This is a genomic window from Klebsiella sp. 141240 (genome assembly GCF_050600805.1).
Classification (GTDB): domain Bacteria; phylum Pseudomonadota; class Gammaproteobacteria; order Enterobacterales; family Enterobacteriaceae; genus Klebsiella; species Klebsiella aerogenes.
Genome location: NZ_JAQIRK010000019.1, coordinates 1 through 57,671, shown reverse-complemented (window position 1 = coordinate 57,671; position 57,671 = coordinate 1). Strand labels below are relative to the sequence as shown.

General features: G+C 55.7%; 51 protein-coding genes (1 of these 51 running past the window's edge). 28 read left to right on the top strand and 23 right to left on the bottom strand.

Annotated features, from left to right (window positions below):
• Positions 1–162 carry the 5' portion of a GrxA family glutaredoxin gene (locus PGQ95_RS22695; protein ID WP_015367533.1) on the bottom strand. 102 nt of this gene lie to the left of the window's left edge, so 162 of the gene's 264 nt are visible here — the first part of the coding sequence; the start codon lies at positions 160–162; its stop codon lies off the left edge, out of view.
• Between the two features lie 186 nt (positions 163–348).
• Here PGQ95_RS22695 and PGQ95_RS22690 point away from each other — a divergent pair, with 186 nt between their 5' ends.
• The 12 genes from PGQ95_RS22690 (at position 349) to PGQ95_RS22635 (ending at position 11,374) form a co-directional block, all read left to right on the top strand.
• Complete coding sequence (locus PGQ95_RS22690) at positions 349–639, top strand: YbjC family protein (protein WP_047065002.1); 291 nt, start codon at positions 349–351, stop codon at positions 637–639.
• The gene (gene nfsA, locus PGQ95_RS22685) at positions 623–1,345 is read left to right on the top strand and encodes a nitroreductase NfsA (protein WP_087859984.1); all 723 of its coding nucleotides are present in this window, start codon (positions 623–625) and stop codon (positions 1,343–1,345) included. The genes PGQ95_RS22690 and nfsA overlap by 17 nt, the downstream gene beginning before the upstream one ends.
• A 66-nt stretch (positions 1,346–1,411) precedes the next feature.
• On the top strand, positions 1,412–2,314 hold the full coding sequence (rimK, locus tag PGQ95_RS22680) for a 30S ribosomal protein S6--L-glutamate ligase (protein WP_015367529.1): 903 nt from the start codon (positions 1,412–1,414) through the stop codon (positions 2,312–2,314).
• Positions 2,315–2,402: 88 nt separating this feature from the next.
• Positions 2,403–2,888 carry a YbjN domain-containing protein gene (locus PGQ95_RS22675; RefSeq protein ID WP_015367528.1) on the top strand — a complete coding sequence of 162 codons (486 nt, stop codon included), beginning with the start codon at positions 2,403–2,405 and terminating at the stop codon, positions 2,886–2,888.
• Between the two features lie 330 nt (positions 2,889–3,218).
• Positions 3,219–4,331 carry a spermidine/putrescine ABC transporter substrate-binding protein PotF gene (gene potF / locus PGQ95_RS22670; protein WP_032711260.1) on the top strand — a complete coding sequence of 371 codons (1,113 nt, stop codon included), beginning with the start codon at positions 3,219–3,221 and terminating at the stop codon, positions 4,329–4,331.
• 123 nt (positions 4,332–4,454) lie between these two features.
• Positions 4,455–5,588 carry a putrescine ABC transporter ATP-binding subunit PotG gene (potG, locus tag PGQ95_RS22665; RefSeq protein ID WP_015367526.1) on the top strand — a complete coding sequence of 378 codons (1,134 nt, stop codon included), beginning with the start codon at positions 4,455–4,457 and terminating at the stop codon, positions 5,586–5,588.
• Between the two features lie 10 nt (positions 5,589–5,598).
• Positions 5,599–6,552, top strand: a complete 954-nt coding sequence (gene potH, locus PGQ95_RS22660; protein ID WP_015367525.1) for a putrescine ABC transporter permease PotH — start codon at positions 5,599–5,601, stop codon at positions 6,550–6,552.
• On the top strand, positions 6,549–7,394 hold the full coding sequence (gene potI, locus PGQ95_RS22655; RefSeq protein WP_015367524.1) for a putrescine ABC transporter permease PotI: 846 nt from the start codon (positions 6,549–6,551) through the stop codon (positions 7,392–7,394). Before potH ends, potI begins: the two co-directional genes overlap by 4 nt.
• A 58-nt stretch (positions 7,395–7,452) precedes the next feature.
• Positions 7,453–7,941, top strand: coding sequence for a YbjO family protein (locus PGQ95_RS22650; RefSeq protein WP_045396319.1), 489 nt, complete (start codon positions 7,453–7,455; stop codon positions 7,939–7,941).
• 42 nt (positions 7,942–7,983) lie between these two features.
• Positions 7,984–9,111: a 23S rRNA (uracil(747)-C(5))-methyltransferase RlmC gene (rlmC, locus tag PGQ95_RS22645; protein WP_430919417.1), complete on the top strand. Its 1,128-nt coding sequence runs from the start codon at positions 7,984–7,986 to the stop codon at positions 9,109–9,111.
• Positions 9,112–9,188: 77 nt separating this feature from the next.
• Positions 9,189–9,905 (top strand): response regulator transcription factor, encoded by a 717-nt coding sequence (locus PGQ95_RS22640; protein WP_015704857.1) that lies wholly within the window; start codon positions 9,189–9,191, stop codon positions 9,903–9,905.
• Positions 9,902–11,374: a sensor histidine kinase gene (locus tag PGQ95_RS22635; RefSeq protein WP_113374863.1), complete on the top strand. Its 1,473-nt coding sequence runs from the start codon at positions 9,902–9,904 to the stop codon at positions 11,372–11,374. Before PGQ95_RS22640 ends, PGQ95_RS22635 begins: the two co-directional genes overlap by 4 nt.
• A 62-nt stretch (positions 11,375–11,436) precedes the next feature.
• On the opposite strand, the gene artJ is transcribed toward PGQ95_RS22635, so the two are convergent.
• The 8 genes from artJ to yahO form a co-directional block, all read right to left on the bottom strand.
• A complete protein-coding gene (artJ, locus tag PGQ95_RS22630) occupies positions 11,437–12,168 on the bottom strand; it encodes an arginine ABC transporter substrate-binding protein ArtJ (RefSeq protein ID WP_430919415.1) in 732 nt (243 codons plus the stop codon).
• A gap of 179 nt (positions 12,169–12,347) precedes the next feature.
• Complete coding sequence (gene artM, locus PGQ95_RS22625) at positions 12,348–13,016, bottom strand: arginine ABC transporter permease ArtM (protein ID WP_015704859.1); 669 nt, start codon at positions 13,014–13,016, stop codon at positions 12,348–12,350.
• Positions 13,016–13,732 carry an arginine ABC transporter permease ArtQ gene (artQ, locus tag PGQ95_RS22620; protein WP_015367517.1) on the bottom strand — a complete coding sequence of 239 codons (717 nt, stop codon included), beginning with the start codon at positions 13,730–13,732 and terminating at the stop codon, positions 13,016–13,018. The genes artM and artQ overlap by 1 nt, the downstream gene beginning before the upstream one ends.
• Before the next feature lie 6 nt (positions 13,733–13,738).
• On the bottom strand, positions 13,739–14,470 hold the full coding sequence (artI, locus tag PGQ95_RS22615) for an arginine ABC transporter substrate-binding protein ArtI (RefSeq protein ID WP_015367516.1): 732 nt from the start codon (positions 14,468–14,470) through the stop codon (positions 13,739–13,741).
• Between the two features lie 19 nt (positions 14,471–14,489).
• Positions 14,490–15,218, bottom strand: a complete 729-nt coding sequence (gene artP, locus PGQ95_RS22610; protein WP_015367515.1) for an arginine ABC transporter ATP-binding protein ArtP — start codon at positions 15,216–15,218, stop codon at positions 14,490–14,492.
• Between the two features lie 226 nt (positions 15,219–15,444).
• Entirely contained in the window at positions 15,445–15,960 is a 516-nt protein-coding gene (locus PGQ95_RS22605) for a lipoprotein (RefSeq protein WP_430919413.1), read from the bottom strand.
• A 146-nt stretch (positions 15,961–16,106) separates the two neighbouring features.
• Positions 16,107–17,294, bottom strand: a complete 1,188-nt coding sequence (locus PGQ95_RS22600) for an OmpP1/FadL family transporter (RefSeq protein ID WP_430919411.1) — start codon at positions 17,292–17,294, stop codon at positions 16,107–16,109.
• A gap of 302 nt (positions 17,295–17,596) precedes the next feature.
• Positions 17,597–17,869, bottom strand: a complete 273-nt coding sequence (gene yahO / locus PGQ95_RS22595; protein ID WP_045396302.1) for a DUF1471 family periplasmic protein YahO — start codon at positions 17,867–17,869, stop codon at positions 17,597–17,599.
• 364 nt (positions 17,870–18,233) lie between these two features.
• Between yahO and PGQ95_RS22590 the strand changes: the two genes are divergently transcribed.
• Positions 18,234–19,373 carry a GGDEF domain-containing protein gene (locus tag PGQ95_RS22590; protein WP_087859980.1) on the top strand — a complete coding sequence of 380 codons (1,140 nt, stop codon included), beginning with the start codon at positions 18,234–18,236 and terminating at the stop codon, positions 19,371–19,373.
• Positions 19,361–20,203, top strand: a complete 843-nt coding sequence (locus PGQ95_RS22585; RefSeq protein ID WP_087859979.1) for an N-acetylmuramoyl-L-alanine amidase — start codon at positions 19,361–19,363, stop codon at positions 20,201–20,203. Before PGQ95_RS22590 ends, PGQ95_RS22585 begins: the two co-directional genes overlap by 13 nt.
• A 45-nt stretch (positions 20,204–20,248) precedes the next feature.
• Here the strand turns inward: PGQ95_RS22585 and PGQ95_RS22580 are convergent, their stop codons facing one another.
• From PGQ95_RS22580 to poxB, 4 genes are all read right to left on the bottom strand, one after another.
• Entirely contained in the window at positions 20,249–21,262 is a 1,014-nt protein-coding gene (locus PGQ95_RS22580) for an NAD-dependent epimerase/dehydratase family protein (RefSeq protein WP_087859978.1), read from the bottom strand.
• Positions 21,263–21,349: 87 nt separating this feature from the next.
• Positions 21,350–22,792: an SDR family oxidoreductase gene (locus PGQ95_RS22575; RefSeq protein ID WP_087859977.1), complete on the bottom strand. Its 1,443-nt coding sequence runs from the start codon at positions 22,790–22,792 to the stop codon at positions 21,350–21,352.
• Positions 22,793–22,802: 10 nt separating this feature from the next.
• Positions 22,803–23,804: a low-specificity L-threonine aldolase gene (gene ltaE / locus PGQ95_RS22570; protein WP_087859976.1), complete on the bottom strand. Its 1,002-nt coding sequence runs from the start codon at positions 23,802–23,804 to the stop codon at positions 22,803–22,805.
• 38 nt (positions 23,805–23,842) lie between these two features.
• Entirely contained in the window at positions 23,843–25,561 is a 1,719-nt protein-coding gene (gene poxB, locus PGQ95_RS22565; RefSeq protein WP_271032254.1) for a ubiquinone-dependent pyruvate dehydrogenase, read from the bottom strand.
• Positions 25,562–25,713: 152 nt separating this feature from the next.
• On the opposite strand from poxB, the gene PGQ95_RS22560 reads away from it, so the two are divergent.
• Positions 25,714–26,148, top strand: a complete 435-nt coding sequence (locus PGQ95_RS22560) for a DoxX family protein (RefSeq protein WP_113374868.1) — start codon at positions 25,714–25,716, stop codon at positions 26,146–26,148.
• A gap of 468 nt (positions 26,149–26,616) precedes the next feature.
• Here PGQ95_RS22560 and hcr read toward each other — a convergent pair whose 3' ends face one another.
• The 4 genes from hcr to aqpZ all read right to left on the bottom strand — a co-directional run bounded on the left by hcr (position 26,617) and on the right by aqpZ (position 31,106).
• Positions 26,617–27,585: an NADH oxidoreductase gene (gene hcr, locus PGQ95_RS22555; RefSeq protein ID WP_430919408.1), complete on the bottom strand. Its 969-nt coding sequence runs from the start codon at positions 27,583–27,585 to the stop codon at positions 26,617–26,619.
• Between the two features lie 11 nt (positions 27,586–27,596).
• Positions 27,597–29,249, bottom strand: coding sequence for a hydroxylamine reductase (hcp, locus tag PGQ95_RS22550; RefSeq protein WP_087859971.1), 1,653 nt, complete (start codon positions 29,247–29,249; stop codon positions 27,597–27,599).
• 144 nt (positions 29,250–29,393) lie between these two features.
• On the bottom strand, positions 29,394–30,293 hold the full coding sequence (locus PGQ95_RS22545; RefSeq protein ID WP_047065549.1) for a lysine exporter LysO family protein: 900 nt from the start codon (positions 30,291–30,293) through the stop codon (positions 29,394–29,396).
• Positions 30,294–30,410: 117 nt separating this feature from the next.
• Positions 30,411–31,106: an aquaporin Z gene (gene aqpZ, locus PGQ95_RS22540; RefSeq protein ID WP_015367500.1), complete on the bottom strand. Its 696-nt coding sequence runs from the start codon at positions 31,104–31,106 to the stop codon at positions 30,411–30,413.
• A gap of 395 nt (positions 31,107–31,501) precedes the next feature.
• Here aqpZ and PGQ95_RS22535 point away from each other — a divergent pair, with 395 nt between their 5' ends.
• The 3 genes from PGQ95_RS22535 (at position 31,502) to macB (ending at position 36,369) form a co-directional block, all read left to right on the top strand.
• Complete coding sequence (locus PGQ95_RS22535; RefSeq protein WP_087859969.1) at positions 31,502–33,160, top strand: ATP-dependent endonuclease; 1,659 nt, start codon at positions 31,502–31,504, stop codon at positions 33,158–33,160.
• Between the two features lie 150 nt (positions 33,161–33,310).
• Complete coding sequence (gene macA, locus PGQ95_RS22530; protein ID WP_045396263.1) at positions 33,311–34,426, top strand: macrolide transporter subunit MacA; 1,116 nt, start codon at positions 33,311–33,313, stop codon at positions 34,424–34,426.
• On the top strand, positions 34,423–36,369 hold the full coding sequence (gene macB, locus PGQ95_RS22525; RefSeq protein ID WP_213317966.1) for a macrolide ABC transporter ATP-binding protein/permease MacB: 1,947 nt from the start codon (positions 34,423–34,425) through the stop codon (positions 36,367–36,369). The genes macA and macB overlap by 4 nt, the downstream gene beginning before the upstream one ends.
• 68 nt (positions 36,370–36,437) lie before the next feature.
• On the opposite strand, the gene cspD is transcribed toward macB, so the two are convergent.
• A complete protein-coding gene (cspD, locus tag PGQ95_RS22520) occupies positions 36,438–36,659 on the bottom strand; it encodes a cold shock-like protein CspD (RefSeq protein WP_015367495.1) in 222 nt (73 codons plus the stop codon).
• A gap of 325 nt (positions 36,660–36,984) precedes the next feature.
• Between cspD and clpS the strand changes: the two genes are divergently transcribed.
• The 3 genes from clpS (at position 36,985) to PGQ95_RS22505 (ending at position 40,191) form a co-directional block, all read left to right on the top strand.
• Positions 36,985–37,302 (top strand): ATP-dependent Clp protease adapter ClpS, encoded by a 318-nt coding sequence (gene clpS, locus PGQ95_RS22515; protein ID WP_015367494.1) that lies wholly within the window; start codon positions 36,985–36,987, stop codon positions 37,300–37,302.
• A 30-nt stretch (positions 37,303–37,332) separates the two neighbouring features.
• On the top strand, positions 37,333–39,612 hold the full coding sequence (gene clpA, locus PGQ95_RS22510) for an ATP-dependent Clp protease ATP-binding subunit ClpA (RefSeq protein ID WP_015367493.1): 2,280 nt from the start codon (positions 37,333–37,335) through the stop codon (positions 39,610–39,612).
• A gap of 99 nt (positions 39,613–39,711) precedes the next feature.
• On the top strand, positions 39,712–40,191 hold the full coding sequence (locus tag PGQ95_RS22505; protein ID WP_087859966.1) for a hypothetical protein: 480 nt from the start codon (positions 39,712–39,714) through the stop codon (positions 40,189–40,191).
• A 78-nt stretch (positions 40,192–40,269) separates the two neighbouring features.
• Here PGQ95_RS22505 and infA read toward each other — a convergent pair whose 3' ends face one another.
• The 5 genes from infA to trxB all read right to left on the bottom strand — a co-directional run bounded on the left by infA (position 40,270) and on the right by trxB (position 46,166).
• On the bottom strand, positions 40,270–40,488 hold the full coding sequence (gene infA / locus PGQ95_RS22500) for a translation initiation factor IF-1 (protein WP_001040187.1): 219 nt from the start codon (positions 40,486–40,488) through the stop codon (positions 40,270–40,272).
• 359 nt (positions 40,489–40,847) lie between these two features.
• Complete coding sequence (aat, locus tag PGQ95_RS22495; protein ID WP_045396250.1) at positions 40,848–41,552, bottom strand: leucyl/phenylalanyl-tRNA--protein transferase; 705 nt, start codon at positions 41,550–41,552, stop codon at positions 40,848–40,850.
• Between the two features lie 42 nt (positions 41,553–41,594).
• Entirely contained in the window at positions 41,595–43,316 is a 1,722-nt protein-coding gene (cydC, locus tag PGQ95_RS22490) for a heme ABC transporter ATP-binding protein/permease CydC (protein ID WP_113374872.1), read from the bottom strand.
• Positions 43,317–45,083, bottom strand: coding sequence for a heme ABC transporter permease/ATP-binding protein CydD (gene cydD / locus PGQ95_RS22485; protein ID WP_087859963.1), 1,767 nt, complete (start codon positions 45,081–45,083; stop codon positions 43,317–43,319).
• Positions 45,084–45,197: 114 nt separating this feature from the next.
• The gene (gene trxB / locus PGQ95_RS22480) at positions 45,198–46,166 is read right to left on the bottom strand and encodes a thioredoxin-disulfide reductase (protein WP_045374041.1); all 969 of its coding nucleotides are present in this window, start codon (positions 46,164–46,166) and stop codon (positions 45,198–45,200) included.
• A gap of 532 nt (positions 46,167–46,698) precedes the next feature.
• Between trxB and lrp the strand changes: the two genes are divergently transcribed.
• The 7 genes from lrp to PGQ95_RS22445 form a co-directional block, all read left to right on the top strand.
• Positions 46,699–47,193, top strand: a complete 495-nt coding sequence (lrp, locus tag PGQ95_RS22475; protein ID WP_000228469.1) for a leucine-responsive transcriptional regulator Lrp — start codon at positions 46,699–46,701, stop codon at positions 47,191–47,193.
• Positions 47,194–47,328: 135 nt separating this feature from the next.
• Positions 47,329–51,414 carry a DNA translocase FtsK gene (gene ftsK, locus PGQ95_RS22470; RefSeq protein WP_430919405.1) on the top strand — a complete coding sequence of 1,362 codons (4,086 nt, stop codon included), beginning with the start codon at positions 47,329–47,331 and terminating at the stop codon, positions 51,412–51,414.
• Between the two features lie 122 nt (positions 51,415–51,536).
• Positions 51,537–52,148 carry an outer membrane lipoprotein chaperone LolA gene (lolA, locus tag PGQ95_RS22465; RefSeq protein WP_015367486.1) on the top strand — a complete coding sequence of 204 codons (612 nt, stop codon included), beginning with the start codon at positions 51,537–51,539 and terminating at the stop codon, positions 52,146–52,148.
• 8 nt (positions 52,149–52,156) lie between these two features.
• Complete coding sequence (gene rarA, locus PGQ95_RS22460; RefSeq protein WP_113374875.1) at positions 52,157–53,500, top strand: replication-associated recombination protein RarA; 1,344 nt, start codon at positions 52,157–52,159, stop codon at positions 53,498–53,500.
• Between the two features lie 92 nt (positions 53,501–53,592).
• Positions 53,593–54,885, top strand: a complete 1,293-nt coding sequence (gene serS / locus PGQ95_RS22455) for a serine--tRNA ligase (protein ID WP_015704878.1) — start codon at positions 53,593–53,595, stop codon at positions 54,883–54,885.
• Positions 54,886–55,079: 194 nt separating this feature from the next.
• The gene (gene dmsA / locus PGQ95_RS22450; RefSeq protein ID WP_430919402.1) at positions 55,080–57,518 is read left to right on the top strand and encodes a dimethylsulfoxide reductase subunit A; all 2,439 of its coding nucleotides are present in this window, start codon (positions 55,080–55,082) and stop codon (positions 57,516–57,518) included.
• A 10-nt stretch (positions 57,519–57,528) separates the two neighbouring features.
• A partial coding sequence (locus tag PGQ95_RS22445; RefSeq protein ID WP_048481461.1) for a 4Fe-4S binding protein occupies positions 57,529–57,671 on the top strand: 143 nt, incomplete at its 3' end.

Below are 57,671 nucleotides of genomic sequence, written 5' to 3'. Positions count from 1 at the left end.
CTTACCGACGGTTTTTTCCAGATCGGCTTTGCTGATGCCTTCCGCGTGGATATCAATGTAGCGATAGCTGAAGTCATCGCGCTCGGTGCTCAGTTTTTCAGCCAGCTCTTTGGCGCGAACGCAATACGGGCAACCTGGGCGACCAAAAATAACGGTAAACATGCTTCTCTCCTTAAATCTCAGCCGGATGGCGAATGTGGCTATGATGCCGCGTTCCGTTAGCAAGGGGAAGAAGGTTTTACCTTTTATAGCGATGGTTGCGGGTTATGCTTGATAAATATCATCTGCTGCAAGACCCTATACAGACCCGCCAGCGATGTGCGCGGCATGAGTATATTGAGGAGCGTTATGCGATCGCCTGCCGCATTACCCAAAAGTATTCTGATTGTTGAGCTCGTCGGCATGGCGCTGCTGACGCTGGCCTGGCTGTCATTGAACCAGTATGTTCAGCTGCCGGCGCCGTTTGCCAGCCCGACGGCGGCGCTCATCATGATCTTTGCCGGGATCCTGCTGATGATCCCGGCGGCGATAGCCTTAATGTGGCGAATAGCGAAAATTGTCGCGCCGCAGTTGACCGATAATAAAACCTCATCTTCTACCCCGTCCGAAAGAGAAAAACGCCATGACGCCGACCATTGATCTGCTGCGCAACCACCGTTCCATCCGCCATTTTACCGACGCGCCGATTAGCGACCAACAGCGTGAGGCTATCATCGCCGGGGCGCAAGGGGCATCCAGCTCCAGCTTTTTACAATGTACCTCGATTATTCGCATTACCGACCCGCAGATGCGTGAGCAGCTGGTTCCGTTGACCGGCGGCCAGCAGCACGTGGCGCAGGCGGCGGAGTTTTGGGTATTCTGCGCCGATTTCAACCGCCACCTGCAAATTTGCCCGCAAGCGCAGTTGGGACTGGCTGAACAGCTGCTGCTGGGCGTCGTCGACACCGCGCTAATGGCGCAGAATGCCTTAATCGCCGCGGAATCCCTGGGATTAGGCGGCGTCTATATTGGCGGCCTGCGTAATAACATTGACGCGGTAACCGAGCTGCTGCAGCTGCCGAAACACGTGTTGCCGCTGTTTGGCCTGTGCCTTGGCTGGCCTGCCGACGACCCGCAGGTTAAGCCGCGTATTCCGCCTGCGATGCTGGTGCATGAGAATCACTACCAGCCGCTTGATCAACAGGTGCTGGCGCAGTACGACGAACAGCTGGCGGACTATTATCTGTCGCGCGGCAGCAATACCCGCCGCGATACCTGGAGCGACCATATCCGCCGCACCATCATCAAAGAGAGCCGGCCGTTTATTCTCGACTATTTGCATAAACAGGGCTGGGCAACGCGCTGATTCCCTATACACTTCACCCTGCAAACGCAGAGTGCTGGCTGCCAGTTATTTTCTAAGAGGTGTTGGGTGAAAATCGCTATATTATCCCGGGATGGAACGCTTTATTCTTGCCGCCGCTTGCGTGAAGCCGCGCAAAAACGCGGGCATCAGGTCGAGATCCTCGATCCGCTCTCCTGCTATATGAGCGTCAGCCCGGTGGCCTCCTCGATTCACTACAAAGGGCGACAGTTGCCCCATTTTGATGCAGTCATTCCGCGCATCGGCACGGCTATCACCTATTACGGCACCGCCGCGCTGCGGCAGTTCGAACTGCTGGGCAGCTATCCGCTAAACGAGTCGGTGGCGATTACCCGCGCCCGCGATAAGCTGCGCTCGCTGCAGTTGCTGGCGCGTCAGGGGATCGACCTACCGGTCACCGGCATTGCCCATTCCCCGGACGACACCAGCGATCTGATCGCGATGGTGGGCGGCGCGCCGCTGGTGGTTAAACTGGTGGAGGGGACGCAGGGGATCGGCGTGGTGCTGGCGGAAACGCGGCAGGCGGCGGAAAGCGTGATTGACGCCTTCCGGGGCCTTAATGCGCACATTCTGGTGCAAGAATATATCGCTGAGGCAAAAGGGTGCGATATCCGCTGCCTGGTGGTTGGCGATGAAGTAGTGGCGGCGATTGAGCGGCGGGCGAAGGAGGGCGATTTTCGCTCTAACCTGCACCGCGGCGGCGTCGCCACTACGGCCACGCTTAGCGATCAGGAGCGGGAGATGGCGATTAAAGCAGCGCAAACGCTGGGTCTGGACGTGGCAGGCGTGGATATCCTGCGCGCCCACCGCGGTCCGCTGGTGATGGAAGTTAACGCGTCACCGGGGCTGGAAGGGATTGAAACCACCACTCACGTCGATATTGCCGGGCGAATGATCGCGTGGATCGAGCGCCAGGCCACGCCTGGATATTGTCTAAAAATGGGAGGGTAGCGTCACTTCGTTATCCTTTCATGGAATGCGACGCATTTTTTGCGTAAGCTATGCGTCGTTTTTTATCCAGCAAGAGGTCACAGGCACTATGGATTCACTGGTCGTTCCGGGTCTTGATACATTACGTCATTGGCTCGACGAGTTAGGCATCAGTTTTTTTGAGTGCGACTCCTGCCAGGCGTTGCACTTGCCGCATATGCAGAATTTCGACGGTATTTTCGATGCCAAAATCGACCTGCTGGACAACGTGGTGCTGTTTTCGGCGCTGGCGGAAGTGAAGCCTTCGGCGCTACTGCCGCTATCGGCGGACCTGTCGGCGATTAACGCCAGTTCGCTGACCGTAAAAGCGTTCCTTGATATTCAGGATGATAACCTGCCGAAGCTGGTGGTTTGCCAGGCGCTGCCCGTTGGCGCGGGCGTCACGCTTGAACAGTTTGCCTGGTTCTTCCGCCAGAGCGAAGAGCAGGTCTCGATGGTCATTCTGGAAGCCGGCGCCAATCAACTGCTGTATAAAGCGGAAGAGCAGGAAGAAGAGGCCGCAGCCGAAGAAGTGCAATACCATTTTCTGCACTAATTAATAAAAGCAGCCGCTGCGATGGCGGTTGCTTATTTATTCTGTCACAAACCCTCATTTAAAGAATTATTCACTGCTGTTTTACCGCTTCGCTTTTATCTCGTAGACCTTTATTGGCTGGAAATATGATCCAGGGCGTTTTTTTGCCTGGGCTATATCCTCTTATTCTGGCTACAGTTATTCTGGCGAGGCGTCCATTTGCGGGCAGCCAATCAGGGAGAGGTTTCCTCTCCTTATCTCAGGCAATGAAAAATATGCATGATTCTTGCATGCGTTCAGGTTCGTCTATTGCGTCCGTGAATTAACGGGCCTTGAGAAGGAAACAGAGATATGACCGCCTTGGGTAAAAAATGGTTAACAGGTGTGATTACGGGTGCGCTGATGGCCGTTTCTGCCGGCTCGCTCGCAGCGGAACAAAAAACGCTGCACGTCTATAACTGGTCTGATTATATTGCGCCGGACACGGTCGCCAATTTTGAAAAAGAGACCGGAATTAAAGTGGTGTATGACGTATTTGATTCCAACGAGGTACTGGAAGGTAAATTAATGGCCGGCAGCACCGGGTTCGATCTGGTGGTGCCGTCGGCAAGCTTCCTTGAACGCCAGCTGGCGGCCGGAGTGTTCCAGCCACTTGATAAAAGTAAACTGCCGAACTGGAAAAACCTCGACCCGAAAGTTTTACAACTGGTGGCGCGTCACGATCCCGATAACAAATATGCGATGCCGTACATGTGGGCGACCACCGGCATCGGCTATAACGTCGATAAAGTGAAAGCGGCGCTGGGTAAAGACGTGCCGTTAAACAGCTGGGATCTGGTGCTGAAACCGGAAAACCTTGAGAAGCTGAAAAGCTGCGGCGTCTCCTTCCTTGATGCCCCGGAAGAGATTTTCTCGACGGTGCTGAACTATCTAGGCAAAGATCCAAACAGCACCAAAGCCGATGATTACACCGGACCGGCAACCGATCTGCTGCTGAAGCTGCGGCCCAATATCCGTTACTTCCACTCTTCGCAATATATTAATGACCTGGCAAACGGCGATATCTGCGTTGCGATTGGCTGGGCGGGCGATGTCTGGCAGGCGGCGAATCGGGCCAAAGAGGCGAAGAACGGCGTCAATATCTCCTACTTCATTCCGAAAGAGGGGGCGCTGGCCTTCTTTGATGTCTTCGCCATGCCGGCGGATGCCAAAAATAAAGACGAAGCCTATCAGTTCCTGAACTATCTGCTGCGCCCGGAGGTCATCGCCCACATCAGCGATCACGTCTACTACGCTAACGGCAACAAAGAGGCGACGCCGCTGGTCAGCGCCGATATCCGTAACAACCCAGCGATTTACCCGCCGGAGGATGTCTTCGCCAAGCTGTTCACCCTCAAGGTGCAGGATCCGAAGATTGATCGCGTGCGCACCCGCGCATGGACCAAAGTGAAAAGCGGGAAATAACGCCATCAGGCCCGGTACGCCGGGCCTGTAAAGGTCTGACCTGCTGTTCGCTGGTGGACATAGAACTGAAGAATGTATGGCAACCGGGCCATACGGTGATTGTATTTGCCGGAGAGCACCCGAGTGAATGACGCAATGCCCCGCCCACAGGCGAAAGCCCCCAAAGCGCTGACCCCGCTGCTGGAAATCCGTAATTTAACCAAATCCTTCGATGGGCAACACGCCGTCGATGATGTCAATCTCACCATTTATAAAGGCGAAATATTTGCCTTACTGGGCGCGTCCGGCTGCGGGAAATCGACGTTGCTACGCATGCTGGCAGGTTTTGAGTTGCCCACCGCCGGGCAGATTGTGCTGGATGGCGTCGACCTGGCGCGCGTGCCGCCGTATCAACGGCCGATCAATATGATGTTCCAGTCTTACGCGCTGTTTCCGCACATGACTGTTGAGCAAAATATCGCCTTTGGTCTCAAGCAGGACAAGCTGCCGAAGGCGGAGATTAACGCCCGCGTCCAGGAGATGCTGGCGTTGGTGCATATGCAGGAGTTCGCCAAACGCAAGCCGCACCAGCTTTCCGGCGGCCAGCGTCAGCGCGTGGCGCTGGCGCGTAGTCTGGCGAAGCGGCCTAAACTGCTGCTGCTCGATGAACCGATGGGCGCGTTAGATAAAAAACTGCGCGACCGGATGCAGCTTGAGGTGGTGGATATTCTTGAGCGCGTCGGCGTCACCTGCGTGATGGTCACCCATGACCAGGAAGAGGCGATGACCATGGCGGGTCGTATCGCCATCATGAACCGCGGCAAGTTCGTGCAGATAGGCGAGCCGGAGGAGATCTATGAACATCCGACGACTCGCTATAGCGCCGAGTTTATCGGTTCGGTAAACGTCTTCGAAGGGCTGGTCAAAGAGCGGCTGGAAGATGGTCTGGTACTGAATGCGCCGGGGCTGGTACATCCGCTGAAGGTCGATCCGGATGCCTCGGTGGTGGATAACGTGCCGGTCTGGGTGGCGCTGCGTCCTGAGAAAATCATGCTCTGCGACGAACCGCCGGCGGACGGCTTTAACTTTGCGGTAGGCGAGGTTATCCATATTGCCTACCTCGGCGATCTGTCTATCTATCATGTCCGTCTCAAAAGCGGGCAGATGATAAGCGCCCAGCTGCAAAACGAACATCGCCATCGCAAAGGCATGCCGACCTGGGGTGATGAAGTTCGCTTGTGCTGGGACGCCGATAGCTGCGTTGTTCTGACGGTGTAAGGAGAGGGCGATGAGCACATTAGAACCTCCAGCCGGCGGCAAAAAGCCCGGCGGTTTTGCCCTGTGGCTGGCGCGCCAGCAGATGGCCCACGGGCGTAAGCTGGTGATTGCGCTGCCGTATCTGTGGTTAATCCTGCTGTTTTTACTGCCATTCCTGATCGTTTTTAAAATCAGTCTGGCCGAAATGGCGCGGGCGATCCCACCCTATACCGAGTTACTGTCATGGGCCGACGGTCAACTGACGTTGACGCTCAACCTCGGCAACTTCCTGCAACTGACCGACGATCCGCTGTACTTTGAGGCTTATCTGCAGTCGTTGCAGGTGGCGGCCATTTCCACCTTTTGCTGTCTGCTATTGGGCTATCCGCTGGCGTGGGCGGTGGCGCATAGTAAACCATCGACGCGAAATATCCTGCTACTGTTGGTGATATTACCTTCGTGGACCTCGTTCCTCATTCGCGTTTACGCCTGGATGGGGCTGCTGAAAAGCAACGGGGTGCTCAATAATTTCCTGTTGTGGCTTGGTGTTATCGATCAGCCGCTGGAGATTTTGCATACCAACCTGGCGGTGTACATCGGTATCGTTTACGCCTACCTGCCGTTCATGGTGCTGCCGATTTATACCGCGCTGACGCGTATCGACTATTCGCTGGTGGAAGCGTCGCTGGATCTCGGCGCCCGGCCATTAAAAACGTTCTTCCAGGTGATTGTTCCGTTAACGAAAGGCGGCATTATCGCCGGTTCGATGCTGGTGTTTATTCCGGCGGTGGGCGAGTTCGTGATCCCGGAACTGCTCGGCGGCCCCGACAGCATTATGATTGGCCGCGTGCTGTGGCAGGAGTTCTTTAATAACCGCGACTGGCCGGTAGCATCGGCGGTGGCGATTGTGATGTTGCTGTTGCTGATCGTGCCGATCATGTGGTTCCACAAGCATCAGCAAAAACAGATGGGGGATCATGGATGAATGACTTACCGGTAGTACGTTCGCCGTGGCGGATTCTGATCCTCGTGCTCGGTTTTACCTTCCTATATGCGCCGATGCTGATGCTGGTTATCTATTCATTTAACAGTTCGAAGCTGGTGACGGTATGGGCAGGGTGGTCGACGCGCTGGTATAGCGAGCTGTTTCATGATGACGCGATGATGAGCGCGGTGGGGTTAAGCCTGACCATTGCCGCCTGTGCGGCGACGGCGGCGGCGATCCTCGGCACGATTGCCGCGGTGGTGCTGGTGCGTTTTGGCCGTTTTCGCGGTTCCAACGGTTTTGCTTTTATGATCACCGCGCCGCTGGTGATGCCCGATGTGATTACCGGGCTGTCGCTGCTGCTGCTGTTCGTCGCGCTGGGGCATTCCATCGGCTGGCCATCGGATCGCGGCATGTTGACGATATGGCTGGCGCATGTCACCTTCTGTACCGCCTATGTGGCGGTGGTGATCTCTTCACGTCTGCGCGAGCTGGACAGGTCAATCGAAGAGGCGGCGATGGATCTCGGCGCCGCGCCGCTGAAGGTGTTTTTCGTGATAACCTTGCCGATGATTATGCCCGCGGTCATTTCCGGCTGGCTGCTGGCCTTTACCTTGTCTCTTGATGACCTGGTCATTGCCAGTTTCGTTTCCGGGCCAGGGGCGACGACGCTACCGATGCTGGTTTTCTCCAGCGTGCGGATGGGCGTCAACCCGGAAATTAACGCCCTGGCGACCTTAATCCTTGGCGTGGTGGGAATTGTCGGTTTTATCGCCTGGTATTTAATGGCTCGCGCAGAAAAGCAGCGAGTGCGCGATATCCAGCGTGCAAGAAGGGGCTGAACCCACTAAAATCGCTAACAGAGCCTATTATCGGCGCCGCACTCGTGGCGCCGTTTTCATGGATGACTTTACGTTGGGATTGTTTACAAAAACTCGATCGTCTCATGCTCGTCTTAACGTCCCTGTGCTGGTACAGGTGGCGGCCTTCGCTATTATCTTAATTCGCGGTCTCGATCTGTTAATGATCCTCAATCAGCTCGGCGTGCAGGGGATTGCCGATTTTATTCATCGTAGTGTGCAAACCTGGGCCCTGACGCTGGTGTTTCTGGCGAGCCTGGCGCTGGTGTTTATCGAGATCTGGTGCGCCTTTTCGCTGGTGAAAGGCCGCAACTGGGCGCGCTGGCTCTACCTGCTGACGCAAATCATCGTCATCTCTTATCTGTGGGCGGCCTCGATTGGCTACGGCTATCCGGAACTGTTCAGCGTGGCCGGCGAGTCGAAGCGGGAAATTCTCCATGCGCTGTTTCTGCAAAAGCTGCCGGATCTGCTGGTGCTGGCGCTATTGTTTATCCCGGCGTCGTGCCGACGGTTTTTCCGCTTGCAATAACGGTGATACAATCCCCGCCCCGGTTTTCTTGAAGGTCTTCTTATGCATTGCGCACTTTACGACGCGCGCCGCTGCCGTTCCTGTCAGTGGCTGGAATTGCCATTGACGCAACAGCTCGCCGATAAAATGGCGAACCTGCGCGAACTGCTGGCGAGTCATCCGGTGGCGACATGGCTTGCTCCGGTCTCAGGTCCGGAGACGGCGTTTCGCAACAAAGCGAAAATGGTCGTAAGCGGTAGCGTAGAGCGCCCGCTGCTCGGCATGCTGCATCGCGATGGCACCCCGGAAGATCTCACCGATTGCCCGCTGTACCCGCCAAGTTTCGCGCCGGTTTTCGCCGCGCTGAAGCCGTTTATCGCCCGCGCCGGACTCACCCCCTATAACGTTGCCCGCAAGCGCGGCGAACTGAAGTATTTGCTGCTGACCGAAAGCCAGCAGGGCGGCATGATGTTGCGTTTCGTCCTGCGCTCTGCGGCTAAGCTTGAACAGCTGCGCGCCGCGCTGCCGTGGTTACAGCAGCAGTTGCCGCAGCTTAAGGTGATTACCGCCAATATTCAGCCCGTGCACATGGCTATCATGGAAGGGGAGGAGGAGATTTTCCTCAGCGATCAACAGGCGTTGGCGGAGAACTTTAACGGCGTACCGCTGTGGATCCGCCCGCAAAGCTTTTTCCAGACCAACCCGGCGGTGGCGAGCCAGCTCTATGCGACCGCCCGCGACTGGGTACGCGCGCTGCCGGTCAACCACATGTGGGATCTATTTTGCGGCGTCGGCGGTTTCGGCCTGCACTGCGCAACCCCGCAGATGCGTCTTACCGGGATCGAAATCGCCCCGGAAGCCATCGCCTGCGCGAAGCAATCCGCGGCCCAGTTGGGATTAACCAATCTTCATTTTCAGGCGCTGGATTCCACGCAATTCGCGACGCATGAAGACGATATTCCACAGCTGGTGCTGGTCAACCCGCCGCGGCGCGGCATCGGCGCCGAACTGTGCGATTATCTAAGCCGCATGGCGCCGCCGTATATCATTTATTCGAGCTGTAACGCCCGGACAATGGCCGCAGATATTGATCGTCTGCAGGGCTATCGCCTTGAGCGAGTACAGTTGTTCGATATGTTTCCACATACCGCGCATTATGAAGTGCTGACGCTGCTGGTTCGTGAAGTTTAAACAAAATGTGAACTCTTTAAGCGGCTGAAATCGGGTAAGCTTTATGAAACGAGCGTGAAATTCGTGGAGCGAATCTGATGAGTAAAAAAATCCTGCTGGTGGAAGATGATGATGATATCGCGGCTTTGTTGCGCCTGAATCTGCAGGATGAAGGGTATCAAATCGTGCATGAAGCGGACGGCGCGCAGGCGCTGCGCCAGCTGGATAACGGCGTCTGGGATGCGGTGATTCTTGACCTGATGTTGCCCAACGTCGACGGGCTGGAGATTTGCCGTCGCATCCGCCAGCAAACGCGCTATCTGCCGGTGATTATTATTAGCGCCCGTTCCAGCGAAACCCAGCGCGTGCAGGGGCTGGAAATGGGGGCCGATGATTATCTGGCGAAACCTTTTTCCCTGCTGGAGCTGATTGCCCGGGTGAAGGCGGTGTTCCGCCGTCAGGAAGCGATGGGACAAAATCTCTTGATGGATGCCGGACGTATCGCCTGCCACGGCCTGAATATCGACCCGCTTTCCCGGGAAGTCAGGCTACGCGGTGAACTGGTAGACCTCACGCCGCGCGAATTCGATCTGCTGTATTACTTTGCCCGCCATCCCGGCGAAGTTTTTTCGCGCCTGGCGCTGCTGGATAGCGTCTGGGGCTATCAGCATGAAGGCTACGAACATACGGTCAACACGCATATCAATCGCCTGCGTACGAAAATAGAGCGCGACCCGGCAGAGCCGGACATTATTCTTACCGTCTGGGGGAAGGGCTATAAATTTGCGCCCTATAGCGCCGGGGCGCAGTCATGATCCGCCGACTCAGCCTCAGCCAGCGGCTGTCGTTGGTGTTTATCGCCTTGCTGCTGCTGTGCGCGCTGTCCGTTTGTCTGCTCCAGCTCTATAGCAGCGCGCAGTACGGTAACGTCATGGTGCAACGGCTTTCCGCCGGTCTGGCGCAGCAGATTGCCACCCGCGAGCCGCTGCTCAACGCCCGCGGCGAGGTGGATCGCGCGGCGTTGAAACCACTCTTCGACCGTCTGATGGTGTTTAACCCAAGCGTCGAGCTGTACCTCGTTTCGCCGGATGGCGAGCTGCTGGCGGATGCCGCGCCGCCGGGGCACATTAAACGCCAGCGCATTGCCATGGCGCCGGTGCAGACGTTTCTCTCCGGCGGCGCGTGGCCGATTTATGGCGACGATCCGCGCAGCGTGGACCAGCAAAAAGTATTTAGCGCCGCGCCGCTACGCCTTGACGGCCAGCTACGTGGCTATCTTTATATTATTCTGCAGGGCGAAACGTTTAATGAACTGGCACAGAGCGCCTGGCAGAAGACGCTGTGGAGCCTGCTGCTATGGACCCTGCTGCTGGTGGCGTTGTTTGGCCTGTTGGCCGGCGGCCTGGCGTGGTACTGGGTGACACGCCCTGTACGCCAGCTGACGGCGCTGGTGGCGGCGGGTGATAGCGACAGCATTCGCGCGATTAAGGCGCTGGCGGCGCAGGCGCCGGACCCGCATCCCGGAAATGAAGTGGCGCTGCTGCATAACCGGTTTATCGAACTGGCGCAGCAGATCGCCGGGCAATGGGATCGGCTGGCTGATAGCGATCGTCAGCGCCGGGAATTCATTGCCAATATTTCGCATGACCTGCGCACGCCGCTGACTTCGCTGCTGGGATATCTGGAGACGTTATCGCTTAAGGATGATCGCCTGACGGCGCAGGAGCGCAAGCAGTATCTGAATATCGCGCTACGCCAGGGAAATAAAGTCCGTCATCTCTCACAACAGCTATTTGAGCTGGCTCGCCTTGAACATGGCGGTATCAAGCCGCAGCCGGAAAAGTTTATCCTTGCTGAGCTGATTCAGGACGTGGCGCAAAAATTCGATCTGGCGATTGCCACCCGCGAAATCCGTCTGCGCCTGGAATTGGCGTCAGGCTTGCCTTTGGTTGAGGCTGACCTTTCGATGATGGAGCGGGTATTAACCAATCTGCTGGATAACGCCATTCGCCACACTCCGCATGGGGGCGAAATTCGTCTGTCGTCGCGCCTGCAGGGGGCGCAGGTGGTGGTCGAGGTGGCCGATAGCGGCCCGGGCGTCGCCGGTGAATTACGGGCCAATCTGTTTGAGCGGCCATCGGTACTGGAACCGGGGCAGCAGAGCGCATCACGGGGCGGGCTGGGGTTGATGATTGTTCGCCGGATGCTGCAACTGCACGGGGGCGATATTCGCCTGCTGGAAGTACCGGCAGGGGCCTGTTTCCAGTTTACCCTGCCGTTGTGAGGGAGAGCGTTGCCGATAGGCCCGGCTCAGGCGGTTGCGCCATAAGCCGGGAAGCGCAGGTCTTACTCCGGGAACCACTGGTTGCTAATTTTCTGGTAGGTTCCGTCAGCTTTAATCGCTTTCAGCGCGGCATTGAGTTTTTCCAGCAGCGCTTTATTATCCGGGCGCACCGCAATGCCGAGGCCGGTACCGAAGTACTGCGGGTCGGTTACTTTCGGCGTCGCCGCGCCTAACTGCGGGTTGGTCTTCAGCCATTCGTTGACCACCGCGGTATCGCCGAAGACGCCGTCGATACGGCCGTTTTTCAGGTCGATAATGGCATTCTGGTAGCTATCGTAAGCGACGGTTTTGACTTCCGGGTGCTTATCCTGCAGGTATTTCTGGTGCGTGGTGCCGTTTTCCATGCCGATACGCTTACCGTTCAGGTCATCAAAAGAGTGGTACGCGTCTTTTTTGGCGATCACCAGCGCCGAGTTGGCATAGTATGGGTCGGTAAACGCGACCTGTTTGCTACGCTCAGGCGTGATGTCCATGCCGGAAATCACCGCATCATACTTTTTAAATTTTAGCGCCGGGATCAGGCTGTCGAAAGCGTGGTTGGTAAAAGTACAGTCGGCCTGCATTTGCTTACACAGCGCTTTGGCCAGATCGAGATCGAAACCGACAATCTGGTTATTCGCATCCATGGATTCAAATGGCGGATAGGTCGCGGAAACGCCAAAGCTGATTTTCTCCGCGGCAGCGGCGCCAAAGGCGAAAGAGCTAAGCAGTGCGGCCAGAACTAACTTTTTCATAGTGGGACTCCCGTCGGTCAATCTTATGATGTTGTGCCGGTTTACGGCTGAAGTTCACAATGCCACTAAATGAATTTATATGCAATAAAGTTGTATGTTTATTTTATTGGTTATAAAAAAAACGGGTAAGCAATAGCACTTACCCGTTTCATTATTTACTGTTTATGCATTTCGTGATGTTAGTTACGGCGCTCGAAGGCCAGCGCTTTTCTTTCCACCAGACGCATCAAGAGCGTCAGCAGGCCGTTCACTACCAGATAAATGATGCCGGCTGCGCCGAAGACCATCACGTCATAGGTGCGCCCGTAAAGCAGCTGGCCATGGCCCATCACTTCCATCAGCGTGATGGTGTAAGCCAGCGAGGTGCTCTTAAAGACCAACACCACTTCGTTAGAGTACGAGGAGAGGGCGCGTTTAAAAGCATACGGTAGCAGAATCGCCAGCGTATCCTTCTTGCTCATCCCCAGCGCGCTGCAGGACTGCCACTGGCCGTCCGGAATGGCGCGGATGGCGCCATAGAACAGCTGGGTAGTATAAGCCGCGCTGTTTAACGACAAGGCGATCAGCGCGCACAGCCAGGGCTCAGAGATGAGATGCCACAGCACCGGGTAATTCTGTAATGACGGGAACTGTCCTGGTCCATAGTAGATCAGGAAGATCTGTACCAGCAGCGGCGTACCGGTAAACAGCGTGATATAGCCGCGGACGATCCATACCACCACCGGCGTTTTTAACGTCAGGACGATGGTAAAGATCAGCGCCAGGATCAGCGCCACGACGATCGATGCCGCCGTCAGCGTCAGGCTAGTATGCAGCCCTTTCAGCAGTTCGGGTAAGTAATCGAGCATCAACCTGGTCTCCGTTCGAAGCGCGTCGCACGCTGGTCAATACGCTTGAGGATGTATTGACTCAACAGGGTGATGACGAGATAAATCGCTGCTGCAATGATGTACCAGTTAAACGGCTCCTGAGTACGGGTAGCAATACTTTTGGTTTGCAGCATCAGGTCGTTGACGCTGATAAGGCTGACCAGCGCGGTATCTTTCAGCAATACGAGCCACTGGTTGCCCAGGCCCGGCAGGGCATGGCGCCACATCTGCGGCATCACCAGGCGAAAGAATATCGCCGCCTTTGACAAACCCAGCGCTTGTCCGGACTCCCACTGCCCCTGCGGCACCGCTTTCAAGGCGCCGCGCAGGGTCTGCGAGGCATAGGCGGCATAGAGCAGGGAAAGCGCAATGGCGCCACAGAGGAACGGGCTGACGTCGAAGTTTTCAATTTGCATCTGTACCGGAATCTGCACAAACCCAAGATTGAGAGTAAAACCGTCAGACAGCGTCAGCAGCAGCTGCGAGGAACCAAAGTAGATAAACAGCACCACCAGGATTTCCGGTAGGCCGCGTAAAATCGTCACGATGCCGGTCGCCAGCCATGCCACAGGGCGCCATTTCACCGACTCCAGCACGGCGAAAAGCATCGCCAGCACCAGGCCGATGACCAGCGCGCAAACGGCAAGGCCGACGGTCATCCCGGCGGCGCTTGCTAATGGAAAAAATTCGTTCATTCAGCGTTACTTCTGGAACCATTTGCTATAGATGGTCTGGTACGTCCCATCTTTCTTCACTTTTTCCAGCGCAGCGTTAAATTTCTGCTGCAGCTCGGTATTGCCCTGACGAACCGCAATGCCGAGGCCGGTACCGAAGTAGTCTTTATCCGTCACTTTATCACCCACCGGCGCCAGCTTCGGATTGCTCTTCAGCCATTCGGTCACTACCGCCGTGTCGCCGAAGACGGCGTCAATGCGGCCGTTTTGCAGATCCAGTTTGGCATTCTGGTAGCTGTCATAAGGAACGGTGGTGATTTCAGGATGCTTATCAGTGATGAATTTCTGATGGGTAGTACCGTTCTGCACGCCAACTTTTTTGCCTTTCAGTTGGTCAATGCCGGTGAACTTGCCCTGCTGGCCGACAAATAGCGCCGAGTTTTCATAATACGGGGTGCTGAACAGCACCTGTTTTTCACGCTCAGGGGTGATATCCATACCGGCCATGACGGCGTCGAAGCGGCGGAATTTCAGCCCTGGGATCAGGCTATCGAAAGCCTGGTTAGTAAAGGTGCAGGTCGCGTCCATCTCTTTACACAGCGCGTTAGCCAGATCGACGTCAAAGCCGACGATTTTGTTGTTGGCGTCTACCAGCTCAAACGGAGGGTAGGAGGCCTCGGTGGCGAAACGGATAGTCTGGGCTGCGGTAGCGGAAAGGCTCATGCCCGCGAGCAGAGCGGCAATCAGTACTTTTTTCATCGTTATTTCCCCGAAAACATCAATGTGAAAGATAGTTTTTAAAGGCGTCGGTTTGCGGATGCGCGAAGCAGTTAGCATCCCCTTGCTCAACGATATGCCCGTTTTCCATATACACCACGCGGCTGGCGGTTTTACGCGCCACTTCCACTTCGTGGGTAACGATAACCTGGGTGATTCCGGTTTCCGCCAGTTCGCGAATGATGCTGACGATCTGGGCGGTAATTTCCGGATCCAACGCGGCGGTGGGTTCATCAAACAGCAGCACCTGCGGCTCCATCATCAGCGCGCGGGCTATCGCTACGCGCTGCTGTTGACCACCTGACAGATGCAGCGGATAGCGGTCGCTGTAAGGTTTAAGGCGTAAACGCTCAAGTAGTTTTTCGGCGCGCGCCAGCGCCTGATCTTTGGTTAAGCCCAGCACGCGGCACGGGGCTTCGATCAGGTTTTGTACCACGGTCAGGTGTGGCCACAGGTTGTACTGCTGGAAGACCATCCCGACATTCTGGCGCAGCTCGCGAATAGCTTTGTCAGACGGCGCTTTGGTGAAGTCGAATTGATTACCGGCGATGTTTAAGGTACCGGAACGCGGCATCTCCAGCAGGTTGAGTACGCGAAGCAGCGAGCTTTTACCGGCGCCGCTTGGGCCGAGGAGCACCAGCGTTTCCCCCTGCGGGCAATCCAGCGTGATGTCGAACAGCGCCTGGTGCGCGCCGTAGAAGCAATTAATGCCGTTTAGTTTAATACTCATCTGGGCAGTCTGATACAAATAGCTATTGAGGCCGCAAATAGTACCTTTGACAGAATAGTTATGCAATATTTATGCGTTAAAAGTTAAATGTAAACCACATTTATCACTAAAGTTAGCACAAAATATGGGTTCGTGTGGTAGGGGGGAACAAATGTCGGCATTACCGCACGGAATACCGACATTTTACCGGGGTTATCGTTTCAGCGGGGTGGCTTTAACGCCGAAATTAGCGTTTCTCAAGACTCTGACGCAGCGAGCCGGCCGGAGCGTGGCTGTTTATGCCAAGATAGCGGACATCATCAACCGCCCAGCATTGGCCTTCCTGAATCATCAGCACTTCATCTTTCCAGCTCTGGATTCCCTGTTTTAATTCAACGCGCAGCGGAATATTGCGCGCATCGCGGTTCGGGATGGTTGAGGCACTGGCGACGTCGGCGCTATCCGCCGGGGTAGAACTGCTGGAGAATGGATTTGATTGCAGCAGCGCGTTACGCGATGGGTCCTGACGAGCGTCGTTCAGCAGTTTAGCCAAATCGTCGCTCAGATACGGGCGCAGCGCGGTGAGATCGTTATTGCGATGCTGGATTTGATAATCATAGAACTGCTGCGCTACCTCGTCCGGGCCGCCCTCGATGCAGGAACCGCTGCGGGTGCCGTTGTCTTTATAAGCCGGGGTCACGGTGGTACAGGCGCTCAGCGCCAGTGCGCAAGGCAAAACAAGTGCAAGAATGTTGTAGCGCATGATGATTTCCTTATGAACTCACTACGTTGTTAGATTCTGCTAAAGCATAGCGTAAGCGCGACAATTGTACTTGACGCAAAGAGCTAAGACCTTGATGTGACAACGGCCATCGGCTGCCCGCGCCTCTTGTGCGGGCAGCCGGCGTATCAGAATTGATAACTATAGTTGACGCTGGCGAACCACAGGTAAGGGTGATCGTAGCTGCCGGAGACGATTTCCGGTGATTTTACGTGGGAAGATTGCATGTGCAGATAAGAGACCGCGACGCCGATATTGCTGGCGGGGGTTATCTGGTATTGCGCGCCGGTAGCGAAGCGCCACTCATCGCCGGTTGGCAGGGAGAGCGCCGTGTCGCTTTGCGAATCATAAACCGTACTGTCGAAACCGACACCGGCGTTCAGACGCCATTGCTCGGTCGGCCGGTACTGCACGCCGACGGCACTATGCCAGGAATCCTTCAGGCGGTTATTTTTATGACTTTCGTGACCGGCAACGGTGATTTGCGGGCTGCCGAACTGGCTCCAGTCCTGCCAGCCGAGATCGCCCATGACTGACCACTGTTTATTGATATCGTGCACCATGCTGACCATGATTTGCTGCGGCGCGCGGACCTGGGCGGAGAGTGGTAAATCATACGAGACGTTAGGTAAGTTTGGGAAACGCGCTTTGCCCTTAACGTTAAAGTCATAATCGGTTTTACTGTTCCAGGTGATGCCGGCGCGCGTCTGGTCGGTCAACTGCATCAGCAGGCCCAGACGGTAGCTCATCGCCCAGTCATGATCTTTATCTTTCTCATCATTACCGTCGACGTTGCGCGTCAGCGATAAATAACCGTAGTTCAGGTTGGCCGATGCGCCGACAGAGAGCCGATCGTTAAGTTTCCACGCCAGCGACGGGCTCAGCGTCATCGCCACCATGGTGCTTTTCTTGATAAGACGATCGCCGGCCCAGTTGCCAAAATCGATGCCTAAACCGTAGTTGCCGTACAAGCCAATCCCGGCATATAAATCATCGTTAATTTTCTGTGCGTAAAAGCCGCTGGCGTTAGGAAACAGATTCATCACGTTACCAGGGCTATTACCGCCGTGTTCGTTATTCATCTGATACGGGATATCGCCGCCCATGACCTGCGCGCCGCCGGTAAACATATGGTCAGGAAGCCGGGTCATGCCGGCTGGGTTGGTGACGATGGTGGAGGCGTCCTGCGCGCGGGCGGCCTGACCTGCGCCTGCCAGGCCGACGTCTTCGGTGCCGATTTCATAAAAATAGAGTGCGCTGGCATGGCTGAAGCCAGAGCAGAGCAACCCAGAAATAAGGAATGCGATTTTTTTCATTTGCCACCTGCGGTAATGTAAAACGCGAGCATATTCTTATGCCACAAAAGTATAGTGGGCATATCTGTTATAGCATCGGATTTATATTGATAGTCCGGGGGATGTATTGCGAGTCCGATAACGGAGTGGTTTAGCTATTTTTAAACGTTATGCGAATGACCATCCTGATGATGGCGCATATTTGATATGACTATTAACGAGGGGTAAATGGAAAAAGAGTATAAAAATAAATGTTCGCCGAGTAATAAGTAAGAAACATTATCACCATGCGATGATAATGTTTCTAAATCAGTAATAACTAATTATTTCTTCTTATAGATATTCGCGGATACGTGCAGTTTCTTATCGGTATTGCCGGAAGAGAGAACCACAACGTCAGCGCCTTTTTCATCGGCTTTTTTGATCAGTTCTTCGCGCGCATCGCTCGGCGCAGTTTGTCCGGTAGAGGAGATGGTACCAATTTTGTGGTATTGACCCTGTACCTTAGCGAAATCTTCTTTGCTCAGAATTTCTGCAGAAAATGCGTTCGCGGTTAAAAACAATGCTGCACCTGCCACTAAAGCTGCATATTTCATATTATTAATCTCCATTGTTTATCTTGCTATCATCATGCCCTTGTTTTAACTAACCAATGAGCGCCCTCAGAGTGAATCAAGCCCGTCTTTTTTTCAAGCGAAATGCTGCATTTTTATGACCTTTAATTAACGATTTTTTAAAGAAAAGATGACGTGGTTCTCATTGATAACGCTTGCTTTTTATTGCGCAATAGACTGTATCGGGTCGTAAGACCTTTTTTATCTGTCGTTAGCTGAAAATGACGTTAAGCAGCGAGTGGCTGAAGCGGCCGGCAACAGACATTCCCGGGCTGATGGTTTATCATATAGAAAAGTCACCGCAGACAGCTTAACGCATTGTCCGGAAGCTGAAAAAGGAGTAGCTATGCCGACAGAACAACGGCTGGATCCGCGCGAAAATCGAACGATGCTGTGGGCCAATCGCGAAAATGTACAAAAGCACGCGCTGTCGCGCAGCATGCCGTGGCTGGCGTTCGTCAATATCTCCTTTGCCTTGATGGTCATCTTCCGCAACGTTCTTTTCACCGAGTTCGATCACCAAAGGTTGTCTAACCATTATATTATTCCTTATCTGGAAATGGCGCTTGGGGCCATTATTGTTTTCTCGCTGGCGCTTTGCCTGATGGTTATCTCCGGACGGATATTAAGTGGTGCCTATGCTACAAAAGTGATTTCCGCTATCTTGTTGATCCTCAGTTTATGTTGGTCGATGAGTAGTTACTGCTTCATCATTTTCTGGTCATTGCCGTTCGCGTGGCCGCTGCTGGTTATTTTAATGACCACCGGTCTTGCCGCGCTCTATTATTTCCCGGTGGGCATTGCGGCTTATCTTGTTCCTTTATGGGTTACCTCGTTGCTTGCAGGGGTGCAAATACATCACGGCGTCGATTTACGTTTTTTAATCCTTTGGGGAATATGTACCGCTATTATGGTATACGGTCGTCAGATCTTGCAGCGCTGGTATGACGAGGCCTGGAACACCCATCAGGAGAATATTCAGCTGATTAACCGTCTGGAAAACATGGCTAATCAGGATGCGTTGACGGCGACCGCGAACCGCCGGGCGTTGGACAATTTTTTAGCTCAGGCGTGGGAAGGTAAAGAGCCGCTGGCGCTTATTATTCTCGATGTCGATTTCTTTAAACGTTATAACGATCACTACGGGCACCAGGCGGGAGATTATTGCCTTTCCTGTATCGCCTCGGTATTGAAAATGTCGGTGCGCGCGCAGGATGATATGGTGGCGCGCTATGGCGGCGAGGAGTTTGTGATTGTTCTGCCGCTGCAATCATTAGATAACGCTACGGCGGTGGCGCAGCGGATCCAACAGAAGATTCGCGAAGCGGCGCTGCCGCATGCCAAATCCGATGCCGGGCCGCTGGTGACGGTCAGTATGGGAATTGTTGCCTCAGAGGGAAGCACTCCACCTTCAGAGTTGATCGCGCAGGCGGATGCTGCGCTGTATAAAGCTAAGCAGGAAGGGCGTAATCGATGGTCTTATTAGGAAAGCGTATTCTCCAGCTTGCGCTTGCCGCTTTGCTACTGGCAGGCTGTGCGCAGGAGCAGGGTATTGTCGACAAACAGGGTTATCAGTTGGATACCCGCCATCCGGCACAGGCGGCCTATCCGCGTATTAAAGTCCTGGTCATTCACTATACCGCCGATAACTTTGATGTCTCGCTGGCGACCCTGACCGACAAAGAGGTCAGTTCACACTATTTAATTCCCGAGCAGCCGCCGCTGCACCACGGTAAACCGCGTATCTGGCAACTGGTGCCGGAGGAAGATTTAGCCTGGCATGCCGGCATCAGCTTCTGGCGCGGCAGCACGCGCATCAATGATACCTCGATCGGTATTGAGCTGGAAAATCGCGGCTGGCAAAAAAATGGCGATATAAAACGTTTTACCCCATTTAATCCGGCGCAAATTGAAGCGCTTATCCCGCTGGCGAAAGATATCATTGCCCGCTATCACATTCAGCCGCAAAACGTCGTCGCTCATGCCGATATCGCGCCGCAGCGCAAGGATGACCCTGGCCCGCTGTTCCCGTGGCGAGCGCTGGCGCAGCAGGGGATTGGCGCCTGGCCTGATGATTCACGTGTCGCCTTTTATCTGCAAGGGCGTCCGAGTTGGCAACCGGTTGATAGCGGAGAATTGTTAGACCTGCTGTCGCGCTACGGCTATCAGGTCACCCCAGAGATGACTCCGGCGCAGCAAAAACGGGTGATTATGGCCTTCCAGATGCACTTCAGGCCGGCACGCTGGGACGGCGTGGCCGATGCGCAAACGCAGGCCATCGCCGAGGCGTTGCTGGAAAAATATGGGCAAGGGTAAACCTTTGGCAGCAAACAGGATGGTTTGCTGCCGTAAGCGACGGTTTTAATCGTGCAGTTTGCCGTGGTCCTTTAACCACGCGGCGGTACGGGTAACCCCCTCATCCAGGGTAACGATCGGCTGATAGCCAAGTTCCTGCTGAGCGCGGGAGATATCGAGGGTAAAGTCGAAATTGAGCTTCGAAACGCCGTAATGGGTGAAAGCCGGTTCTTTTGCCGATTTATTACCGAAATGCTCCATGCTGCGGGCAATAATATCCAACATCGGATAGGGCACCGAGCGGATTCGGCACTTGATGCCCAGCTCGTCGATGAGCTTCTGCACAATGCTGCGCAGCGTCTGCGGCTCGCCGTTGCTGATATTCCACGCCCGCGCGGAAGGTAAGTGGTCGCACTGCGGCTGACTGGCAAGCCACATCGCATGCACCGCGTTTTCGTAGTAAGTCATGTCCACCAGCGCGTTACCGCCGCGCGGCAAGAGCACGCTGCCGTAGTGGCGCATCATCTGCACCATGCGCGGAATAAAGACTTTATCATGCGGCCCGAACAAGCTTTGCGGGCGCAATATCGTAAAGCGGGTATGCGGGTTCGCCTGCGCCAGCAGGTTGATAACCTCTTCGCTGGCCGCCTTGCTGCGGGCGAACTCATTGGCGAAGCGGTGCGGGCGGAAATCTTCCTGAATATCGCGATGGTGGTGATAATCGAAATAGAGCGAAGGCGATGAAATATGGACGAAATTGCGTACGCCCCAGGCAACGGACCATTCGCCAAGACGACGAGTCGCACGAACGTTGGCTAAATCGAAGGCTTGCTGGGTACCCCACGGCGAGGTAAAGCTGGAACAGTGCCAAAGCGTATCAATACCGGCGAGCATCACTTTAGCCTGCGAAGAGACCAGTTCGGTTAGATCAGCGGGAATAAATTCCGCGCCCATTTTGCTCAGAAGCTTACCCATCGCTTCGTTGCGCCCGGTCGCTCGCACGCTGATGCCCTTGTTGCGCAGATATTCCACCGCATTACGGCCTAATCCGCTGGTCGCACCGGTAACCAGTACCTTCATATCAATCTACTGTCCCAGAAAAGAATTTCGTGCGCATTTTTCCGTGATTCTCCCGAGTATGCAATGAGAATCATGAAAGAATAACGCTTAATCTTCGTTTTTGCCTGTGATTTGCTCGGCCTGGCGGGCGATGCGTCGCGCCATGCCGCGAAAAATAAACAGATGCGCCGGGATCATCAGTAGCCAGTAGAACAGGCCGGGCATGCCGTGTGGATGCCACCAGGCGCGAACGTCGAGTTCGCGATGGTCGCCTTTATCGCTAATAGTAAAGCTTAAACGACCCAGACCGGGAGCTTTCATGCCAAACAATAGGGTTAACTGTTGTTCTTCTTCCACAATAATCACCTTCCAGCTATCTACCGTATCGCCGGTTTGCAGATAATCATGCTGCGGTCGCCCCTTGGCCAGGCGGTGGCCGACCAGCAGGTCCATAGCGCCGCGGATTTTCCACAGGATATTGCCGAAGAAGTAGCCCTCTTTGCCGCCGATTTGGTTCACCACCTGCCACAGTGCCTTACGGCTCGCCTGGGTGCTGACGGTGCAGCCTGCCTGCTTTGGGTAGTAGCCATACTCCGGCCGCCAGCGGGCGAAAGCCTGAGCGTCGTAGCCCCAGTCGCTGGAGTTCACCAGCTGTTCTTCCTCTTTCAGGGTACGACGCACCGCCTGATCGAAGGGAATCAACGTTTGCGGGATCAGCGCGCGTAGCGAACGATCGTCGGCGATCAGATCGTGTTTTAGCCCCTGAATCAGCGCTTTAGCGATGGTGGGGGGGACCGAGGTGATAACGTTCAGGAACCACACCGAAATCCAGCGGGTCGGAAAGGGGATAGGGATCAACAGGCGATGCTTGCCGCTGACCGCCATAAAATGGGTGAACTGCTGCTGATAGCTCAGGACATCCGGACCGGCAGCCTCGAAGACGCGGTGCTCGCGAGCCGGATGGTTAAGTAACTCCACCAGATAGTAGAGCAGGTTTTCCAGCGCGATGGGCGTGGTGCGCGATCGTACCCAGCGCGGCGGCGTAAGCACCGGCAGGTTGTAAACCATGTCGCGCATCACTTCAAAAGCGGCGGATCCGGCGCCGACGATGATACCCGCCCGTAACTCGGTAACGGGGATCCCTGACTCGCGTAGGACATCGGCCGTCACCTGGCGGGCGCGCAGATGGTCGGACTGCTCCTGGGCTGGCGCCTGCAGCGAGCTGAGAAAGATGACCTGGCGCACCGGCGTCTGACGCAAGGCATCTCGCACGTTAACGGCGACGCGGCGTTCATGGGCGATGAAATCGCCGCCTTCGCCCATGCCATGCACCAGGTAGTAAAGGGTATCAACCCCGCGAAGCAGAGCAGGGAGATCCTGCGGCTGATTGAGGTCGATAGCGTGGCAGGTGACGCCGGGAAGATCGAGCTTCTGCAGCCTGTCGATATGGCGTGCCGCCGCCAACACCGGATAACCTCGTGCGCTTAATTCGCGCACCAGATGCTGGCCAATATAGCCGCTGGCGCCGAGCACCAGAATAGATTGCGACACGCCTGACTCCTTAGCGTTGTAAAAAGGCTTGCCAGTGACCGACCACTTCCGTCAACTGCTGGCGGTTAACATCGAGATGCATGACCAGACGCACGACTGGCGAGGCGTTGATCAACACGCCGCGAGCCTGCATGAATTCGCCGAGGGCGCGCGCCTGCTCCTCACCGACGCGCACGAACAGCATGTTGGTGTCGTGGCGCATCACGTCAGCGCCGACGGCGCGTAGCTGTTCCGCCATCCACGCGGCGTTGTCGTGATCTTCCTGCAGACGGGTAACGTTATTTCGCAGAGCGTACAGACCGGCGGCGGCCAGAATGCCAGCCTGACGCATCCCGCCGCCGACCATTTTACGCCAGCGAATGGCGCGTCGGATGTACGCTTCGCTGCCCAGCAGCAGAGAACCGACCGGCGCGCCGAGCCCTTTTGACAGGCAGATGGTGAACGAATCACAGTATTGCGCGATATCGCGCAGCTCGCAGCCGTACGCTACAACGGCGTTGAAGATACGCGCGCCATCGACGTGTAGCGCCAGATTACGCTGGCGGGTGAACGCCCAGGCCTCTTGCAGATAGCCCCGCGGCAACACCTTACCGTTGTGCGTATTCTCCAGACTTAACAGGCGGGTGGGGGCGAAATGGATATCGTCGGGCTTAATTTTGGCCGCGACTTTATCCAGCGGCAGCGAACCGTCCGCCGCGGCATCGATCGGCTGCGGCTGAATACTGCCCAGCACCGCTGCGCCGCCGGCTTCATACAGATAGTTATGCGCGCCCTGGCCGACGATGTACTCTTCGCCGCGCTGGCAGTGGCTAAGCAGGCCAACGAGGTTGGCCTGGGTGCCGGTAGGCAGAAACAGCGCCGCCTCTTTACCAGCGAGCTCAGCGGCATAGCGCTGGAGTTCATTGACGGTTGGGTCGTCGCCATACACATCGTCCCCGACCGGGGCGGCCATCATGGCCTCCATCATGGCGCGCCCGGGGCGAGTTACGGTATCACTGCGAAGATCTATCACGGCATATCCTTGTTCTGATTCAGGGTGATAGCATTGTTTTACCTGAGCCAGTTGGTTTTCGCCAGTTCGATCACTTCATCGCCGCGTCCGCTGATAATCGCCCGCAGCATATACAGGCTAAATCCTTTGGCCTGCTCCAGCTTAATTTGCGGCGGGATCGCCAGTTCTTCCTTGGCTACCACCACATCGACTAACACCGGGCCGTCGGTGCTAAAGGCCGTTTGCAGCGCCTCATCAACCTCCGAGGCTTTCTCGACGCGTATCCCTTTGATCCCGCAGGCTTCGGCAATGCGGGCGAAGTTGGTGTCGTGCAGTTCGGTACCGTCGGTCAGATAGCCGCCGGCTTTCATCTCCATCGCCACGAAGCCGAGAATGCTGTTATTAAAAATGACGATTTTCACCGGCAGCTTCATCTGCGCCAGCGATAAAAAATCCCCCATTAGCATGCTGAAACCGCCATCGCCGCACATCGCGATGACCTGGCGATTCGGCGCGGTCGCTTTGGCGCCAATAGCCTGCGGCATGGCGTTGGCCATCGAGCCGTGGTTAAACGAACCCAGCAGGCGGCGTTTGCCGTTCATTTTCAGATAGCGCGCCGCCCAGACGGTGGGGGTACCGACGTCGCAGGTAAAGATCGCGTCGTCGTCGGCAAAGCGGCTAATCTGCTGCGCCAGATACTGGGGATGGAGCGCTTTTTCGCTGGGTTTGGCGAGATCGTCAAGCCCTTTACGCGCTTCGCGATAATCCTCCAGCGCTTTATCGAGGAAGCGGCGATCGGTTTTCTCTTCCAGCAGCGGCAGCAGCGCTTTCAGGGTCGATTTGATATCGCCCACCAGCGCCATATCCACCTTACTGTGCGCGCCGATGCTACCGGGGTTGATGTCGATCTGGATAATTTTGGCGTCGGTGGGATAGAACGCGCGATAGGGGAACTGGGTGCCGAGCAGGATCAGCGTGTCGGCGTTCATCATGGTATGGAAACCGGAAGAGAAGCCGATAAGCCCGGTCATGCCAACATCGTAAGGATTGTCGTATTCGACGTGCTCTTTCCCGCGCAGGGCATGGACGATAGGGGCCTTAATTTTCGCCGCAAACTCCACCAGCTCCTGGTGCGCGCCGGCACAGCCGCTGCCGCACATCAGGGCAATATTACTCGAGTAGCGGATAAGCTGCGCCAGCTTGTGCAGCTCTTCGTCCGCCGGAGTGACCGTGGGAAGCGGGGCATGATACCAGTGGCTGCTGGCGCTTTCCGGAGCCGGTTTTAGCGCCACGTCGCCGGGCAGGACCACCACCGACACGCCGCGGTTAATCACCGCCTTACGCATGGCGATAGCCAGCACCTGCGGAATTTGCTCAGGAGTGGAGACCAGCTCGCAGTAGTGGCTACATTCGCGGAACAGCTCCTGCGGATGCGTTTCCTGGAAATAGCCGCTACCGATTTCGCTCGACGGAATATGGGCCGCAATGGCCAGCACCGGTACGTGGTTACGATGACAATCAAACAGACCGTTAATCAGATGAAGGTTGCCAGGCCCGCAGGAACCGGCGCACACCGCCAGTTCGCCGGTGAGCTGTGCTTCCGCGCCGGCGGCAAAGGCGGCAACCTCTTCATGGCGGGTCGGCATCCATTCGATGGTACCCATGCGGTTTAAACTGTCGCTCAAGCCGTTGAGGGAATCCCCGGTCACTCCCCAAATACGTTTCACGCCCGCTTGTTCAAGCGTTTTTGCAATGTATGACGCCACGGTCTGTTTCATGGTTTTCCATCTCCTTTTTGTGATAACGCTATCAAGCTTAGATGAAACTGCAGGTTGTGTTGCCGATTGCCCCTTATTTTTCGCTGGTTTTATTGATGGAATATTGCGCATACTCTGGGAGCACACGGGGTGTAAAACAGGAAGAACATCAAATGGTTAAGGGATTGTTAAATACAGTAAATAAAACGCTATCGCATGAAGACGCCGGTAAACTCTTGTTACGACTTGCCGTTGGCGGCTTAATGTTATTTCACGGTCTGCATAAGCTAATCGACGGCGTGGATGGCATCAGCGGTATGCTGGTCGCGAAAGGGCTGCCGGGATTTATTGCCTACGGCGTGCTGGTGGGGGAAGTCGTCGCGCCTTGTTTGCTTATTCTTGGCGTATTGACGCGCCCGGCGGCGCTGGTGCTGGCGTTTACCATGGTGGTGGCCTGGCTGATGGTTGGGACAGGTAAGACATTCGCGCTGGATGCCGTCGGCGCATGGGCGATTGAAAGCCTGGTCTATTTCTTTATCGGCGCGCTGGCGATTGCGCTATTAGGGGCAGGTCGTTATTCGTTGGCCGGTCAGTCGGTCTGGCGGTAAAAAAGTGCCGGATGGCGGCATTAATGCCTTATCCGGCCTACGGTCCGTGCGGCCTGCCTTTAATTTATTCACCACGCTGGCTGACACTACTGGTGCTGGTGATCTCAAAATCCCCCGGTGGCGCTGCAGCTTACCGGGGCTACAGTACGATGCGATTTGGTAGCCCGGAGAAGGCGCAACGCGCCGCGTCCGGGAAAACTCTTAAAAAAGTTGCAAACCGATAACAGTGTGGCCTGCCTTTAATTTATTCACCATGCTGGCTGAAACTGTCGGTGTTGGCGGCGACTGGCCGCCCCCTGTGCGCTCCCTGCGCCATGAGGGGCATAACGCAGAAGAAATATCGGAGCGCAATGTGCTCAGAATTAACACAAAGCACATGTTTTCCCCGACCAAAACCGTTGCAAACCGATAACAGTATCTACGGTCCTGTAGCCCCGGTAAGCGCTAGCGCCACCGGGGATTTTGACCTCAGGCGAGAACCAGATCGCTCTGCGGGTGACATGAGCAGGCTAGCACGTAGCCGTCGGCGATTTCGGCATCGGTCAGCGTCATGGTGCTGGTAACGCTATATTCGCCGGCAACCACTTTGGTTTTGCAGCAGCCGCAGACGCCAGCGCGGCAGGCGACGGTCACCGGTACTTTATTGCTCTCCAGCGCTTCCAGCAACGTGGTGCCGACCGGCGCGTAGAACGTTTTCGCCGGCTGCAGCTTGGTAAATTTCAATCCGTCGGTAGCGGCTTCCGCCACCGGGGTAAAGAACTTCTCTTTAAAGAAACGCGTCACGCCAAGCGCCGTCACTTCTTGTTCCACCATCTCCATATAAGGCGCCGGGCCGCAGGTCATCACGGTACGGCTGGAGAGATCCGGCACGCTTTGCAACAGCTCGCGGGTGAGGCGCCCGGCGATAAAGCCCGGCGTCGCGTCGTTTTCCGCCACCAGCGTGACCGGGTATTGACGCCACTCTTCGGCGAAAATGACATCCTTCGGCGAACGCACGTTAAAGATAACCTGCACATCCGCCTGCGGGCGGTACTTCGCCAACCAGCGGCGCATCGACATAATCGGCGTCACGCCGCAGCCGGCGGCCAGCATCAGAAAACGATCGTTTGTTTTATCTTCACAGGTAAACTCGCCCATCGCATCCGATAGCCAGATATAGTCGCCGCGTTTTACATCGCGGGTTAACCACTGTGAGCCTGCGCCATCGTCAATACGACGAACGGTCAGCGTAATGTACTCACTGACCCCCGGCGTTGAGGAGAGCGTGTAGGCGCGCAGCGTATCCGCCGAATGGCGCACGCTAACCAGCGCGTACTGCCCGGCGCGATAGGGATAGTAGTCGTGGCACAGCAACGAAATCGTCCATACGTCCGGCGTTTCCTGCTGAATATGATGAACCTGCATTCGCCACGGGCACTGTTGAGTTGGCATTGTCATGCGGTGACTCCTTATGCGCTCAGCAACTGCTGCATATCTTGTTCTACGGTAGTGACGGAACGCAGACCGAACTTCTCGTTGAGGACAGCCAGCAGGTCCGGCGTGAAGAAGCCAGGCGCGGTCGGGCCGGTGACGATGTTTTTCACCCCGAGCGACAGCAGCGTCAGCAGGATGACGATGGCTTTTTGTTCGAACCAGGAGAGCACCAACGACAGCGGCAGATCGTTTACGCCACAGCCCAGTTTTTCCGCCAGCGTTACTGCGAGAATAATCGCCGAGTAGGCATCGTTACACTGACCGGCGTCGACCAGACGCGGCAGGCCTTCGATATCGCCGAAATCCAGTTTGTTGAAGCGGTATTTACCGCATGCGAGAGTCAAAATCAGGCAGTCGTCCGGTACGCTGGTAGCGAAATCAGTGAAGTAGTTACGTTCGCCGCGCGCGCCGTCACAGCCGCCGACGAGGAAGATGTGGCGCAGTTTTTCACGGCTGACCAGATCAATCAGCGTATCCGCCGCGCCGAGCAGCGTCTGGCGGCCGAAACCGACGGTGATCAGATGCGGGATTTCGCTATACGGGAAGCCGGCCATTTGCTGCGCCTGGGTGATAACCGGGGAGAAATCTTCGCCTTCCAGATGATTGACGCCCGGCCAGCCGACGATGCTGCGAGTCCAGATGCGGTCGTCGTAGGCGCCGACGGTTGGGTCGATGATGCAGTTCGAGGTCATCACGATGGGCCCCGGGAAGCGGGCGAATTCAACCTGCTGGTTTTGCCAACCGCTGCCGTAGTTACCGATCAGATGTTTAAACTTACGCAGCTCCGGGTAACCGTGAGCCGGTAACATTTCACCGTGGGTATAGACGTTAACGCCGGTGCCTTCAGTCTGCTCTAACAGGTTATACAGATCTTTCAGATCGTGCCCGGAGATCAGGATGCACTTACCTTCGGTCGCTTTAACGTTGACCTGGGTCGGCGTCGGGTGGCCATATTTCGTGGTTTCACCGGCGTCGAGGATGCTCATCACTTTGAAGTTCATCTGGCCGATTTCCATCGAACATTCCAGCAGAGCGTTCATATCGGCAGGCCAGGTACCCAGCCACGCCATGATTTTATGGTACTGGGCGTAAATGTCGTTGTCGTACTGACCGAGCACGTGCGCGTGTTCCATATAGGCCGCGGCGCCTTTCAGACCGTACAGGCACAGCAGGCGCAGGCCGAGGATATTCTCACCGATCGCGGCCTTGTCTTTATTTGGCGTATAGTCCGCCGCCTGACGTTGCAGCTCGCCCAGATCATCGCTAACCAGCTGCAGATCGGCTACCGGGCTGTCGACCGAAGCCTTGGCATCAATATTCAGGCATTGCGCTTTCAGCGCCTCGCGCATCGCGATGGCCTGACGGGCGTAGCCGACGATACGCGGCGAGTCGAAGTTCACGTTGGTTAGAGTAGAGAAGAACGCCCGCGGGGCGAAATTATCCACCTCATGATCGATGATGCCGTATTCACGTGCCTTAACGGCCCATGCGGATAGGCCCTGCAGCGAAGCAATCAGCAGATCCTGTAAATCGGAGGTTTCAGCGGTTTTACCGCACATACCCTGCGCGTAAGAACAGCCATTTCCTGCCGGCGTACGGATAGTTTGTTCACATTGCACACAAAACATGATCACACCTTTTAAAGTTATATTTTAGATACATGTTTAAGGTTATGCCTGTCGCCGTATGGAGAAAAGGTATTTCTGACACAACTTAAAGGGAGATTGATTTAGCGCAATTTTGGCGGTAGGGAGCCTACCGCCATAGGGGGATCAGGCTGAGAAGAACGCCATCAGCACCGGCACCAGCAGGCTGAGGATAAAACCGTGGACGATGGCTGCAGGCACGATTTCCACGCCGCCGGAGCGCTGTAGCACCGGCAGAGTAAAGTCCATCGAGGTTGCGCCGCACAGCCCAAGCGCGGTAGAGCGGCTGCGCATTACCATGCCGGGGATTAACATTATCGCCAGCAGTTCGCGGGCCAGATCGTTAAAGAATGTCGCGCTGCCAATGACCGGGCCGTAGGATTCGGTCATTAGAATTCCGGAAAGAGAGTACCAGCCGAAGCCGGATGCCATCGCCAGACCGGTTTTAATGGGCAGACCAAGAATAAGGGCATTAATCACTCCGCCAAATAATGAGCTGGCCGCGACCACCACCGCGACAATCATTCCGCGGCGATTAAGCACAATTTGGCGTAAAGTCATTCCATTATTACGTAGCTGAATACCGATGAGGAATAATAAGAAAATTAAAGTATATTCGCTGGCTTCAGTCGCATGCTGTAAAAAAGAGAGGCCGCTTAATCCCAGAAGGAAACCAATTAGCACTACGCCAAGCAGCTGTAGTGACTCGAGAGCCATCGCCAGGCGCGAGGGTAATTTTTCCGGACGATGCTTGACTCGCCACGGCATTTTTTTATCCAGCCATAGCAGTGCTGCAATATTGCACAGAATAATAACCACAATGCTGACCGCGGAGTAATGCAGTATTGATAACAGATTGCTGCTGAGATTATCGAGGAAGGCAAGGCTAATCCCCATGAAAAAGAGGATAACGTAAACAATCCAGCTAAGCAGCCGGGTAATCAGTTTCAGTGCGGAAGGGTGACGCAGAGGAATAAGGTAGCCGACAATCAACGGCAGCAGAATGATTAATAGTCCCGAAAACATGAACGGCAAGGTCCTTGCAAAATAAGAATAGCGCCACTGACACTACCCAATTCGCCAGGCCGAGTAAAGCTGTCGACAAAAAGAAAAAGCCCGGCGTCGCCGGGCTTCTTGCGAGGGTTAGTCGCGTTTTTCGAGCAGGGTGCGGTACAGCACGCCGCCGAGGATACCGCCGATGATTGGCATCACCCAGAACAGCCACAGCTGTTGCAGCGCCCAGCCGCCCTGGAAGATAGCGACCGCGGTGCTACGCGCCGGGTTTACGGAGGTGTTGGTGACCGGAATGCTAATCAGGTGAATGAGGGTCAGCGCCAGGCCGATGGCGATCGGCGCAAAGCCCGCCGGGGCGTTTTTATCGGTCGCACCGTGAATAACCAGCAGGAATCCGCAGGTCAGCACGATTTCGATAACGATAGCGGACAGCATGGAGTAGCCACCCGGAGAGTGTTCGCCGAAACCGTTTGAAGCGAAGCCGCTCGCGGCAGCGTCGAAACCGGCTTTACCGCTGGCGACGACGTACAGCACCGCGGCGGCAATAATACCGCCGACAACCTGGGCGATAATATAACCAATTACGTCTTTAGCCGGGAAACGACCGCCAGCCCACAGGCCTAAAGTGACCGCTGGGTTAAAGTGCCCGCCGGAAATATGACCTACGGCAAAAGCCATGGTTAATACGGTTAAACCGAAGGCCAGGGCGACGCCGGCAAAACCAATTCCCAATTCCGGGAAAGCCGCTGCCAGCACTGCGCTGCCGCAGCCGCCGAATACAAGCCAGAATGTGCCAAAGCACTCTGCTGCTAATTTTCTGAACATAACCACCTCAAATAATAATGTAAACGAACACGTTATGACGTGCCGGTCTTTATTTATCGACGCAAAGGATGACGATAAAAATAAAGCGTCGCTATTCTAGGGACGAACGCCACCCTCGGACTAGTTAAATAAATTGATGTAATTTGATTTAGAGCAATGAGATGATTTTCCTTTCACCATGCATGATTTATGCAAGTGTAGAACACAACGCTGAAAAATAAACTACTACCGAAGATGAATTAATTTATTAATTATATGAAATCAAGAGCTGATACCTTACAAACTCATTTGCTTCTGAGTTCAATTGTCGGTGCGGGAAGCAGGGGGTGCCATGTTGTCTGCGCCTCGCTATACTACTGATTACTGAAGGAGAATGTGGGCCAGGCGGAGGGGATATGCATCTTGAGCGTGTAGAGATCGTCGGATTTCGCGGTATCAACCGTTTATCGTTGATGCTCGAGCAAAACAATGTGCTAATCGGCGAAAACGCATGGGGTAAATCCAGCCTGCTGGACGCTCTGACGCTGCTTTTATCGCCTGAGTTTGACCTGTACCATTTCGTACGCGATGACTTCTGGTTTCCCCCCGGCGATATTCAGGGGCGGGAGCATCATCTGCATATCATTTTAACTTTCCGCGAAAATGAACCCGGGCGCCATCGCGTGCGCCGTTTTCGACCGCTTAGCGATTGCTGGGTGCCCTGTGATGACGGTTATCAGCGCATTTTCTATCGCCTTGAGGGGGAGCTGGCGGACGACGGCAGCGTGATGACCCTGCGTAGTTTTATTAACTGCCAGGGAGAGGCGCTGGAGATGCAAGATATCGACGATCTGGCGCGCCATCTGGTGCGCTTAATGCCGGTATTGCGCCTGCGCGACGCCCGCTTTATGCGCCGAATTCACAACGGAACCGTGCCGCATTCGCCGCAAATTGAGATTACCGCCCGGCAGCTGGATTTTCTCTCCCGCGAACTGGTCAATCATCCGCAAAATCTCACCGATGGGCAAATCCGCGAAGGGCTGTCGGCGATGGTGCAACTGCTAGAACATTACTTCGCCGAGCAGAGCAGCGCGCAAAGCCGCAATCGCCTGATGCGCCGACGTTCTCATGATGAACAACGCAGCTGGCGCTATCTCGATATTATTAACCGAATGATTGATAAACCCGGCGGACGCAGTCATCGGGTGATCTTACTTGGGTTGTTCTCCACTTTATTGCAGGCGAAAGGGACCGTCCGCCTCGATCGCGATGCGCGGCCGCTGCTGCTGATTGAAGATCCAGAAACGCGGTTGCATCCGATCATGCTTTCGGTCGCCTGGCATTTACTGAATCTCCTGCCGCTGCAGAGAGTCACTACAACCAATTCCGGCGAACTTTTGTCGTTGACGCCGGTTGAGCAGGTGTGTCGGCTGGTGCGTGAATCGTCCCGCGTCTCGGCGTGGCGGCTCGGTCCCGGCGGGATGAATGCGGAAGATAGCCGTCGCATTGCGTTTCACATTCGCTTCAACCGCGCGTCATCGCTGTTTGCCCGCTGCTGGTTGCTGGTGGAAGGCGAAACGGAAACCTGGGTTATCAACGAACTGGCGCGCCAGTGCGGGCATCATTTCGACGCTGAAGGGGTGAAGGTGATTGAATTCGCCCAATCCGGGCTCAAGCCGCTGATTAAATTTGCCCGCCGGATGGGGATTGAATGGCATGTGCTGGTTGACGGCGATGAGGCAGGAAAGAAGTACGCCGCTACGGTGCGCGGACTACTCAACAATGATAACGAACTGGAACGCGTACACTTAACCATGCTTCCGGCGATGGACATGGAACACTTTATGTATCGTCAGGGGTTCGATGATGTTTACCATCGGGTGGCGCAGATCCCGGATAATATGCCGATGAACATGCGCCGAGTGATCACCAAAGCCATACATCGTTCATCGAAACCCGATCTGGCGATAGAGGTCGCAATGGAGGCCGGGCGGCGGGGAATCGACGCCGTCCCGACGTTACTGAAAAAGATGTTTTCCCGCGTGCTGTGGCTGGCGCGCGGGCGCGCTGATTAGGCCAGCGGCGAAAACCGTGCCATGTTACGCAAGACTCGCCGCAGCCGAACATCAATAAACATTAAGCATTGCTAAAATTCTGGCTTCTGTTCGCCGCTGCTTCCGTTAGAATCATCGTCCGAGCTGCGGGGAAAAGATCAGGAATTTTTTATGACATTGAATGGAAAACGCAGGAAAGTCTGGTGGCTGTTGGCGTTAGTGGTAGTGATAGCGGCCATTTGGGGATGGCGCATTCTTAACGCGCCGTTGCCGCAGTATCAAACGCTGGTGGCGCGCAAAAGCGACCTGCAGCAGAGCGTTCTGGCGACGGGCAAGTTAGATGCGCTGCGTAAAGTCGACGTCGGCGCGCAGGTCAGCGGCCAGTTGAAGACGCTGCGCGTCAATATTGGCGATAAAGTACAGAAGGACCAGCTGCTGGGAGTTATCGACCCGGAGCAGGCTGAAAACCAGATTAAAGAAGTCGAAGCGACGCTCATGGAGCTGCGCGCTCAGTTAAAACAGGCGCAGGCCGAACGTAAGCTCGCGCAGGTAACCTTAGCGCGCCAGCAGCAGTTGGCGCAGCGCCAACTGGTCTCACGCCAGGATCTGGATACCGCCGCCACCGATGTGGCGGTGAAAGAGGCGCAAATCGGCACCATCGAGGCGCAGATTAAACGCAACCAGGCGACCCTCGACACCGCGAAAACCAACCTCGACTATACGCGTATCCTGGCGCCGATGTCCGGCGAAGTGACGCAAATCACTACCCTGCAGGGACAGACGGTGATTGCCGCTCAGCAGGCGCCAAACATCCTGACGCTGGCGGACCTCAGTACCATGCTGGTCAAAGCGCAGGTTTCGGAAGCGGACGTGATCCATCTTAAGCCGGGGCAAAAGGCCTGGTTTACGGTACTCGGCGACCCTCTGACCCGTTACGAAGGTACGCTGAAGGATATTCTGCCGACGCCGGAAAAGGTCAATGATGCCATATTTTATTATGCGCGGTTTGAAGTTCCCAACCCGCAGGGGATCCTGCGTCTTGAAATGACGGCGCAGGTGCATATCCAGCTGGCGGAAGTGAAAAACGTGATTACTATTCCGCTCAGCGCGCTGGGCGACGCCATCGGCGATAACCGCTACAACGTGCGCTTGCTGCGCAACGGGGAAGTGAAAGAGCGTGAAATCGTTATCGGTGCGCGTAACGATACCGATGTGGCGGTGGCGAAAGGGCTGGAAGAGGGTGATGAGGTCATTATCAGCGAAAGCACGCCCGGAGCGGCAAAATGACGGCGCTGCTCGAACTGCGTGATATTCGCCGCAGTTACCCCTCGGGCGACGGTGAGGTTGAAGTCCTAAAGGGCATCACCCTCAGTATTGCCGCCGGGGAAATGGTGGCGATCGTTGGGGCTTCAGGTTCCGGCAAATCAACGCTGATGAACATCCTTGGCTGCCTTGATAAACCCACCAGCGGTACCTATCAGGTTGCCGGGGTCGATGTGTCGCATCTGAGCGGCGATGAACTGGCCAGGCTACGCCGTGAGCACTTTGGCTTTATTTTCCAGCGTTACCATCTGTTATCGCACCTGACGGCGGCGCAAAACGTCGAGGTACCTGCTATCTATGCCGGCAAAGAGCGCCGGATTCGCCTTGAACGGGCGCGGGATTTACTCACCCGATTAGGTTTGGGCGAGCGGGCGGAATACTTCCCGTCGCAGCTATCCGGCGGGCAGCAGCAGCGCGTGAGTATCGCCCGCGCCCTGATGAACGGCGGCGAGGTGATCCTTGCCGATGAACCGACCGGGGCGCTGGATAGCCACTCAGGTGAAGAGGTCATGGCCATCCTGCATCAGCTTAAGGCGCAAGGGCATACGGTGATTATCGTCACGCACGACCCGCAGGTCGCGGCGCAGGCGGAAAGAATTATCGAACTGCGCGACGGTGAAATTGTGCGTAACCCACCGCCGTCATCGCTGGAAAAAGGCGGCGTGCTTCGCGCCGAAGACCGCGCGGAGCCTACCATCTGGCGTCAGTTCAGCAGTGGTTTTCGTGAGGCGCTGGTGATGGCCTGGCGGGCGATGGCGGCGAATAAAATGCGCACGCTGTTAACTATGCTTGGCATCATTATTGGTATCGCTTCGGTCGTCTCTATCGTGGTCGTCGGCGATGCCGCGAAACAGTTGGTTTTAGCCGATATTCGCGCCATCGGCACCAATACCATTGATGTTTATCCCGGTAAAGATTTTGGCGATGACGATCCGCGTTATCAGCAGGCGTTAAAATATGACGATCTGCTGGCGATTCAAAAACAACCATGGGTGAGCTCCGCGACGCCGGCGGTATCGAAAAGCCTGCGCCTGCGCGCTAATAACATCGATGTGGCCGCCAGCGCCGAAGGCGTTGGCGCGCAATATTTCAATGTTTATGGCATGACGTTCAGCGAGGGAAATACGTTCAATGAGCTGCAGCTGAATAGCCGGGCGCAGGTGGTGGTGCTGGATAGCAATGCCCGTCGCCAGCTATTCCCCCACAAGGCGAAAGTGGTTGGCGAGGTGATTTTGGTCGGTAATATGCCGGCGACGATTGTCGGCGTGGCCGATGAGAAACAATCGATGTTCGGCAGCAGCAAAATCCTCCGCGTCTGGCTGCCCTATTCCACGATGGCCGGGCGGGTGATGGGGCAATCGTGGCTTAACTCGATAACCGTCCGCGTGCAGGAGGGCTACGATAGCGCCACCGCTGAGCAGCAGCTGGTGCGGTTGCTGGAGCTCCGCCATGGCAAAAAAGATGTTTTCACCTGGAATATGGACAGTGTCTTGAAAACGGCGGAAAGGACCACACATACTTTACAGCTGTTCCTGACCCTGGTGGCGGTGATCGCGCTGGTCGTCGGCGGAATTGGGGTGATGAATATCATGCTGGTGTCAGTCACGGAGCGCACCCGTGAAATCGGCATCAGAATGGCGGTTGGCGCCCGGGCCCGGGATGTTCTGCAGCAGTTTCTTATTGAAGCGGTGCTGGTTTGTCTGGTGGGCGGCGCCATCGGCGTGAGTTTGTCGTTGATGATCGCGTTCATTTTGCAACTGTTCTTACCCGGTTGGGAAATCGGTTTTTCGCCGCTGGCGCTGTTGACCGCATTTTTGTGTTCGACGTTAACCGGAGTGCTGTTTGGCTGGTTGCCGGCGCGTAATGCCGCGCGATTAGACCCGGTTGATGCGTTGGCGCGTGAGTAAGGAGATAAAAATGCCAGTCAGAAGGACTGGCATTTTATTAGCAGGATGTACACAATGAAGCAAAAGAGTTATGCAGCCGTTTCTGCTTCCACAGGAACAATCACGCTGGCGTGATTGCCTTTCGGCCCCTGGTGAACATCAAACCGAACGGATTGCCCGGCTTTTAGCGTTCTGTAACCATCCATCTGGATGGTGGAGTAATGGGCGAAAATGTCTTCGCCGCCGCCCTCAGGGCAAATAAAACCGAACCCTTTGGCATTGTTGAACCACTTAACAGTACCCATTTCCATACTTCGACATCCTTCGTAAATCTTTATAAGTAAGATGGAATGAACCGGTAGGGGAGTTACGAGTTGTACAATTGCTCGCCAACTCTCGCCAGTACAATTTAGAGAAATACGGAAATGCGTCAAGCAATTGACGAGGGTGGACGGTGAAAAATGCGTCAAAATTCGAAGCAGTTAACGCTATTGCTGGGGAATGTGACAGGCGTCGCGGATGGAAGCAATAGATGATAGTTATCTATGATCTATTGTAGATTTGTAACGTGCATAACCTCAGATCATCGACAGGCCGCGGCCTGTTGGCAACAGCAACCGATGACGAACATTGACGATGAGTAAGAGAGATTGGCTGGACTTCGATCAACTGGTAGAAGATGAAGTTCGTGATGCGCTTAAACCACCATCTATGTATAAAGTGATATTAGTCAATGATGACTACACTCCAATGGAGTTTGTTATTGACGTGTTACAAAAATTCTTTTCTTATGATGTAGAACGTGCAACGCAACTGATGCTCACGGTTCACTATGAAGGTAAGGCGATTTGCGGCGTTTTTACCGCCGAAGTTGCGGAAACCAAAGTCGCTATGGTGAACCAGTACGCCAAGGAGAACGAGCATCCATTGCTGTGTACGCTAGAGAAAGCCTGATTACAGGCATGAAAATTGGGGGAGGTGCCTATGCTCAATCAAGAACTGGAACTCAGTTTAAACATGGCTTTCGCCAGAGCGCGCGAGCACCGTCATGAATTTATGACCGTCGAGCACTTGTTGCTGGCTTTGCTCAGCAACCCCTCGGCACGCGAAGCGCTGGAAGCCTGTTCCGTGGACCTGGTCGCTTTGCGTCAGGAACTTGAAGCCTTCATCGAACAGACCACTCCCGTCCTTCCGGCTACGGAAGAAGAGCGAGACACCCAGCCGACGCTAAGTTTTCAGCGCGTGCTGCAGCGTGCGGTTTTTCACGTCCAATCCTCCGGTCGCAGCGAAGTCACCGGCGCCAACGTCCTGGTCGCGATTTTCAGCGAGCAGGAGTCGCAGGCCGCCTATCTGCTGCGTAAACATGAAGTCAGCCGCCTTGATGTGGTGAATTTCATCTCTCACGGCACGCGCAAAGACGAGCCCAGCCAGCCTTCGGAAAATAACGCGAGCCAGCCGGGTAACGAAGAGCAAGCAGGCGGGGAGGATCGTATGGAAAACTTCACCACCAATCTCAACCAGCTTGCGCGCGTGGGCGGCATCGATCCGCTGATCGGCCGTGATAAAGAGCTGGAGCGTGCTATTCAGGTATTGTGTCGCCGCCGTAAAAACAACCCGCTGCTGGTGGGTGAGTCCGGCGTCGGCAAGACCGCGATTGCGGAAGGGCTCGCCTGGCGTATCGTCCAGGGCGACGTACCGGAAGTGATGGCGGATTGCACCATTTACTCGCTGGATATCGGTTCGCTGCTGGCGGGCACCAAATATCGCGGCGATTTTGAAAAACGCTTTAAAGCGCTGCTGAAACAGCTTGAGCAGGATACCAATAGCATCCTGTTTATCGATGAGATCCATACTATCATCGGCGCAGGCGCGGCCTCCGGCGGTCAGGTTGATGCGGCTAACCTGATTAAACCGCTGCTTTCCGGCGGCAAGATCAGGGTGATTGGCTCCACGACCTACCAGGAGTTCAGCAACATTTTTGAAAAAGATCGCGCGCTGGCGCGTCGTTTCCAGAAAATCGACGTGACCGAGCCTTCTGTCGAAGAGACGGTGCAGATCATCAACGGCCTGAAACCGAAATACGAAGCGCACCACGATGTGCGTTATACCGCCAAAGCGGTACGTGCGGCGGTCGAGCTGGCGGTGAAATACATCAACGATCGTCATCTGCCGGATAAGGCGATTGACGTGATCGACGAAGCGGGGGCGCGGGCGCGGCTGATGCCGGTCAGTAAGCGCAAGAAAACGGTCAATGTGGCGGATATCGAATCTGTGGTTGCGCGCATTGCGCGTATTCCGGAGAAGAGCGTCTCCCGCAGCGATCGCGATACGCTGAAAAACCTTGGCGACCGTCTGAAAATGTTGGTCTTCGGTCAGGATAAAGCGATTGAAGCGCTGACTGAAGCTATCAAGATGGCGCGTGCCGGGCTTGGACATGAGCATAAGCCGGTTGGGTCTTTCCTGTTTGCCGGGCCGACCGGGGTTGGGAAAACCGAAGTCACCGTGCAGCTGGCGAAAGCGCTGGGCATTGAGCTGCTGCGCTTTGATATGTCCGAGTATATGGAACGTCATACCGTTAGCCGCTTGATTGGCGCGCCTCCGGGATACGTTGGTTTCGATCAGGGCGGGCTGTTGACCGATGCGGTTATCAAACATCCGCACGCGGTGCTGCTGCTTGATGAGATCGAAAAAGCGCATCCGGATGTCTTCAATATCCTGCTGCAGGTAATGGATAACGGTACGCTGACCGATAACAACGGCCGTAAAGCGGACTTCCGCAACGTGGTGCTGGTGATGACCACCAACGCCGGGGTGCGTGAAACCGAGCGTAAATCGATTGGTCTTATCCAGCAGGATAACAGCACCGATGCGATGGAAGAGATCAAAAAGATCTTTACGCCGGAGTTCCGTAACCGTCTCGACAATATCATCTGGTTCGATCACCTCTCTACGACCGTGATCCATCAGGTGGTCGATAAGTTTATCGTCGAGCTGCAGGTACAGCTGGATCAGAAAGGCGTGTCGCTGGAAGTGAGCCAGGAAGCGCGTGACTGGCTGGCAGAGAAGGGATATGACCGGGCAATGGGCGCGCGTCCAATGGCGCGGGTGATTCAGGACAACCTGAAGAAACCGTTGGCGAATGAGCTGCTGTTTGGTTCGCTGGTGGACGGCGGCCAGGTCACCGTTGAGTTGGATAAAGCCAACAACGTGCTGACCTACGGCTTCCACAGCGCGCAAAAGCACAAACCGGAAGCGGCGCATTAAATAAATTCTGAATTGTTCAATGATAAAGACCGGACTGGTGACAGCCCGGTCTTTTTTTATTAGCGTGGGACGGGACGGATAAAATCACAAGGATGAACCATGAAACCCGGCAAATTTTTGCTCTGCGCCTCGCTGGCGCTGTTCTCCATTGCCGCTCAGGCGCAATGTCCGGATATGACAGGAAGTTATCGGTTTAGCGGCGCTGAAAATCCCTTCTATCTGGTTAAGGCTGCCGGGGGGCCAACCTATAAGGCGTTTTTCCCCACCGGATCAGGTAAGTATGTGAGCACATACACCATTGATATCCCCGAGGAAAAACGGTTAGAGGAGCAAATCCCGCAATGTGCCTTGCTAATCAAAGGCGCTGGGATGTTGGTGAAAACGGAGAAGGGAAAGAAAATTACCACCACGAGTCAGTCGCAAAATTATATGACTGAGAAAACCATTACTACCGATTATGGTTTAATGGTTTATTCCGGCTTCGCTTCAGAGCTTATTGGTATCGACAAATTGAGCGCTCATGTGCCGAAAGAAGCGCTAAATAATACCCTGCCGATAGATAAAGAGATGACAGAGTAAATCAGCGCGGGAAGCGGAAATGAAAAGACCGGGCATGAGCCCGGCCTTCAGCATCTGACGCCTTAGCGGCGGAAACAATTAGCGACTACGGAAGACAATGCGGCCTTTGCTCAGGTCGTACGGGGTCAGCTCAACAGTCACTTTGTCGCCCGTCAGAATGCGGATGTAGTTTTTACGCATTTTACCGGAAATATGCGCAGTTACCACGTGACCGTTTTCCAGTTCTACGCGGAACATAGTGTTAGGCAACGTTTCAAGTACGGTGCCCTGCATTTCAATATTGTCTTCTTTGGCCATCTAGTCCTCTGGGGTATCACTACCGTAGTTTTGAACCGGCAAGATAATGCCGAAGTTCAGCAAGTATGTAAAGTTTTACGTATACCCAAAACAGTTCGCGTCGCAGGCTGGCGATAAATAATTGCGCGCAGCCAGCGCCTGTAGCTTAAAACATGACGGGTATAAATCGCCGAAGTAGTTTTGGCGCATTGCCCGGAATACACGCGGTGAAACCGCATGACAGGCGCAAACGTAAAGGGCAGTGACAGAACGATGGGCGTTATCTGACTCTTATTATTCCCAAACGGCGGCGGGGCAACAGGCAGAAGCTACTCTACCGCGCAATTATACCACCACGCTAAGAAATGTGCTGAAAACATTTATCCATTACCGGTAAATAGCACCCTTGGTACCCAAAATCGCTCCGGTAAGCGGTAGGTGCGTAATACGGAAAGGTAATCGAGATAATCGCGGCGCGGGATTTCAATCGCCCCTAAAGAGGCGGTGTGCGCGTTAAGTACCTGACAGTCAATTAATCTACCGCCATCCTGGGCAAAAGCCTGACAGAAGATCATCAGCGCGGTTTTAGAGGCATTTTCCGCCCGGCTGAACATCGATTCGCCGCAAAACAGCGCCCCCTGCGCCACGCCGTACATGCCGCCGACCAGGGTCTCCTCATCCCACACTTCTATTGAATGAGCATGACCGAGTTCATGTAACTGGTGATAGGCCTGAACGATGCTGGGAGTGATCCAGGTGCCTTCATCACGATGGCTGGCGCAGCCCTCGATAACCTGGCCGAAGGCGTGGTTAAGCGTCACCCGATAGGGAGAGCGTTGATGAAAGCGCTTCATGCTGCGGCTAAAGTGGAATTGCTCCGGCCACAGTACGGCGCGTGGGTCGGGCGACCACCACAAAATAGGGTCGCCGGGAGAAAACCATGGAAAGATACCGCGCTGATAGGCCATGAGCAGGCGAGCGGGGCTCAGATCGCCGCCCAGCGCCAGCAGGCCATTTGGTTCACGCAGGGCGCCTTCCGGGGAAGGGAAGGCGATAGAGTCACGAGAGAGCTGAACCAGACGCATTTTTGACCTCAATACGCACCAGCAATTGTTGACAATAATAGCTTACAGACGTTGCTTAAACTGGTAATAGCGGCCCTGTTTCGCCAGCAGCTCTGCGTGACTACCTTGCTCAATAATTTGTCCGTTGTCCATGACTATTATCTGATTAAACCGCGCCAGTCCACGCAGGCGGTGGGTGACCATCAGTACGGTTTTTTCGTGCATCACTTCGCTTAGTAAATCAAGGATCTGGCTTTCCGTTGTCGCATCCAGACCTTCGGTGGGCTCATCAAGCAGCATTAGCGGCGCATCGTGCAATAGCGCGCGGGCGATGGCCAGTCGACGTAGCTCGCCGCCGGAAAGCTGACGTCCGCCTTCACCAAGCCAGCTATTCAGACCGCTATCTTCCAGCAGTTTCTCCAGGCCGACGCGCTCCAGGATATTGGCAAGCTCGCCGTCGCTGGCCTGCGGCGCGGCAAGCAGCAGATTATCGCGCAGCGTCGCGCTGAAGAGATGTACCCGCTGCGGCACGACGCTCATCGCCTGGCGCAGGGTCGTTTCAGACAGTGCGCTAAGCGGCTGGCCATTTAGTTGAATCTGACCGTTGGCCGGATCCCAGGCGCGGGTCAATAGCTGTAGCAGAGTCGATTTACCGCAGCCGGTACGGCCAAGAATGGCGATATGCTCGCCTGCCGCGACCTGCAGAGAAATATCTTTTAGCGCCGGGGCCGACTGCTGCGGGTAGCTGAAGGTTACCTCATTCAGGGTAAGCGCTACCTGGGAGAAGCTTTGCGGTGTCTGCTGGCTGAACGTCACCTCGGGCTGCTGCTCGGTAATCTGCGTAATGCGGCGAGCGGACGCGATGACCTGGCCGAGATGTTGGAAGGCGCCGGTGACCGGCGCCAGCGCCTCAAATGCCGCTAAGGCGCAGAACACGAAGAGGGCGATGAGCGCCCCCGGCTGGCTATTACCGCCAACGCCTTCGGAGGCCATCCACAGCATGGCGATCACTGCGATACCGCCAATCAGCAGCATCAGCGCCTGCGACAGGGCGGTGAGCTCAGCCTGGCGGCGCTGCGCCTCCTGCCAGCGCTGTTCCGTTTTTTCCATCTGTTCGCGGTAGCGATCGCTGGCATTAAACAGCATCAACTCGGCCTGCCCCTGTAGCCAGGAGGTGAGTTGCTGGCGATACTGCCCGCGAAGCTGGGTGATATGCTCCCCGGTCGGCTTACCGGCACGGTAAAACAGCGGTGGCAGCAGGAGTAGCGTCGCCAGCATAATACCGCCAAGCGTGAGCGCCAGGGTGACATCGAGTACGCTTAAGCCGATGGTTACCACCAGAATGACCACCAGTGCGCCAACCAGCGGCGAAATCACGCGTAGATAGAGGTGATCCAGCGTGTCGACATCAGCCACGATGCGGTTGAGTAACTCGCCCTGGCGAAAACGCGCCAGCCCGGCGGGGGAGAGCGGCAGCAGTTTGCTAAACGTGGCGACGCGCAGGTGCTGCAATACCCGGAAAGTGGCGTCGTGGCTTACCAGACGCTCGAAATAGCGGCCTGCAGTACGAATAATCGCTGCGCCGCGAACGCCTGCGGCAGGCAGCATGTAGTTAAAACTGTAGATACCGGCGACGCCGACGACCGCCGAGGCGGAAAGGAACCAACCGGAAAGCGTTAACAGCCCGATACTTGCCAGCAGCGTAACGATAGCCAGCACCACGCCGAGGGTCAGCAGCCATTTGTGGCGTTTGTATAGCGCCAGATAGGGTAACAGTGCGCGCATTTAAATTTCCTCCTGGCGATGGGCTAACAGTGAGGCAAACGCGCCTCCAGCGGCAGAAAGCTGCGCATAGTCGCCTTGCTCGACAATCTGACCATCCTGCATTACCCAGATAGCATCCCACTCGGCGAGTCCTGCCAGTTGGTGGGTGACCATCAGGGTGGTCTGCTGGGTGGAGGCGTGAGACAGCGCCTGCATTACGCGCTGTTCGCTATGGGCGTCAAGGCTGGCCGCTGGTTCATCAAGCAGCAACAGACGGCACGGCACCAGCAGCGCGCGCGCTACGGCAATGCGCTGAGCCTGGCCGACAGAGAGACCAGCAGCCTGATCGCCGACCGGGGTATTAATACCTTGTGGCAGTTGGGAGATAAACTCGCTGACCCAGGCCTTATCCAGAGCTAGCTGCAGTTGCGCTTCCGTGGCTTCTGGCCACGCCAGCAGCACGTTTTCACGCAGAGTGGCAGCGGGCAGCTGCGGGTTCTGACCGACCCAGCTAATTAGCCGACGCCAGCGTTCAGCATCGAGATCGCGCAACTCCACGCCGTTAACCTGTAGCGAACCTTCATAGGGAAGAAAACCTGTCAGCGTATTCAGCAGCGAGCTTTTACCGGAGCCGCTCTGGCCAACCAGTACCACACGTTCTCCGGCGTTCAGGATAAAACTAAGCGGGCCTGCCAGCGTTTTGCCATCCGGTGATTTGACTATCAGATCGCGGGCTTCGAGGCGAATCAGTTCATGATCGCTTAGCGTTTTCTCGCCCCGTTCGGCCTGCGCCAGCGGAGTTTCCATAAAGGACTTCAGGCTATCTGCTGCGCCAATGGCCTGAGCCTTAGCATGGTAAAATGTACCTAAATCACGCAGCGGCTGGAAAAACTCCGGCGCCAGTATCAGGGTTAAAAAACCTGACATCAGCGTGACGCCGACGCCGTAGTGGCCGAAGTCGAGCTCGCCGAGGTAGGAAAAACCGAAATAGACCGCCACCAGCGCGATAGAGAGCGAGGTAAAGAACTCCAGTACGCCGGAGGAGAGAAAAGCCAGACGCAGGACTTCCATCGTCCGCTGGCGGAAATCCTGCGACGCGTCGCGGATATTATTGATTTCCGCTTCGCCGCGGTTGAACAGGCGCAGTGTTTCCATGCCGCGTAGGCGGTCGAGGAAGTGGCCGCTAAGGCGACCGAGCGCAAGGAAATTGCGCCGGTTGGCATCGGCGGCGCCCATCCCGACCAGCGCCATAAAGAGCGGGATCAGCGGAGCGGTGCCGAGTAAAATTAGCGCGGCTGCCCAGTTGCTGGGGAAGATAGTGATAACAATCAGCAGCGGCACGCAGGCGGCCAGCGTCATCTGCGGCAGATAGCGCGCGTAGTAATCATGCATATCGTCGATTTGCTCGAGGATGAGCGTCGCCCAACTGCCGGCGGGTTTTCCCTGAATCCAGGCCGGGCCCGCCTGCTGAAGGCGATCCAGCACCTGGCGGCGAATTTCATAACGGATATGCTGGCCGGCGTGGAAGCCGACGCGTTCGCGTAGCCATACCACCCAGGCGCGCAGGATCAGCACCAGCGCCAGCAAGGTAAATGGCAGCAGCAGCGCCGTCGCCGGGATATTTTCCATAATCATTCGGTGAAGGATACGCGCCAGGAACCACGCCTGAGCGACGATCAACAGACCGCTCACGACGCCCAGCAGGCGAGAAATCATCAACCAGCGACGGGAGATAATGCTTTTTTCTTTTAACCAGCGGGTTAACTCTTGTTGACGGGTTTTATTCATTGCGCGCTTAGCAGGTGTCGTTATGAGATTTTTGGGCACGGCAATGTTACAACGCGGCAAAAATAAAGGCGACTTTTCGTCGCCTTCTTTACCTTTGTTACTGACTTGTAAAGATTATTTGCAAGCGTCAGCTAAACCGTCGAGGTAGCGTTCCGCGTCCAGCGCCGCCATACAGCCGGTGCCGGCGGAGGTAATTGCCTGACGATAGATATGGTCCATCACGTCGCCTGCCGCGAACACGCCAGGGATACTGGTTTGCGTGGCGTTACCGTGGATGCCGGACTGCACTTTGATATAACCGTTTTCCAGCGCTAACTGACCTTCAAATATAGCGGTGTTCGGGCTGTGTCCAATGGCGACAAACAGACCGGCGACGTCCAGGGTTTCAACGTTATCGCTATTTTTGGTATCGCGCAGACGCAGGCCGCTGACGCCCATCTGATCGCCGGTAACTTCTTCCAGGGTGCGATCGGTGTGCAGTACGATATTGCCGCTTTCCACTTTATCCATCAGGCGCTTGATCAGAATTTTTTCCGCACGGAAGGAGTCGCGACGGTGGATCAGATGCACTTCGGCCGCGATGTTGGACAGATACAGCGCTTCTTCAACCGCCGTGTTGCCGCCGCCGATGACCGCGACTTTCTGGTTACGATAGAAGAAACCGTCGCAGGTGGCGCAGGCAGAAACGCCGCGGCCTTTGAAAGCCTCTTCAGAAGGCAGACCCAGGTAACGGGCGGAAGCGCCGGTTGCGATAATCAGCGCGTCACAGGTGTACTCTCCGCTGTCGCCGACCAGGCGGAACGGACGGTTCTGCAGATCGACGCTGCTGATGTGATCGAAAATAATTTCAGTTTCGAACTTGGTGGCATGCTCGTGCATACGTTCCATGAGCAGCGGACCGGTCAGATCGTTTGGGTCGCCTGGCCAGTTTTCCACTTCAGTGGTGGTGGTCAGCTGACCGCCTTTTTCCATGCCGGTGATCAGCACCGGCTGCAGGTTTGCGCGCGCAGCATAGACCGCCGCGGTATATCCTGCAGGTCCAGAACCTAGAATAAGCAGTTTACTGTGTTTGGCTGTGCCCATGAGATCCCCATATTTTATTGGCATACATTGGGCTGGATTGTAGGGAATTTGCGGGCGTAAAAAAAGAGCGTAGCGATTTTGTTAACGATATGTGCAATAGAACCCGCCGATGGATTGGCGATTTAACGAGCGGAAAATATAATTAATTCTACTGTTAGCGCCCTGATTATAAGATGAAAACATGAGATTCAGAGGGGGTTGATGATGAATATCTGGCATCTTGTACTAAAAATCGATGTTTTGCTTTGACAATCCCCTGTGCTTTTGCGAAAACATTCATGGAAGAAGAAAAGCAGTGTTTCGCGTGTGGCGAATGTTCATGCACGCAAATGCCATTTTTATCCGGGTCAGCGAAATCTACGCATGGTGTGGACAGACGCCATGCGTGATGTCGGTGACTGCCATCAGGCAACGGACTTCTCACGTACCCCTGGGTTACTCAACGTCGTACGGGTAATAACGGGATGGGCTCTGGCAGTGAAGGCGCAGAGTCAGAACAGGAGTAGGGAAGGAATACAGAGAGACAATAATAATGGTAGATAGCAAGAAACGCCCTGGCAAAGATCTCGACCGCATCGATCGTAACATTCTGAATGAACTGCAAAAAGACGGGCGTATTTCCAACGTCGAGCTTTCCAAACGGGTGGGACTTTCTCCGACGCCATGCCTTGAGCGCGTGCGTCGACTGGAAAGACAGGGTTTTATTCAGGGCTATACGGCGCTGCTCAACCCGCATTATCTGGATGCATCACTTCTGGTATTTGTTGAGATTACTCTGAATCGTGGTGCGCCGGATGTGTTTGAGCAATTTAACGCCGCAGTGCAAAAACTTGAAGAAATTCAAGAGTGTCATCTGGTATCCGGTGATTTTGACTATCTGTTGAAAACCCGTGTACCGGACATGTCAGCGTATCGTAAATTGCTGGGCGAAACCCTGCTGCGCCTGCCGGGCGTAAACGACACCCGTACCTACGTGGTTATGGAAGAAGTCAAGCAGAGTAATCGTCTGGTAATCAAGACGCGCTAACACGGAACAGGTGCAAAATCGACGTAGTTTGATTACACTCCTGTTAATCCATACAGCAACAGTGCCGGGGAGACCCGGCGCTGTTGTCCGTTTTAGCAGCAGGCAGGAAATTGCCTGATACCTGGAGAGCCTTTCTTGAGCCAGGAATACACCGAAGACAAAGAAGTCAAACTAACGAAGCTAAGCAGCGGGCGCCGCGTTCTTGAGGCGTTACTCATCCTTTGCTCTCTTTTTGCCATCTGGCTGATGGCGGCATTACTGAGCTTTAATCCATCCGATCCCAGTTGGTCACAGACCGCCTGGCATGAGCCTATCCATAATCTGGGCGGCATGCCCGGAGCGTGGCTGGCGGACACGCTATTTTTCATCTTTGGCGTAATGGCGTACACCATCCCCGTGATTATCATCGGCGGCTGCTGGTTTGCATGGCGTCATCAGGAAAATGACGAGTATGTCGACTACTTCGCCGTTTCGCTGCGCCTGATCGGCGCGCTGGCGCTCATTCTCACTTCCTGCGGTCTGGCGGCAATCAATGCCGACGATATCTGGTACTTTGCCTCCGGCGGCGTCATTGGCAGCCTGCTTAGCACCACCTTACAACCCTTGCTGCACAGCAGCGGCGGCACTATCGCCTTGCTTTGTATCTGGGCTGCAGGTTTAACGCTGTTTACCGGCTGGTCATGGGTCAGCATTGCCGAGAAACTCGGCGGCGCCATCCTTTCTATTTTGACCTTTGCCAGTAATCGTACCCGTCGGGACGATACCTGGGTTGATGAAGGCGAATATGAAGATGATGAATATGAAGATGATGAAGACGACGATAACGCGCAGCCGCGGGAATCGCGTCGCGCCCGCATCTTACGCAGCGCGCTAGCGCGTCGTAAGCGTCTGGCGGAAAAGTTCGCCAACCCGATGGGGCGTAAAACCGATGCCGCGCTGTTCTCCGGTAAACGTATGGATGATGCGGAAGCCGTACAATACAGCGCCAGCGGCGCGCCTGTCGCCGCTGATGATGTCCTGTTCTCAGGCGCCAGCGCCGCACGTCCTGGCGATTTAGACCCTTACGATCCGCTGCTGAATGGCCATACGGTGGCCGACCCGATCGGCGCCGCTTCCGCCGCTGCAGCTGTGCCGCAGGCATGGGCGGAGCAGGGGGCAGGGCAGGCATACCAACCGGAGGCTGCTCACCTGCAACCACCGGTGCATCAGCCTGAGTATGCGCCGCAGCAGCCGCCGGTTTACCAGCCGGAAGTCGCGCATCCGCAGCAGCCGGTGTATCAGCCTGAATACGCGCCGCAGCAGCCGCCGGTTTACCAGCCGGCAGCCGCGCATCCGCAACAGCCGGTGTATCAGCCTGAATACGCGCCGCAGCAGCCGCCGGTTTACCAGCCGGAAGCCGCGCATCCGCAACAGCCGGTGTACCAGCCTGAGTATGCGCCGCAGCAGCCGCCGGTTTACCAGCCGGAAGCCGCGCATCCGCAGCAGCCGGTGTATCAGCCTGAGTACGCGCCGCAGCAGCCGCCGGTTTACCAGCCGGCAGCCGCGCATCCGCAGCAGCCGGTGTATCAGCCTGAGTATGCGCCGCAGCAGCCGCCGGTTTACCAGCCGGAAGCCGCGCACCCACAGCAGCCGATATACCAGCCTGAACCGGCTGTTCAACAACCTGTTTATCATCAGGAACCGGCGCCAGCCGCTGAGCCTGAGACACCTCAGGAAGAAACTAAACGCCCGCCGATGTACTACTTCGAGGAAGTCGAAGAGAAGCGCGCGCGCGAGCGTGAGTTGCTGGAATCCTGGTATCAGCCAATCCCTGAACCGGCGAGCCCGGTGGCGACTAAACCGATCACCACCCCGGCTGCCCCATCCAAACCGTCAGTTGATGCCGCCGCCGTGACGGCCGTCGCCGCAGGCGTTCATCAGGCCACCACTTCTGGCAGCGCAGCCGCAGCCGCAGCCGCCTCAGTGGCGTCAACCGCCGCTGACGCAGCGCCAGTTTTCAGCCCGGCATCCAGCGGCCCGCGGGTACAGGTAAAAGAGGGCATCGGTCCGAAATTGCCGCGTCCGAATCGCGTCCGCGTACCGACTCGTCGGGAACTGGCTTCCTATGGCATTAAGCTGCCGTCTCAGCGTATTGCTGAAGAGCGCGCGCGTCGGGCCGAGCTTGAACATCATTACGATAATGAACCGTTGAGCGACGAAGAAGCCGATGCGCTGGAACAGGACGAGCTGGCTCGTCAGTTTGCCGCAACCCAGCAACAGCGCTATGGCGAGTCCTATGAGTCAGAAAGCGATGAGCAGGACGAAGACGCTGCCGCTGAAGCGGAACTGGCGCGCCAGTTTGCCGCCACTCAGCAACAGCGCTATGCCAGCGAGCAGCCGCCGGGAGCTAATCCCTTCTCACCGTCGGACTATGAGTTCTCGCCGATGAAAACGCTGGTCAATGATGGTCCGAGCGAGCCGCTGTTTACGCCGACGCCGGAAGTACAGCCCCAGCAACCGGCTCAGCATTATCAACAACCGGCAGCCGCGCCGCAGCAGGGTTATCAACCTGCGCAGCAGCCCGTACACCATCAGCCGGTAGCGCCGCAGCCGCAGGCTTATCAGACGGCTCAACAGCCAATGCAGCAGCAACAGCCGGTTGCGCCGCAGGGTTATCAGCCGCCCGCGCCGCAGCCGCAGGAGAGCCTTATTCATCCATTGCTGATGCGTAATGGCGACAGCCGTCCGCTACAAAGACCAACAACGCCGTTGCCGTCGCTAGATCTCCTGACGCCGCCGCCGAGCGAAGTTGAACCTGTCGATACCTTTGCGCTTGAGCAGATGGCGCGCCTGGTCGAAGCGCGCCTCGCCGATTTCCGCATTAAAGCGGATGTGGTGAACTACTCGCCGGGCCCGGTGATCACCCGTTTTGAGCTGAATCTTGCGCCGGGGGTGAAGGCCGCGCGTATCTCTAACCTGTCGCGCGACCTTGCGCGTTCGCTGTCGACCGTGGCGGTGCGCGTGGTAGAAGTCATTCCGGGTAAACCTTATGTTGGCCTGGAATTACCGAACAAAAAACGCCAGACCGTATACCTGCGCGAAGTGCTCGATTGCCCGAAATTCCGCGAGAACCCATCGCCGCTTACCGTGGTGCTGGGCAAAGATATCGCCGGCGATCCGGTGGTGGCCGATCTGGCGAAAATGCCGCATCTGCTGGTTGCCGGTACCACCGGTTCTGGTAAATCGGTCGGCGTGAACGCCATGATTCTCAGCATGCTCTACAAAGCGCAGCCGGAAGACGTTCGTTTCATCATGATCGACCCGAAAATGCTTGAGTTGTCGGTGTACGAAGGTATCCCGCATCTGCTGACGGAAGTGGTCACCGACATGAAAGACGCTGCCAATGCGCTGCGCTGGAGCGTCAATGAAATGGAGCGCCGTTATAAGCTGATGTCGGCGCTGGGCGTGCGTAATCTGGCGGGCTACAACGAGAAGATCGCTGAGGCCGCGCGCATGGGACGTCCGATCCCGGATCCGTACTGGAAACCGGGCGACAGCATGGATGCCGTACATCCGGTGCTGGAAAAACTGCCGTATATCGTGGTGCTGGTGGATGAATTCGCCGATCTGATGATGACCGTCGGTAAGAAGGTAGAAGAGCTGATTGCGCGTCTGGCGCAGAAAGCGCGCGCGGCGGGCATTCACCTGGTGCTGGCGACCCAGCGTCCGTCGGTTGACGTGATTACCGGTCTTATCAAGGCCAACATCCCGACGCGTATCGCCTTTACCGTATCAAGCAAGATTGACTCGCGCACCATCCTTGACCAGGGCGGCGCAGAATCGCTGCTGGGCATGGGTGATATGCTCTATTCCGGGCCAAACTCCACGATGCCGGTTCGTGTGCATGGCGCGTTTGTCCGTGACCAGGAAGTACACGCCGTGGTGCAGGACTGGAAAGCGCGCGGTCGTCCGCAGTATGTTGACGGCATTACCTCCGACAGCGAAAGCGAAGGCGGTAGTGGCGGCTTTGATGGCGGCGAAGAGCTGGATCCGCTGTTCGACCAGGCGGTCAACTTCGTGACCGAGAAGCGCAAAGCCTCGATCTCCGGGGTGCAGCGTCAGTTCCGCATCGGCTATAACCGCGCGGCGCGCATCATTGAGCAGATGGAAGCTCAGGGGATCGTCAGCGAGCAGGGCCATAACGGTAACCGTGAAGTCCTGGCGCCGCCGCCCTTCGAGTAAGTGCAAAGTTCGGTAAATAAGCGCAAAATCAGCCTGTTCTGCTATTCCGTTGCTATCAACGGCTCTACAGTAGAGACAGAACAGGCTCCCGCGTCGGGAGTGACGCACAATAAGGATCAACAATGAAGAAACTTGCCATCACCTGTGCATTATTGTCTGGCTTCGTGGTAAGCCAGGTTTGGGCAGACGCTGCCGGCGACTTAAAAAGCCGTCTGGATAAAGTCAGCAGCTTCCATGCCAGCTTCACTCAGAAAGTGACCGACGCAAGCGGTAATGCCGTGCAGGACGGGCAGGGCGATTTGTGGGTGAAACGCCCGAATCTGTTCAACTGGCATATGACCCAGCCGGATGAAAGCATTCTGGTGTCGGATGGGAAAACGCTGTGGTTCTACAACCCATTTGTCGAGCAGGCAACCGCGACCTGGCTGAAAAACGCGACCAGCAACACGCCGTTCATGCTGATCGCCCGCAACCAGTCAGCGGACTGGCAGCAATATAATATCAAGCAAAACGGCGATGATTTTGTGCTGACGCCAAAAAGCGGTAACGGCAATCTGAAGCAGTTCACAATCAATGTCGGTCGTGACGGTACTATCCATCAGTTCAGCGCCGTTGAGCAGGACGACCAGCGCAGCAGCTATCAGCTGAAGTCGCAGCAGAATGGCGCCGTCGATGCATCTAAGTTCACTTTTACGCCGCCGCAAGGGGTGACGGTGGACGATCAACGTAAGTAGAGGCGAATGTGAGCAACTTTTCGCTCGATTTTTCCGATAATGCATTTCAACCTCTGGCCGCCCGTATGCGGCCAGAAAATTTAGCGCAGTACATTGGCCAGCAGCACCTGCTGGCGCCGGGCAAACCGCTGCCGCGGGCGATTGAGGCCGGGCATCTGCACTCGATGATCCTGTGGGGGCCGCCGGGCACCGGTAAAACTACCCTTGCGGAAGTGATCGCCCGCTATGCTAATGCCGATGTTGAACGTATCTCGGCTGTCACCTCTGGCGTCAAAGAGATCCGCGAAGCTATCGAGCGCGCGCGGCAAAACCGCAACGCCGGCCGACGCACTATCCTGTTTGTTGATGAAGTGCATCGTTTCAATAAAAGTCAGCAGGACGCCTTTCTGCCGCACATCGAAGACGGCACTATTACTTTTATTGGCGCGACGACAGAAAATCCGTCATTTGAACTTAATTCCGCTTTGCTCTCCCGCGCTCGCGTCTATTTGCTCAAATCACTGACCACGGACGATATCGAGCAGGTACTCAACCAGGCGATGAGCGACAAAGCGCGAGGTTACGGCGGGCAGGATATTGTCCTGCCGGATGAAACCCGCAAGGCGATTGCCGAACTGGTTAACGGCGACGCGCGCCGGGCGTTGAATACGCTGGAAATGATGGCCGATATGGCTGAAAACGATGATTCGGGCAAGCGAGTGCTGAAGGCAGAGTTGCTTACCGAAATTGCCGGCGAGCGTAGCGCGCGTTTTGATAATAAAGGCGACCGTTTTTACGATCTTATCTCCGCGCTACATAAGTCCGTGCGCGGAAGCGCGCCGGATGCTGCGCTGTACTGGTACGCACGGATCATTACCGCGGGCGGCGACCCGCTGTATGTTGCGCGCCGTTGTCTGGCTATCGCGTCTGAGGATGTCGGTAACGCCGATCCTCGCGCCATGCAGGTGGCCATTTCCGCGTGGGATTGTTTTACCCGCGTCGGGCCGGCGGAAGGCGAACGGGCTATCGCTCAGGCGATTGTTTATCTGGCCTGCGCGCCGAAGAGTAATGCGGTGTACACCGCCTTTAAGGCCGCGCTGGCCGATGCCCGCGATCGCCCTGATTACGACGTGCCGGTTCATTTACGCAATGCGCCGACCAAACTCATGAAAGAGATGGGCTATGGTCAGGAGTACCGCTACGCGCACGATGAACCTAACGCCTACGCCGCCGGCGAGCAGTATTTCCCGCAGGAAATGGCGCAAACGCGCTATTATCAGCCAACAAACAGGGGGCTCGAGGGCAAAATCGCTGAAAAGCTCGCCTGGCTTGCCGAACTGGATCAAAATAGCCAGATAAAACGCTACCGCTAATTGTGGCGTTGCGGTAAGGTTATTACCTATATTTCCGTGGCCGTAGTTTGCGGCCACTTTTCCTATTTAAATTCGATAAGCACAGGATAAGCATGCTCGATCCCAATCTGCTGCGTACCGAGCCAGACGCAGTCGCAGAAAAACTGGCACGCCGGGGCTTTAAGCTGGATGTAGATAAACTGCGCGCTCTTGAAGAGCGTCGTAAAGTTCTGCAGGTTCAAACCGAAAACCTGCAGGCGGAGCGTAACTCCCGATCGAAATCCATTGGCCAGGCGAAAGCGCGCGGGGAAGATATCGAGCCATTACGCCTGGAAGTGAACAAACTTGGCGAACAGCTGGATGCCGCAAAGTCCGAGCTGGAAACGCTGCTGGCGGAAATTCGCGATATCGCGCTGGCGATCCCGAATATTCCTCACGATGACGTTCCGGTTGGCCGTGACGAAAACGACAACGTTGAAGTCAGCCGCTGGGGTACGCCGCGCCAGTTCGATTTCGAGGTGCGCGACCACGTTACGCTGGGCGAAATGCATGGCGGGCTGGACTTCGCCGCCGCCGTTAAGCTGACCGGTTCCCGTTTCGTGGTGATGAAAGGCCAACTGGCCCGCCTGCACCGCGCACTGGCGCAGTTCATGCTGGATCTGCACACCGAACAGCACGGCTATAGTGAAAACTATGTTCCGTATCTGGTGAACCAGGACACGCTGTATGGTACTGGCCAGTTGCCGAAATTCGCCGGCGACCTGTTCCATACTCGTCCGCTGGAAGAAGAAGCCGATAGCAGCAACTACGCGTTGATTCCGACCGCCGAAGTGCCGCTGACCAACCTGGTCCGCGACGAAATCATCGACGAAGACGATCTGCCGATCAAAATGACCGCCCATACGCCGTGCTTCCGTTCTGAAGCGGGTTCCTATGGTCGTGATACTCGCGGTCTGATCCGTATGCACCAGTTCGACAAAGTTGAAATGGTGCAGATCGTACGTCCGGAAGACTCCATGGCGGCGCTGGAAGAGATGACCGGCCACGCTGAGAAGGTTCTGCAACTGCTGGGTCTGCCGTACCGTAAGGTAGCGCTGTGCACCGGCGATATGGGCTTCAGCGCCTGTAAAACCTATGACCTCGAAGTGTGGGTTCCGGCGCAGGATACCTATCGCGAAATTTCTTCCTGCTCCAACGTCTGGGATTTCCAGGCGCGTCGTATGCAGGCGCGTTGCCGCAGCAAGTCCGACAAAAAGACTCGTCTCGTTCATACTCTGAATGGTTCTGGTCTGGCGGTTGGCCGTACGCTGGTTGCGGTGATGGAAAACTATCAGCAGGCCGATGGCCGTATCGAGATCCCGGAAGTCCTGCGCCCGTATATGCGCGGCCTCGAATATATCGGTTAATCTTTTCTACTCTTTCCTTAAAAGCGCCTGTGGGCGCTTTTTTTATATCCTTATTGATACCGGGCAATAATCCATTCAGTGAATCCGGTGATACTCCCTTTGGATTAATACAGCATAAAAAGCCAATAAAATCCGATATATATAAAATTATATAACGATTGTCAGCTTATTGTGAGCAACCAAAGCGAGTATCTATGAAAATCAAAGCCCCCGATGCTTTACTGGCTGCCGAAGTTAGCCGACGTGGTTTAATGAAAACCACGGCGATAGGCGGCCTGGCGATGGCCTGCAACGCATTGACCTTGCCCTTTACGCGTATTGCGCACGCCGCTGATACGTTGGCCCCGGAAAATGAGAAGGTCGTCTGGAGCGCCTGCACCGTAAACTGCGGAAGTCGTTGTCCGCTGCGTATGCACGTGGTTGACGGCGCGATTAAGTACGTAGAAACCGATAATACCGGTGACGATAACTACGACGGCCTGCATCAGGTCCGCGCCTGTCTGCGCGGCCGCTCTATGCGCCGCCGCGTCTATAACCCTGACCGGCTGAAATATCCGATGAAGCGCGTTGGCAAACGCGGTGAAGGAAAATTCGAACAAATTAGCTGGGAAGAGGCGTTCGATACTATCGCCAGCAATATGCAGCGCCTGATTAAAGATTATGGCAACGAATCTATCTATCTGAACTACGGAACCGGGACGCTCGGCGGGACTCTGACTCGTTCCTGGCCGCCGGGTAAAACCCTGATTGCACGTCTGATGAACTGCTGCGGCGGCTATCTGAATCATTATGGCGACTATTCATCGGCGCAGATTGCGGCGGGATTGAATTACACCTATGGCGGTTGGGCAGACGGCAATAGCCCGTCAGATATCGAAAACAGTCAGCTGGTGGTGCTGTTCGGCAATAACCCTGGCGAAACGCGAATGAGCGGCGGCGGGGTCACTTACTACCTTGAGCAGGCGCGGCAGAAATCCAACGCCCGCATGATCATTATCGATCCGCGCTATACCGACACCGGCGCCGGGCGTGAAGATGAATGGATCCCGATTCGTCCGGGAACCGACGCGGCGCTCATTTCAGCGCTGGCGTGGGTGATGATTACTGAAAATCTGGTCGATCAACCCTTCCTCGATAAATACTGCGTCGGCTACGACGAGAAAACCTTACCTGCCGATGCGCCGGCTAATGGGCATTATAAAGCTTACATTCTTGGTCAGGGCTCCGACGGTATCGCTAAAACGCCGGAGTGGGCATCCACCATTACCGGGATCCCGCGTGAGCGCATTGTGAAGCTGGCCCGTGAGATTGCGACGGCGAAACCGGCGTATATCAGCCAGGGCTGGGGACCTCAGCGTCACGCCAACGGCGAAATCGCCACCCGCGCCATCTCTATGCTCGCCATTCTGACCGGCAACGTTGGGATCAATGGCGGTAATAGCGGCGCGCGTGAAGGTTCATATAGCTTGCCTTTCGAACGCATGCCGACGCTGGAAAACCCGGTAGAGACCAGCATCTCCATGTTTATGTGGACCGACGCGATTGAACGCGGTCCGGAAATGACCGCGCTGCGTGATGGCGTACGCGGCAAAGATAAGCTCGACGTGCCGATCAAAATGATCTGGAACTACGCTGGTAACTGCCTTATCAACCAACACTCCGAGATCAACCGCACCCACGAAATTCTGCAGGACGACAAGAAGTGCGAAATGATCGTGGTAATCGACTGCCACATGACGTCGTCTGCGAAATACGCCGATATTCTGCTACCGGACTGTACCGCCTCGGAGCAGATGGACTTCGCGCTGGATGCCTCCTGCGGCAATATGTCTTACGTCATCTTTGCCGACCAGGCTATTAAACCGCGTTTCGAATGCAAAACTATCTATGAGATGACCACCGAGTTGGCGAAACGTATGGGGGTGGCGGAGAAGTTTACCGAAGGGCGCACTCAGGAAGGCTGGATGCGCTATTTGTATGAGCAGTCGCGTAAAGCGATTCCCGAACTGCCGGATTTTGATACTTTCCGCCAGCAGGGCATCTTCAAGCAGCGTGACCCGCAAGGTCATCATGTGGCGTATAAAGCCTTCCGTGACGATCCGCAGGCCAATCCGCTGACCACGCCATCGGGCAAAATCGAAATCTACTCCCAGGAGCTTGCCAAAATCGCCGCGACCTGGGAACTGCCTGAAGGCGATGTGATCGATCCGCTGCCGATCTACACCCCAGGTTTTGAAAACTACAACGATCCGTTGTCTGCTAAATATCCGCTACAGCTGACGGGGTTCCACTATAAATCTCGCGTCCACTCAACGTATGGCAACGTTGATGTCCTGCAGGCAGCCTGCCGTCAGGAGATGTGGATTAACCCGATCGATGCGCAGAAGCGCGGCATCGCCAACGGCGATCGCATACGCATTTTCAACGACCGCGGTGAAGTGCATATCGAAGCGAAAGTGACGCCGCGTATGATGCCTGGCGTCGTCGCGCTGGGCGAGGGCGCCTGGTATAACCCGGATGCCTCACGCGTGGATCAGGCCGGCAGCATTAACGTGCTGACCACCCAACGACCGTCGCCGTTGGCGAAAGGCAACCCATCGCATACCAACCTCGTCCAGGTTGAAAAGCTGTAAGGAGTAACCGATGACAACTCAGTATGGATTTTTTATCGATTCCGCCCGTTGCACCGGTTGCAAAACCTGCGAGCTGGCCTGTAAAGACTACAAGAACCTGACGCCGGACGTCAGCTTCCGTCGTATCTACGAGTATGCCGGCGGCGACTGGCA

Bases quoted from the DNA above. Each gene is read 5' to 3' on its own strand.
- potF (WP_032711260.1), top strand. From the start codon at position 3,219: ATGACCGCCTTGGGTAAAAAATGGTTAACAGGTGTGATTACGGGTGCG.
- artI (WP_015367516.1), bottom strand. From the start codon at position 14,470: ATGAAAAAAGTACTGATTGCCGCTCTGCTCGCGGGCATGAGCCTTTCC.
- trxB (WP_045374041.1), bottom strand. From the start codon at position 46,166: ATGGGCACAGCCAAACACAGTAAACTGCTTATTCTAGGTTCTGGACCT.
- PGQ95_RS22605 (WP_430919413.1), bottom strand. From the start codon at position 15,960: ATGCGCTACAACATTCTTGCACTTGTTTTGCCTTGCGCACTGGCGCTG.
- clpA (WP_015367493.1), top strand. From the start codon at position 37,333: ATGCTCAATCAAGAACTGGAACTCAGTTTAAACATGGCTTTCGCCAGA.
- PGQ95_RS22535 (WP_087859969.1), top strand. From the start codon at position 31,502: ATGCATCTTGAGCGTGTAGAGATCGTCGGATTTCGCGGTATCAACCGT.
- cydC (WP_113374872.1), bottom strand. From the start codon at position 43,316: ATGCGCGCACTGTTACCCTATCTGGCGCTATACAAACGCCACAAATGG.
- rlmC (WP_430919417.1), top strand. From the start codon at position 7,984: ATGCATTGCGCACTTTACGACGCGCGCCGCTGCCGTTCCTGTCAGTGG.
- nfsA (WP_087859984.1), top strand. From the start codon at position 623: ATGACGCCGACCATTGATCTGCTGCGCAACCACCGTTCCATCCGCCAT.
- macB (WP_213317966.1), top strand. From the start codon at position 34,423: ATGACGGCGCTGCTCGAACTGCGTGATATTCGCCGCAGTTACCCCTCG.
- cspD (WP_015367495.1), bottom strand. From the start codon at position 36,659: ATGGAAATGGGTACTGTTAAGTGGTTCAACAATGCCAAAGGGTTCGGT.
- PGQ95_RS22635 (WP_113374863.1), top strand. From the start codon at position 9,902: ATGATCCGCCGACTCAGCCTCAGCCAGCGGCTGTCGTTGGTGTTTATC.
- yahO (WP_045396302.1), bottom strand. From the start codon at position 17,869: ATGAAATATGCAGCTTTAGTGGCAGGTGCAGCATTGTTTTTAACCGCG.
- PGQ95_RS22640 (WP_015704857.1), top strand. From the start codon at position 9,189: ATGAGTAAAAAAATCCTGCTGGTGGAAGATGATGATGATATCGCGGCT.
- infA (WP_001040187.1), bottom strand. From the start codon at position 40,488: ATGGCCAAAGAAGACAATATTGAAATGCAGGGCACCGTACTTGAAACG.
- lolA (WP_015367486.1), top strand. From the start codon at position 51,537: ATGAAGAAACTTGCCATCACCTGTGCATTATTGTCTGGCTTCGTGGTA.
- clpS (WP_015367494.1), top strand. From the start codon at position 36,985: ATGAGTAAGAGAGATTGGCTGGACTTCGATCAACTGGTAGAAGATGAA.
- aat (WP_045396250.1), bottom strand. From the start codon at position 41,552: ATGCGTCTGGTTCAGCTCTCTCGTGACTCTATCGCCTTCCCTTCCCCG.
- cydD (WP_087859963.1), bottom strand. From the start codon at position 45,083: ATGAATAAAACCCGTCAACAAGAGTTAACCCGCTGGTTAAAAGAAAAA.
- PGQ95_RS22580 (WP_087859978.1), bottom strand. From the start codon at position 21,262: ATGAAGGTACTGGTTACCGGTGCGACCAGCGGATTAGGCCGTAATGCG.
- artM (WP_015704859.1), bottom strand. From the start codon at position 13,016: ATGCTCGATTACTTACCCGAACTGCTGAAAGGGCTGCATACTAGCCTG.
- PGQ95_RS22590 (WP_087859980.1), top strand. From the start codon at position 18,234: ATGCCGACAGAACAACGGCTGGATCCGCGCGAAAATCGAACGATGCTG.
- artJ (WP_430919415.1), bottom strand. From the start codon at position 12,168: ATGAAAAAGTTAGTTCTGGCCGCACTGCTTAGCTCTTTCGCCTTTGGC.
- hcp (WP_087859971.1), bottom strand. From the start codon at position 29,249: ATGTTTTGTGTGCAATGTGAACAAACTATCCGTACGCCGGCAGGAAAT.
- PGQ95_RS22545 (WP_047065549.1), bottom strand. From the start codon at position 30,293: ATGTTTTCGGGACTATTAATCATTCTGCTGCCGTTGATTGTCGGCTAC.
- PGQ95_RS22560 (WP_113374868.1), top strand. From the start codon at position 25,714: ATGGTTAAGGGATTGTTAAATACAGTAAATAAAACGCTATCGCATGAA.
- poxB (WP_271032254.1), bottom strand. From the start codon at position 25,561: ATGAAACAGACCGTGGCGTCATACATTGCAAAAACGCTTGAACAAGCG.
- aqpZ (WP_015367500.1), bottom strand. From the start codon at position 31,106: ATGTTCAGAAAATTAGCAGCAGAGTGCTTTGGCACATTCTGGCTTGTA.
- potH (WP_015367525.1), top strand. From the start codon at position 5,599: ATGAGCACATTAGAACCTCCAGCCGGCGGCAAAAAGCCCGGCGGTTTT.
- PGQ95_RS22505 (WP_087859966.1), top strand. From the start codon at position 39,712: ATGAAACCCGGCAAATTTTTGCTCTGCGCCTCGCTGGCGCTGTTCTCC.
- artQ (WP_015367517.1), bottom strand. From the start codon at position 13,732: ATGAACGAATTTTTTCCATTAGCAAGCGCCGCCGGGATGACCGTCGGC.
- PGQ95_RS22650 (WP_045396319.1), top strand. From the start codon at position 7,453: ATGGATGACTTTACGTTGGGATTGTTTACAAAAACTCGATCGTCTCAT.
- hcr (WP_430919408.1), bottom strand. From the start codon at position 27,585: ATGACAATGCCAACTCAACAGTGCCCGTGGCGAATGCAGGTTCATCAT.
- PGQ95_RS22585 (WP_087859979.1), top strand. From the start codon at position 19,361: ATGGTCTTATTAGGAAAGCGTATTCTCCAGCTTGCGCTTGCCGCTTTG.
- lrp (WP_000228469.1), top strand. From the start codon at position 46,699: ATGGTAGATAGCAAGAAACGCCCTGGCAAAGATCTCGACCGCATCGAT.
- PGQ95_RS22675 (WP_015367528.1), top strand. From the start codon at position 2,403: ATGGATTCACTGGTCGTTCCGGGTCTTGATACATTACGTCATTGGCTC.
- PGQ95_RS22690 (WP_047065002.1), top strand. From the start codon at position 349: ATGCGATCGCCTGCCGCATTACCCAAAAGTATTCTGATTGTTGAGCTC.
- PGQ95_RS22600 (WP_430919411.1), bottom strand. From the start codon at position 17,294: ATGAAAAAAATCGCATTCCTTATTTCTGGGTTGCTCTGCTCTGGCTTC.
- macA (WP_045396263.1), top strand. From the start codon at position 33,311: ATGACATTGAATGGAAAACGCAGGAAAGTCTGGTGGCTGTTGGCGTTA.
- serS (WP_015704878.1), top strand. From the start codon at position 53,593: ATGCTCGATCCCAATCTGCTGCGTACCGAGCCAGACGCAGTCGCAGAA.
- dmsA (WP_430919402.1), top strand. From the start codon at position 55,080: ATGAAAATCAAAGCCCCCGATGCTTTACTGGCTGCCGAAGTTAGCCGA.
- potI (WP_015367524.1), top strand. From the start codon at position 6,549: ATGAATGACTTACCGGTAGTACGTTCGCCGTGGCGGATTCTGATCCTC.
- artP (WP_015367515.1), bottom strand. From the start codon at position 15,218: ATGAGTATTAAACTAAACGGCATTAATTGCTTCTACGGCGCGCACCAG.